Here is a 57671-nt window from a genome sequence, read left to right on the forward strand (position 1 = left end):
CGTATTACCCTTTACCAACGCCAACCGTGCCCTAGAATACCTCTCCTCCAACCTTACTCTCCCTAACATCCCTCCCACAATTATTTTGCTGGATATCCAGATGCCTGAAATGGATGGATTTGAATTTCTTCAATCCTTTGCCACCTATCCACCCCGCATCAAATCGCAGTGTTATGTGATCATGGTGTCTTCTTCGCTGGACTATTCAGACATTAACCGTAGCAATGCTAATCCCATGGTGATGAAATTATTGCGCAAACCTTTAATGATTAAGGATCTAATGGATACCATACAGGAAATTTTCCGGGAGCAGTAATCTCTAAGAAAAGGGCCGCCTGCTATTATTTGCAGGCAGCCCATTTATTGATTAATAGCTTGGCAAATATTTATCCCGGTAATATGCCTGTGCGCACAATAGCCGCGATCTGCTCCAGGGCGGGCATCAGTGCGGCATTGGCCCATTCGGCGCCCAGGGCTATACGGGTATGATGATCGGCACCGGTAACCGAAAAGTCGGTACCCGGCGGCAGCGCAATACCCTGGGTGGCCAGGTATGCAGACAACTGACTGCCAGTGATGGTTTCTCCCAGGTATAGCCAGATATGGAAACTGCCGGGGAACAGGGTATACTCCAGGTTGTACAGCGCTTCAGCAACCCGCTGGTGCCAGCGGAGACCTTCCCGTTGTTTTTCGCGGATAATGGTTTTTAATTCATCCCCTTGCATAAGGTGCAGGCCAAAATTATGAAACAGCGCACAGGGGCTGCTGGTGGAGATCTGCACTACTTTTTCTATCCCTGCAAGCGTATCTTTCGGGTATACAATATAGGCCGATTTCAGGAAGGGATTAAATGGCTTGGACAGGCCGTAAACATGAATGGTACGTGCGGGCAACAACTGAAGGAAAGTGGGTGGTGGGTCTGGGTGTAAAAAGCGGTAGGCATCATCTTCCAGCAGGTACACGCCCGGGAAAGACGCCACTATCTCCGCGATCTGCTGCCGCCTTTCCAACGACATTACTGCTCCCGTGGGATTTTGCACGGTGGGTTGCAGGTATACCATTTTGCAGACGCCCTTTTGTAAACAAGCCTGGAGCGCTTCAGGTATCATGCCTTCCTGATCGCAGGCAATAGGCGCCAGCGGGTAGCCATAGTGGGACGCGATCATGCGGAAGCCCGGAAAGGTAACCTCCTCCACTGCAATCCCAGGAGCGTAAGACTGGAAACAGGATAGAATGCAAAACAGGCTGCTATTGGCGCTGGGCAGCGCAATCATGTTGCTCATCGTATGCCAGGTAAGGGCAGGCAGTTGCAGCCAGTGAGCCACTATGGCTGCTTCGGCTGGCGATGGGCATGGATAAGGTGGTTGTAGCAACGCATATTTCTGCGGATCGGGCAGCGTGGCCACATACCGCTGGAACACATCCATTTCCAGCCGCACGGAAGGATAGTTGAGTCTAAGGTTCAGCATAAAAATTTAAAATTGCACCACCACGAGGCGGTTGCCGTATAAGTCCAGGCAGTGAAAAAAAGGGGTTTCCCGGCCCGCCAGGTTCCCGATAAGCTGTACATCATTGGCTTTTACATGGGCGTACATACCGGCAGCATCATCGGTGTAGATAACCAGGGTAGGCTGACCCGCAGTTTGTTTGCCCACGCTTGCCTGCTGCTCCTCGGTGCTGGCCTCCATGAACCAGATGCCCACCGCGTCGTCTTCACTGAAGCCCACATGCAGGAAGCGCTTCCCTTCCGGTGTAGTAGATTCGAAGAGCTTATGGCAGAAGAAATTCTTTTCGTAAAACGCGAAGGCTGCGTCGTAATCCGTAACAAGTATTACGGCCCTTCCGAGCGTTGTTTCCATGCGGCTAAGATAATAAGGAATTAATTAGAAAATGTTCGGCAAATATCCCATCTTCATGGACCCGATAACCATAAAAAACCACAACGTACACCACATTTCTTCACCTAATTTATTTTCTTATGTTTGATCAGATCCTGTCATTAGTAAAAGAGCAACTGGAAAATCATCCGCAGGTAGCCCAGGCCCTGCCAGCCGGCCAGGCCGGTGAAGTACACCAGGAAGTAGCCGGCAATATCGTCAGCAGCTTGCAATCCAGCCTCTCCGGCGGCGGTCTTGGCAGCCTCAGCGACCTGTTTTCTGGTCATAGCTCCTTTTCGGAAATTGCCTCTTCTGTATCTGGCAATCTGATTCAGTCACTCACCACCAAATTTAACCTGGACCCCGCCATCGCCGGCAATATCGCTGCAGCGATACCTGGTATCCTCGCAAAATTTGGCCAGCAAAGCAACCCCGCTGCTGGCGGAGAGGAAGGCTCCAATGGAGGCGGCATTCTCGGTAGCCTTGGCAGTCTTCTCGGACATTGATTTTTTCAACACGTAAATTTGAAAAGGGTGTAGCGCTAAACGTTACCCCTTTTTTTATGTAGTGATGACTTGTCTTATTTCTAACACGGGAAAACCATTGCTAATATGCAGTGTTACCTAAACCAGAGCAGGTGAAAAAGAGATTGGTGAAATGGCCTGCCTAACTCCACCAAAGGCCGCCCCAAAAAATGGAACTGCAGGCAAAATTGTGTATATTATAGGATGAAAAACACATGGCTGCTATGCATTGCAATATTACTGATACCCTGCTTCGGCAGGGCGCAAGCCAATACCCCACTATGGCAAACCTTGCCCCTTGAACCACCCATGCCCAAGGCCGATCAAAGCGGGCTGGCGCCGGTGAATGATATTCAATTATATTATGCCATTTTCAATAAAAACGGGAAAGACCCTGTCCTACTTTTACATGGTGGATTAAGCAGTTCAGATATTTGGGGATTTGAAGTACCCAAGCTCCTAAAAACACATTGTGTCATTATTGTGGATAGTCGCGGTCACGGGCGCAGCACCATGTCTGACCAACCAATGAGTTATAGTTTGATGAGTGCCGATATATTGGGTCTTATGGACTTTCTCCACCTTAAAACTGCCAGTATCGTAGGCTGGAGCGATGGGGGGATTATTGGCCTAGACCTGGCTATTCATCACCCAGATCGGATTTATAAACTTTTTACATTCGGAGCCAATTACGATACCACCGGATATAAGCCAGTGCCTTCAGACACCTCCACGGCAACCCTTTTCAGATCGCGGGTAGCAGCCAATTATCGCCGTTTGTCACCCACGCCAGATAGTTTGGTAAAACTGAAAAAGGCTTTGGGCAGCTTGTACAGCCGGGAACCCATGTTTACAGCCGCCGAACTTAAAACCATTAAAGCGCCTACGGTAATTGCCTATGGAGCGTATGAACAATTCATTACTCCGGAGCATTTTAAAGCATTGGCGGCATTAATTCCCAACGCCCGCTTGGTCATGCTGCCCAATGTAAGTCATGCAGGCCCGCTGCAAGACCCTGATCGTTTTCATGAAGCAGTAGTAAGTTTGTTGAATGCGCAGAAGTAGTATATGCGACAGAGGCCACGCCCTATTTATTAACTATAGGTAATTGCCGGGCAGCACGGATTGCCACAAAAAAAAATCGTTAATACTGTTTGTTATACCGTGCACCTTCTGAATGGCCGATGTTAGCCCATTTATGCCAACTTGTTTTATAAATCTATGAACCTTATCTCCAACCAATACTTCACCTGCTGTCTTTCATCAAAAATTAGTGCTTCATTATCGCCTCATATTCGCCGATGCTTAGTGCATAGTGATCGCCCCTGCAAGCAAAAGGTTGCCTTTTTAACGATATGTTAAAATACCCAGATTTTCATCAAAAACTTAAAAGTTCACGTTTAAATGAATTTTTATTCACTTAAATTTGTGAAGACAATCTCCAGTTATGAAGCCTTTAGATCCAAGCAAGCGCGTTAGAATTATCAATGCAGTGTATCGCATTGTTGGAAAGAATGGGCTTGCGGGCGTCAATATTAAAAGCATCAGTACCGAATCCGGGTTGGCTACCGGAAGTATCTACACCTACTTTTCCAATAAAGAAGATATCATTCAGGCCTCCTACCTCCATTCCGAACACAGTATGAGCGCTCAGATTTATCAGGGGCTGGACATACGGGATCCCGTAAAACGATCCCTGTATGCCATCTACTTTAACACATTGAAGTACAGGCTCAAGCATTACAACGAGATTGTTTTTGCGGATCAATATTTGCAATCAAATTATGTACAGCTTAATCTGGAAAAGGCGTTTAAGGATTACGAAGAGCAGCATGCTCCTTTATACGAAGTGTTTCGCAAAGGGCAGCAGGAAGGCCTGTTCGTAAACCAATCTTTATTCCTGATGAGTAATTTTTTCATGGGTGCCGTTCGATCTGCCTCCATCGGCATGTTGCAAAATGTGCTGAAAGTTTCCCGGGAAAATGTGGAAAGCAGCTTCACCATGGCCTGGAAAGGAATTTGCCTTTGAGCCAGCTTAAGCGAATATTTATTCACCCATTAGTAAATTTTGGAATAACTTATTTATAATACTTTAAAATTTAATGTTATGAACACGTTAGAGAAAGTAGCGGTGGAAGATGTATTTCACCAACAGCAGCAACATGTTGCTAAACAGAAACTTACTACCGCCCGCGAGCGTATAGCCCTGTTAACTAAACTTAAGAATGCATTGCCTGCTGTAAAAGATAAATTAGTAGAAGCCTTAGCGAAGGACGTTGGCAAACCTGCTTTTGAAGTGGGGTATATGGAAATTGCCGGACTGGCAGCTGCCATCGATCAAACCTGCGCCAGCCTTGAAACATGGATGCAATCAGAAACCAGGCCTTCCGCCATTGATCCAAAAGCCAACATAGAAATTCGCCCGGAAGCACGTGGCGTAGTACTGGTTATTGGTCCCTGGAATGTACCTTTCCTGCTGGCCCTGGAACCTACCGTAGCAGCACTGGCCGCTGGCAACTGCGTGATGATAAAACCTTCTGAACTTACCCCTCACACGAGTAAGGTAATCAAAGAATTTATTCCCACCGTATTTGCCCCGGAAGTAGTGTCTGTCGTAGAAGGTGGTGTAGAAGAAACCACTACTTTACTGCAACTGCCTTTTGACCACATCTTCTTCACAGGTAGTCCGAATGTGGGTAAAGTAGTGATGGCCGCTGCTTCCAAAAACCTGACCACTGTAACGCTGGAACTGGGTGGTAAGTCTCCCGTTTTCATTGATAAATCGGCAGACCTGAAACGTGCTGCTACAGCGATCATGCATAAGAAAATAATTAATGGCGGACAGATATGTATTGCCCCCGATTATATCCTGATCCCGGAAGATATAGAGTATGCCTTTGTAGCCGAATTGCAAAAGGCTGCGCAAAGATTGCTTTACAACAACGGTAAGTTTACCGGTGGAGATATGTCGCATGTAATTAACCAACGCAACTATGACCGGCTGAAAGGCTTATTTAATGACGCGGTAAGCAAAGGCGCAAAAGTAGCGTTTGGCGGAACTTTCCACGACGATGTGAACCAGATAGAACCTACCGTTCTTATCAACGTTCCGCTGGATAGCAAGATCATGCAGGAGGAAATTTTTGGACCACTTTTGCCTATCATTCATTACAAAGATTTGCAGGAAGCCATCGATTATGTAAACAAAGGCAGCAAGCCATTAGCCTTGTATATTTTCAGTAAAGAAAATAAAGCTATTGAGCAAATTGTTGCCCAGACTACATCTGGTGGAGTAACGGTAAATGAAGCCATGCTACATGTATTTGATCCTACCGTTCCTTTTGGCGGCGTAAATGGAAGTGGCATGGGGGCATACCATGGTATTTATGGTTTTAGAGAACTCAGTCATCTCAAAACAATATACTATGCCAGCGATGCTCCACTTGATGAAACGTTGTATCCTCCATTTGACAAAAAGCAAAAAAACTAAAGATGAAAGCGTCAATTGTTAAAGAGATAGGCGGTAAGTTTCAGACCGCAGACATAGAAATAGATAAGCCCAAGGGATCTGAAGTATTGATCTCAGTGAAGGCTTCCGGCTTATGTCATTCAGATCTTCATATCCGCGATCACAGCTATGGCTATGCGTTCCCCGCAGTGTTGGGACATGAGCCGGCAGGGGTAGTAGAAGCCATTGGTGAAGACGTAACCGAATTCCAGGTGGGCGACCACGTTGTGGGGTGTTTAATTCAATTTTGTGGAAAATGTGAAGAATGTCTTTCCGGCCGCACTTACCTCTGTCAACATCCAGAATATACCCTCCGTAAAGAGGGCGAATCACCCCGCCTACAAGGCGCGGATAAGTCGGTGCTGAACCAGGGTTTTGGACTAGGCGGCTTTGCGGAGAAAATATTGGTACACGAGCATCAATTGGCAAAAGTACCCAAGGAAATGCCGTTCGATAAAGCTTGCTTGCTGGGTTGTGGTACCGTTACCGGTGCCGGTGCCATCATTAACTCTGCTAAGATAAGGCCTGGCGATAGCGTGGCAGTAATTGGTACGGGTGGTGTGGGACTGAATGCGATCTCAGGTGCCAAAATTGCCGGCGCTACCACGATCATCGCCATCGATATTGATGATGAAAAATTGGCATTCTCTAAAAAGTTTGGTGCCACCCATACCATCAATTCAAGTAAAGAAAATCCGGTAGCAAAAGTGAAGGAGATTACCGAAGGCGGCGTTACAGCTGCATTTGAAGTAATTGGGCTAAAAGCCACCTCCGAACAAGCCCTTGAAATGATCAAACGAGGCGGCAGCGCCTATCTGATCGGCATGGCAAAACCGGGTACCGTTCTCTCTGTAAAAACGTTTGAAGAAATGCTTGCAAACGCCAAAAATCTGGTGGGAGTAATGATGGGATCTTCCAACCTGAAAAGAGACATTCCTATGTACGCCAAATTGTATCTCGAAGGACGCATGAATCTCGATGACCTGGTGTATAAACAAATAAATATTAATCAGGTAGAGGAAGCTTATCAGGAGCTTGCTTCCGGTAAGATCATCGGACGATCTGTTATTACTTCTTTTAATTAAGTAGCATTATTATTTGATGAGAGCGGCCCACTTCGGTGGGCCGCTTTTATTTTTGTAGCTGTGTGCGCAGGAATAAATGTCAACATAAAGAGGAAAAGATGCCCCTTTAAGCTGCACTCATTTTAATAGGGACCAGGCGCATCTTCTATCATCGTCCACTTATCTTACCAATGATATAATAATAGGAAGCTATTTTTGATTCATAGGTTGCATAAGCGTTAATTAAGTCGGATGAAGCCTGCTGGTAAGCAGCCTGGGCATCCAGTACATCACTGATCGCCGCGAGACCCGCCTTATAATTATCTTCGTTAACCTTTAAATTTTCGGTAGCCTGTTCTACATTTATCCTAGCATAAGCAATTTCCGCGAGTCCATCCTTCACGTCGTACCAATTCTTCATGATGCCCACCTTCAATTGATTACTGCCATCAATTAAATTATTTTGCGCAATATTTTCGCTAATGGCCCTTTGTTTTAACTTTTGCCGGCCCCTACCCCACAAACCATCAGAAACCGGTATTTTAACAATAGCTACGGCTGCGGGTATAAATGAACTGCCCAGGTCTCTTTTAATTACCCCCACCTCTGTGGCACTAACACCGGCAGATACAGAGGGCAAATAATCGCCTTTGGTAAGTCTGGTTTGCAGCTTTTCTCCTTCCACATTTTTAATCAGCAATTGGTAATTATTATTATTGGTAAGAGAAGTATCCGGATCAAAGTCTGTTAATGCCGGCGATTGGCTATTATCAAGCGTATCCTTCATCACCAGCAGCGAATCGTAGGGCATACCCGTGTAGAGGCAAAAATCCAGTACCGCAAGCCGGTGCCCGTTCTCCAGCTTACTTTCATTTAACAATAAATGGCTGAGTTGCACTTTAACTTTCAGCAGATCGTTGCGTGCTATCAGGCCGGAGGCCAGCATATCTTCTTGCTGCTTCAGCAGGCTTTTCAAAAAAATTGCATTAGACACCAGTGTTTTCTTTTGTTCCTGTAGTCCTACAATGTTCCAGTATTTTTGTTCAGTAGTTAATAATACAGAATCAACAGATTGCCTGGACAAAACTTTATTTACCTCAAATTGTAATGCCGCCAGTTCGTTGCCCGTACGGATTTTTCCACCAGCGTAAATGGCCTCTGTAGCAGTGGCACTTGCCATGTAAAAATTATTGACCCCTTTTTCTAACAAAGGCGGATAAGCACCCACGAAGTCTTTAAAACCGTATAGTCCCACTCCACTAACAGACAAGGAAGGCAGATAATCAGATTTAGCTGCAGCCACATCGGCCTTAGAGGAGTTTATTTTCAAGTTGCTGTTCTTAATACTGAAACTGTAGTCTACTGCCGCTTTTTTACTTTGTTCCAGCGAAACCACATGCTCCTGGGAAAAACCAGTTAAATAAAGGGTGCTGAATATAGTGGTGATTATGAATCGCATATTTAATGTTTTTAGGTATTTGCCTTAGCAATTTCCGTTGCGCCAGCTGGATGTTTATCCATATTGCGAAAAAACAGCCAGTAAAGCGTAGGTAAGACAAAAAGGGTTAATAGCATGGACACCATTAGTCCAAACGCTATTACTGTACCTAATGGTCCCCAAAGGGAAGAACGGCTCAAGATCATTGGGATCACGCCGACCGCCGCAGCAGAAGAAGTAAGGAAAATAGGCCGCATCCTGCGTTCTGCAGATAATATGGCTGCTTCCCTAACTGTTTTACCTTCATGAAAACGCAATTCTTCGGCGTGATCGATCAGGATAATACCATTCCTTACCACGATTCCGCAGAGTGCTAATAAACCAAGGAAAGATGTAAAACCAAAGGGATATCCCGTTACCAGCAAACCGAAAGACGCTCCCAGTATACTCAATGGCATCGTAGTAATACTAAGCACCGCATGTTTAATATGTTTAAAATGCCATATCAGGATCAGGAAGATCAAGACTATACTCATCATTAAAGACAAACCCATCGGACCCAGGTTCTCATTCTGCAATTCTAACTCACCGCCGTAACTGATGTCCATATCATCCGGTAATTTTATTTTATTGATCTCCGGCTGGATATCTGCCAATATCTGGTTCGCAATGGCATCTGGCTTAATATCCATGCGCACCGTTAAAGTGCGGATACTATTTCGCCGGACGACTTCTCCATTATTCCATTCCGGTTCAATAGTGGCTACCTGCCTTAAAGGCACAATTGCTTTTGTTTGTGGAGAAGGTATATTCAGCTCCAACAAGCTGGTGGTACTACTTCTTGCGGCTTTAGGCGTTTTTATTTTCACATCCAGCGGATAAGTACCTTCCCATATTTGGGTGGCATTAAGGCCATCCATATTCATCGCTACTGTATTGGCAATATCTTTTTTCGTGAGCCCTAACCGAGATGCTTCCTGATCCTTTACATTCAGCCGAACACCTTCCTGCATTTCAAAATAATCAGTTCTTACCCATATCACTTCGGGATGTTTTCTACCAATAGCTGATACCTTATTGCCTATATCTTTTAAAGTGGCAATATCATTTCCAGCTATTCTCACTTCAATCTGAGCCGGTGCATTCACCATATTCAGTTGTTTCATCCGCACATACGCGGTGGGGAAAATATTACTATACTTCTGCTGATACTCGCTGATAACCTCTTCCGTTGTCTTTTCCGTAGTGGTGTTCACCAGCACCTGTGCATAATTTTTGGCCGGCAAGTTAGGGGCATATAAAGTATGGAAGCGAGGAGAGCTGGTACCGATAAAACTGGTGTAGTTCATAATACGGTCATCCTTAGCAAGTATGCGCTCCATACCCTTTACAACACTGTCTGTTTGCGTAAGGTTATAACCGCTAGGTAGATTTATTTCTATAGCAAACTGGTTACGTTCTACTTTTGGGAACAACTGTTGGGGAATATTAGCCATTATAACCACGCCAATTACTATGGCCAGCACCCCAAAGCATACCGTGAGTACATAATGGTCCATGGCCTGGCCCACATGTTTATCAAAAAATGCTTGCAAGTAATCCAACAGTGATTTTTTGTCTTTTTTCTTTTCTGCATTTTCCTGCAATCCTTTTTTGATGAACACCGTATTGAAAAAAGGTACTAGCACCATCGAGATTGCCAGGGAAAGGCTGAGTGCTATTATAATTGTTACTGGAAATACACTGATAAAATCCTTCGCTACCCCGGACATAAAGAACATCAACGGGAAAAATGTAGCGGAGATCGCCAATGTAGCAGTAAATACAGAAGGAAACAATTCTATTGCGCTGCTCTTTGCCGCATCCCATACAGACATACCGTGATCCAACTTTTCCACATGGTTATCTATCACAACAATGGGGTCATCCACTACGATGCCTAATACCACGATGAGTGCTGCAAGGGTAACGGTATCTAACTCTATACCCGCTAGATACATGATGGCCAGGGTGGCTGCAATAGTAATGGGTATAGTAGCAGCAGCCACTGCGGCAATTCGAAATGGCAGCAGCAGCAAGGCAACTATAATTACACCGACCAGCGCAAAGCCAAACTCTTTCATAAAGTGGCTGATGGATTCATCTACCACCTCCGGTTGATTGGCCAATTTTACCAGTTTAATATCTGGCGGCAGGTGTTTAATTACCTTGTCCAATCTTTTTTCCAGTTCTTTCCCGAACTTAACAATGTTTTTTCCGTTGGCCATTTCCAGCGAAATGATAATGCTTTTGGTTCCGTTGGAAGTGATATATGCATCCGGCTCTTCATATTCCCGTTTAATAACGGCAATATCCCTTAGTTTCACAAGGTTACCATTTTCATCTCTACGGATGATCTGGTCTGCCAGGTCTGCCTCTGTTTTATAGAAACTGGCCAGGTGAATGGGCCGGTCTATTACGGCTCCTTTTTCAGTACCCGCGGCGCTCACGGCTCCTTCATTTTGCAATACCTGCATGACGGTATTGGCGGTAATGCCGTATTGCAGTAGCTTATTATTATCTACATATATACTGATCTGTTCATTCAGATCCCCTGTATGGGATATTTTAGCGACATCCTTTACCCGGCGCAGCTCTGATTCTATATCTTCTACATTCTTTTTTAGCTCCTTATAATTACGGGTAGGTGACTCCACTGCTAGCAGTAATGCAGAAGTACTTCCAAAATCACTATTTACATAAAAGCCCTTTACCTCTTTGGGCAACTGCCCCTGGAGCAGTAGCATACCATTTTTAATCTTGTTCCAGAAGGCTTTGGTATCAGGTCCATTCACCCGATCTGCCACTTCCACAAAAATGTACATCATGCCATCCCTGGAATAAGAATAGGTCTTGGTCTTATCAACTTCGTTATTACTAAAGAGATATTCCTCTACTTTCTTTGTTAATTGTTCTTCTACCTGCTCAGCAGATGCGCCGGGATACATACCAATAATAACACCCTGGCGGATAGTAAAATCGGGAAATTCATTTCTCGGCATATTGAACAAGCCCAGGATACCCAAAATAAACAACACCGTGGCAATCGCAAGCGGAATAACGTGATGGCGCATCGCCCACTCAATTATTTGACCTTTTTTTTCCATGAATCCTGGAATTATTTGTTGAGTATAATGGGAGTGCTGTCATTTAATTTCTGATACCCCGACGTAATGAGTCGCTCACTACCGACTAGGCCACTCTTTATGGCAATACCACTGCTATATAATGCACCGGTTTGCACCTGCCTACGGAAAGCCTTTTTACCTGCTTCATCGGCTACAAAAACAAAATTGTTGCCTTTTTCATCCACCTGCACAGCCTGTGCCGGAACGATAATCTCCTGATGGCTGGCGCTATCTGTGGAAGCAATATGGTTATCAGGAGTAAAAGTGATCTTACAAAGCATACCGGGTTTGAGTGCTTTTACCGGGTTAATCAAATGAACCTTTACATTATAACTCGCACTATTTTGCTGGGCAAGCACGCCAATTTCTGAGACCTTTCCTAACAGGGGTTCTCCGCCCAGGGCATCCACGGTAACTGCGGCTGTATTACCTACTTTGTAACGGTTAATTTCACTTTCCGGAATCGCTACCAAAACCTGCACAGACCGGATATCTAACAATTGGACAACCGGCGTGCCCGGGCTGGCGGTAGCGCCTGCCTCTATTTTCTTATCACCGATATACCCATTTACGGGTGCAAATAATTTAGTGTGTACAATGTTCTGGTAACTAGCCTTGGCAGCGGAAGTAGCCTGATCAAAGTCGGCACGCGCTTGCAGCATCTTAATTTCCGCGATACTTCCTTTTTTAAATACTTCAAGGGTGCGGTTATAATTCTCTTCGGCTAGTTTGGCCTGTGCCTGTTGTGCATTATACTGATTGCGGTATACCGTCTCGTCGATCTCCGCCACCTTTTGTCCTTTTAGCACATAATCGCCGGTTTGTACAGGAATAGATGTTATAGTTCCAGAAACCTGGAAACTCAGGTTAATAGTTTTGTCGGCCTGGATTGTACCGTCGTACTGTAGCCGGTCAGTAGTAGCAGGTATTACACCTCCTAGTTGTATACTGCTTACGCTAATGGTATCGGGTGTTGATTTGGGTTGGACTTTATGTCCGCAACCGCAATTCAATAGGACGGCCATCCAACCGCCTGTTATGAGATAAAGTTTGTTTTTCATATTGTACTAGCCGGTCTTCCAGACAAATATGTGCTTTGTCTGAAGTGTTTAAAAAAATATTTTAACCCTCTACAAAATTTGCGTCAATTATTTAAAATAGCTTATAAAAAATTATGCATTCTGCTACACAATCACATGCCAGCTCAAAGGCCTAAACACCGTAGCCAGCTTTGTTGAAGGGATACTGTGACGGAAACATGGGCTATCACCTACTGATCCATGGATAACTGGATGATTATAGCATCATGAAAAAATAAAATTTATTTTAATAACTAACAAAGAGCTTTATTCATTTTATAAAATCCTATGAAAATACTACGCTTTCAAAAATTTAAATACCCTACTCTTAAAAACTGAAAACTATGTAAAGAACACGAAATTACTTGTAAATTAAGAAAATTCTATCTGTTCCGGGCTATGCTTTTATCCAACATTCCATGACTATTTCTCCCTTACATTAATAATTCCCAATAAACGCTATTCTTATTCCTGGTATACCATTGTATTTAATTTAATACCAGTCAAGTTTAGGGCGTCACTAATATTGTACCAACCTTCCAGCGGTGCTTCATGGTTGAGTATGTATTTTCCCTGGCTTCCATCCTGTAGTGCAACGAAGCCATGGTTTGGAATTGATGACACCTGAGCCAAAATGAATGAATATTAATACACCCATCTTACTATCTTTAGCAGCCCCTGAATATGCAGGCAGACACATTCCCCATTTTTTCAGCGAAATCATCAGTCCAAGTGTATTAGCGTAGAAAACCTTTAAACTCTAGGGGTTCAGTTGGTGCTACTGCGTATCGCTGCTTTACTGGTTTTTCAAATATAACATATCATTTTTTGCCTTTTAACAAATGGTAAATTAAATGACCGTGCCGTCCCTATTACTGGCTGTCATGAGCAATGCTATATCACTGTAGTTAAAAAAGTTATTGCAGACATGATGAGATTGGAATCGGGATTATTTCACAACAATACTATCCTGTATGTAAAACGGCTTTGCTTTTCCTTAGCAAGGCATATTATCTGGAAACGGTACTTTTGGCAATAAAGGAGAAGGACCACCAGCATCGATTCAGCAACATAATTGGGGAATATCATTGAACTATTATCCAACCACTTTTCTGTCACCGGCGGTCGAGATGGGATTTAAAAATTTCTCCATCACGGTTATGGCGTGGTTCGGGCTTTTATGGAATATCTTTTTCTCGCCCCTGAAAAACAGTTACTGTTGGAGTTCTAATTATTCTTTATTCACCAGACAAACATGGATTTCATACATATTACATATATAGGATCTCCAAAACACCAAGTAAAGCTTACCAAATAGCTTCCATAGTCCTAAAAAAATGAAGTATTAACATTTACTGATAAGGGAATTGACATATTCTTACCTCAAAACTTAAGAGGATCAAACATAGCCCATAAAGACTAAATAAAATGTCCAATAAACATCAATATGATTATTTATGGATTTTTTTGAGTCAATGATTAAATAGCAAATTAAGAGAACGAAAAGGATAAAAATTACATTCAGATATTAACATTAAAAAAGGACAAGCAAGAAGCTGTTTAAGAGCTCCCGCGTAAATCTTGGCCGCTGATTAGCTAAATCATAAGGATTCCAAACTAACTACTCTTTGTTAGTTAACCATCCGCTTATGCCGGAGAAATCAGTTGATGTACTTCCTTAACCAGTTCTATACAGGTTTCCTGTATCATTTTAGGAATATTGGAAATATCTGCATCCAGGGTAAGATCGATGTTTTGTCCGACCACGGCTCCTTTTATATGGAGCCTGAATAACTTTAAATTCTTAACATCTTTCAGCTGGGCATGTAATTCCAATAATTGAAGATCAAATAATTGTCCGGCAAATTTAACGGCGTAAGCGGCTACATCCAACACGATGGTGGTTTGCAGTTCAACCATCTTCAGGGCGGCTTTTGCCGTTTCAAAGGCTATAGCACTGGTCCCATGCTTCGTTGCCGTAACAACGGCTTCCGCAGTGGCAAAAGCGGCATATGCTGCAGATTTCTGGACATTTTCCAGGGCGATGTTGGCAATTTTAATGGCTTCTTCACCGGCTGCTTTAGTTCCGATCAGACTAGCTTCTGCGGCCATCCACACAGTGTATTCGGCACCTTTTTCTACGCCTTCCACGGTCAACTGAGCCAATGCGACACTTTTTTCACCCGCGGCCTTCACTACTCCCAGGGCAAGTTTACTACTTTCAAAGGCAGTATACTCCCCACCGGTCTTCACCCCTTCCAGCACTTTTTTTGCTGCTTCAAAGGCAACAAACTGGGTACATTTACTGGTAGCATATACCACCCCTTCTGCCACTTTCAAAGCAGCAATGGCGGCTGTATGAGATACAGTCAGGGCGGCTATTTTAGTTCCATAATAGGCTTCTTTATGAACTTCCCACCAATGGGCCTTTTTGAGTTCAAGGTGAGCACTGTCTATTTCGGAGTTGAGCCGGTCTACATAGGCTTTTGCGGATCTAAGGCCTTGTTGGGCATTTTTCATATACCCGTCATAGGCCACCCGGGCTTGTTCAACGGCCCGCTCTGCAGTGCCTAGCGCTTGGGAATAGGCTTTTTGTGCCTGATCTACCTCTTCTTGGGCTTTGGTGAATTGCTGAAGGTAGGATCTTTTTGCATCATCCAATGTTTTCTGGGCACTTTCTAAGGCATTGTTGTAGGCTGCTTTTGCCTGCTGCACCGCAGCCTTTGCCTCTTCCAGCGCTTTAGCATAATCGGCCTTTGTTTGATCTAAGGCTTGGGTAAGTTGGTTAACATAGGATAGATAAGCAGCTTTCGTTTCCTCTAATTTTTTATTGGCTTCATCAAAAACTTTTTGATAGGCAGCCTCCGTTTCATTGACCTTGCGCTGGGCCTCGCCCAAGCCTTGAACAGCCGAATCACGCAGTGCATGAAAGATCTGTTCCAGTTGTTCGGTGACATGTTTCACCAATGCCTGCTCAAATTTGCCATCCAGTATAAAATCCATACTTGCTGGCGATGACAAGCTGCCGGTACTTTGCCCATGGATTTCCAGGCTTAATTCTTTGGTAAAATGCAATTCAAAATCAAATCTGACCAGTTCTTTGGACAAATGCACTAATACTCCGAAACTTAATCCCATCAAGCTGATGGCCCCATCGAAATGGAAGAGTTGTTCCTGGGAAGTGATGGCTAGTTCCAGGGAGATATTTTGTTTTTCATACCCATGAATTTCCAGCGGACCAATTGATAGGGCGGATAAGCTTCCTTTAGCCTTCAGGCCATTGCTTCCAATACTGGCAAAAAGCGAGAACTCTTTGTCAAAAATTTTAATATTGGCAGCAAAGCTAAACCCTGCCTCGTAGGTAATGGTTCCAATGCTGCCACCGTTCGGGGCTATATAGAGTTTTAATTGCTCGAGTTGGAAGAAGTCTGGAACATTTTTCTCAGGGATGCCTGCATTAAAACATTTATTGATGGCTGTTATCAATTTCTGGGGTGTCAGCTTATCCAATTCGCCGAACAGGATGAACTTGCTGGGATCTGTGGCCACATTCACGGCCATCTGGGCCTGGATATCCCCGAATTCGAGCCCTCCTGCAATACCAAATTGGGAGGGAAAACCCGTACTGGCGAATTGCGCATAGTTGATGCCCAGTTGAACAGCCAGTGCCGGCCCAACACGTAAATTCCTCAATCCAAAAGGTTCGTCCCACCAGGTGGTTTCGGACAAGGATGCAGTTGCTTCCAGCATACCGATATCAAGTGCCACGACAAAGTGAAGCGTTTGATTATCTAATATAACCGCTATGGGAAAATGCAACAGAAAAGCCACCTTTGGCCGTAGTTCTATGCCGATCTGGAAAGGTTCGCAAAGAATGTGCCTTCCCAGCTGCAAGGTGGCTTCGGGCATGCTGATAGCCATGGATATCTCCTCTCCCAACTGTGCCGTAAATTGAAGACCGCTTTGTTTGGTGCCTGTTAGTTTGCTAAGCGGCACAATTTCGTCCACAATGGCTACGGCCTGCAGTCCTTTCTTAACCGGATATGGAAAATCCGTGATCGTTTCTGCTGCATTTTCCTTGGCCAGCATCAATCCGAATTTGTTAAATTTCAAGGCATCTACAAAGGAATCCTTCACTGCGGGTATCAGTGTGCTAAGCATAAAGACCGGTGCTTCCACTTCACCATACGCCACCATGTTCCAGGTATCCTTCATTTTATAGTAAGCCGCTTTGCAGGTAACGGTAACCTCGCCTTTTTTGATCTTGCCCTTTATATATACTTCGGAAGTGTGCTCACTGCCCGCCCCGTATAGGTCCAGGCAAAGCTCGGCATCTTCCACCATGACGCCCCCGATGGTAAGGTTTTGTATTTCTCCTCTAAACAACAAATGGGTGCTGTCAAGGATAGCGTCCACTTCAGCGATCACTTCCCCAATACTTACTTTGCATAGAAAGTGGATGCCTTTGGGAATTGTGGTACCATTCAGCTGACACTCGTTGGTGGCCAGGCTAAGGATTAGTTTTTCTAAGGTAATGTCCACTGCAGGCGCCTGCAGAACGATGCCGGTTATATCGGCAAACAGATAGGCCAGGTTCTGGAAAGAAAAGGATTCTAAGCTGGCCTGCACGGCAGAGGCATCGCTGCTTAAATGCCCGGCAAAGCTGAGTAAGCCAATGCTGCTTCGCCAATGAAGGGTGGCCATCAATGCTGTTTGTTGCCCAAACACCAGACTTACGTCCAGCAGGTCCAGGCTCACATTTTTCAAGCCAAATAACCCTTCCACGTGCTCGGCTGTTGCATAAAGCCCCACCTGTTGTTGATCTATCGTTAACCTGGCATGCAGGTCAACCGGCTGTGGTGTTCCTAAAAAGCCAAGCTGCAAGGTAGCGTTCACATCCAATCCAGCACCCCAGGAGTTTTTTAAATCCTTAAAATCCAGCGTTGGATAGCCAATAATGGCCAACTTGATATCCGTAAGGCTCAGGCCTTCCACAATCTCTGCCGATAAAGCCGTTTGGATGGAAAATTCAAAGCCACGGGCGCTGAGAGGCTTATCCAGCGTATCTCCCGGCTGCAGATCTACTGTTCCGCTCAATAAAGGCATCCCCTGGATGTGCAGGGCATCCCGAATGCTGGCCAACAAACCTTCATCCATCTTCAGATTTCCTTGAAAAAAGGCTTGTGTACTGCTGTCAGACCCTTCTACCTTTTTAAGCCCGAAGCTCACGTTTTCAAAAACGAAGAACTGCCCGGCATCTATTTGTATATCCGGAAACAATTGTTCCAGGTGAAATGAATCTTCATGCCATTCAATGTGTGCTTCTATATAGCGGTTGGACAAGCGGGCAAATTTCGCTGGCAGATTGCTGCCTCCCAATAGGGAGACCTGTGCTTTAAACAGCTCTCCATCGGTACCCGATATGCCAGTAAGTGTGGAATAGTTGCCCGTATTAGGAGGTTCACCCGTTTTCAGCCTTTCCAGGTTGTTAAAGTGCACACCGTTTCCCAAATCAAATGCGGATACATTTCCTAAGGGTGCTACCGCTTGTAATTGATTTAGGTCTTCTGCCAACAAATGCGCAGCCACCTTTTTCGGCAAAACAATCTTGGCAAACTGTTGCTTTACCAGCAGATATTCTCCCACAGAGGGTTGAAAGGCGTGGAAAGGATTGAAAACTAGTTGAAACTTAGCTACGGTTTGGTTGTTCTTTAAAAAGGTAATGTGATAGGAAATTTCTGACACCAACCATCTCGCATATAAATTATCCTTTATTTTCTGATGTTTTACCAATACACTCACTTCCGCCAGCAACTGAGGGTCAGCTTGAATGATTGATTTGATACTGGCTTCATAGATAAGCATTTGGGAATTAGCGGCGGCTGTACCCAACACCAAATTATCCGCAATTTGCGCTGTTTCCAATTTATCTGCTGTACCAAGCCCAAAAGAAAATGCGATGAGGTGAAGCCACTCGAACGCCCGTACGTCACTCATGCCCTGGCCATATGCAGCATTGGCTATCGCATTGGCACTGTTTTTAGCCATCAATGCATCCTGGCTTGGACGTCTATCCAAACCACCGGCTACCTTTAGTTTGCTTGCATTGATCACAGTGGTAGCTTGCCGTATTTCCGAATGGCTGGTAAAGTCTGACTGATCTACCAACTCTTTGGGTAAGTTTTGCCCATCGACCTTCCTACCATCAAAATGGTAGTTAGTATAGGTTTGATGATCAATCGCTGTCCTAAAATCAGTTCCGATAAACACCTCTTTCAGATCATTGCCTAATTGATCGCGCTGCTGCCAGAAGTGATGAACTACCTTTTTACTGATAATATCCTTAAAAATGTCTTTTATTTTTGTATCCGAAGAAATCAGGTAATACTTAATTTGGGGAGGAATATCTTCCGGGTAATTATAAAACCGTCCAAAGATATTGTTGGAATCTGCCTGAAACTTTGCAGGGGTCCATTCTTCTGCCTGGATCCTGAAACTATCAATCCATTTAATATACCTACTATCCTGCAATCTTAGATGAATGTCAAATAAATCACAGTAAAGGGTCAGGTCGCCCTTATTTTGCGAAGATAGTTCTGCCACGTTTACATACCAGTTCAAATCGTGTGTGATGATTTCATAAAGTTTCCTGAAATCATTAGCGCTTAACAGAAATTTAGCGGCATCTAAGAGGGTTTTATGGGAAACCATAACCTGGCAAAAAACAATGGAGCTTATAGACGGTTCATTGCATACCCAACGTATGCGCTCATTTCCATTTTCTAAGGCTAATTTGGGTGTAAATGTCCGGTTGCCCCGTTCAATAACAGAGCATAGATTTAAAAGAGCATTAATAACCCTGGACTGGAGCACGGTGCTTGACTGAATTCTTATTCCGGCAATATCATGGTCGTTGAGCAGCACATAAAATGTTAAATAGTCCGGCCACGCAGTTATTCCATGGAACTGCCGGAGGTCATTGACTCTCACATACCATTCCGGAACATCCACCAGTTGATTAAGTACATGCCTGGCATTATTTCTTTCATTATCCGTATAAACACCATACTCGATAAATGTACCAATAGCCGCCTTATTCCATTTAAGGCACACATAATTTTCGGGTTGATTGTCCAGCCGGTATCTGGTAACCGCCTCTCCGTTGTGGGTTTCGGTAATCTGATTAAATTGAGGCATTCTATAGGGTATTTTCCATTTATATTGTATCCAATCTGCATAACAATTCCATAATTGGCAGATCTGGTTAAACTATTTATAGCATGTCCTGTCAACATTTTTCCATAGGATATTCTAATTAATTAAGCCCAAAATATAAAAACTGATTAAGTAATCAAATTATTCCTATTTAAACTGGTAAGAATAAATTGTAGGTAACTATTTTATCAAACAAGGTAATAAACATCATAATAATAAATTTTAAAAGCAGCGTTCCTTTACAAATGGACATTTCTATTGTAAGGGTTATGGATATGGTACGTTTGCCCGTTATAAAACACGGGAGCCACCAGCATTTACTTCTTTCCAGATGATTCCTGTCAGACAAGGTTCCAGCGTATCGTGCATTTCATGAAAGGATTAACCGGTGTTAGGTTAGCATCGGGATAGTTATTAGTTTTCGGATTGCAGGCTTGTATGATTAGGCACGGTAGCCATGGTAGCATCCTGTTGGTAAATAAAATCAAGCAGCAGCTCTAACTCACGATCTGCGGCATCCCACCATTTAGTAGACCATATCCTGTAGAAAATAAATCCGTAACGTTCCAGCTGTTCCTGCCGGAAGCCATCCCAGGCATAGGCTTCCGGGCTGTTATGGTATTTAGCGCCGTCACATTCCAACGCAATGAGTGGTATTTGGCTGCCCTTCCGCTTTATGACCATATCGATCCTGAAGCCACCTACGGAATGCTGCTGTACTATACGGTCTGCGCCAATGTGCTGTGCGAGCCGTTCGTAGACTTCGTCTTCAAAAGGAGATTCAGAACCTAGGCTGATTTCTGTGGTATCGTAATGTTTGTCGGAACAGTATTGTCTCAATAACTGAAGGATGCCCTGGCGCAGTTCTTCGTTTCTTTCGCTTACCGCTTTTGCGTAGGTAAGATAGGCATACATAATGCCCCTGCCTTTATTCCCCTTTTGCTGGATAAGCTGCGGGTACAGGCTTACATACTCCTGCGGGAAGGAAGTACACAGATATACCTTAGACCGCGCACGGGTAATGATAACATTAAGCATTCTATGCCCTTTGCCTTGTATGATGGGACCAAAGCTCTGGCTGAACGATCCATTGGCTTTTCTGCCAAATGTAGTAGACAGAATGATGATATCCCGCTCATCGCCCTGAATGTTTTCCAGGTTTTTTACAAAGAAAGAATCTTCAGCCTTAGCCATCAGGCTGTCGAACGTCGGATCCACCTGACGTTCGTAGCTCAATTCTTCCAGGATCAAGTTGCGCTGGTAGATATTGAAGGTGGCTACACCTACACTGGGTATTTCACCCTTGGCATCCTTCATGATTTGCTGCAATAATGCCACTACTCTCCGCGCTTCCTGTTTATTGACCTGCCCTTCATACAGGCCATCCACCTGCAGGTATTCTATGGGTATGTAGTCTTCTTTGGCAGGAACAGGCATGAGCCTGTTGCCGTAGAAAGCGTGATTGGAGAAATCAATCAAGTAAGGATGCTGGGATCGGTAATGCACTTTCAGGTAAGATTCTATAAACCCTTTGTCCACAGCATAAGCCAGTAAGGACTCACTGTCTGCGAGATTAAGATGGGTCGCCTGCAAAGCACTCCGTTCCGCTGACGCTTCTTCGTCAGAATCTTCACTCTCCTCATCAACAGGATCTAACAAAGCGCCGCTTCCTTCAAAATAAGAGGATGGTGCCATCTGGTGTTTGTCGCCGGAAACAATTTTTGCTTTTCCCCTGATCAGTGCCGCATAAGTATCTTCCAGGCGTAGCTGGCTGGCTTCATCAAAGATTACCAGGTCGAAAATGCCTTCCTCTAACGGTAAAATAGAACTGCAAACGGAAGGGTTTAGCAATAATACAGGGAAGAAATCGGTGAATAGCTCAAACGCTCTTTTCACAATTGTGCGTAAGGAATTCCGCCGCATTCCCTTGGTCCCTTTCTTATTAAAAAGGCTGTTCACAGCCTGTCCTTTTGCTTTGAAGTCTCGCACACTGGCAGCCTGCCGCTCCGTCCACCGGGCGATGATGCTATTCAGCTGAGCGGATTTAAATGCTTCTTTTCGCTGCTTGTATTGCTGCAGTTCATAATCATCTTTAGGCAGGTGTGGCGGCTCGTTCAGTGAAAGTATCCAAAATAGATACCAGCATTCAAAAGCTGCTGCCCATTCACCTTCAATGTGTGAGCTTATGATGGTAAGAAGTGCTTGCTGTGACTTATCCAAGCCCAGGAAGAATGACTTCCATTCATGATACACCCTGAAATCATTCAGGTGCTCATGGAATACAGTCGCTGTGCCTTTTATCTTATCACATACACCGAGTGCTGCCTGAAGGCTGGAATACGGTGCAAATAAGCCATTCGTTATTGTACCGGCACGCCTGTTACTTTCTATATCCTTGAAAGTATCTGCCAGCTTTTGATAGGATTTGGATCTGTTGTCCCACTGACCGCGGAAGGTATTGAAATGCTTGCGCTGATCATTTAACTTTTCTACCAGGTAGGGTACGGCTATAATCAGTGCGTTAATGTCAGGGACAGGTGTAACGGGTACTACGCCATAGTCAGTAATTATTGTTTGCTTCAGGCTGTGAAATTGCTGTAGCAAAGGGTTGACCTCTGCTTTCAGTGAATCTAAATCGGCATGAAAGTGATGTTCATTGATGTTGGAAAGAAAATTGCTTATTGTCTCAGGGTATGCTTTAGCCCAGCTTTCTGTTTTAAGGTGCAGTTCTTTAACATTGACGAGGTAGGTATTCAGATCGGTTGTTTCTGTGTGGTCGTTATACTGATGCTCGATATAGCTTCGCTGAAGATGTGCTGCTCTTACCTGTGTGATGCGGCTCCTTAATTCGAGGCGATTTTGTTTGATCTGCTTGTACTTTCCGGAGAATATGCTCAATAAGCTTGTCTTGAACTTTGCGCCTCGGCTGTTATCTAGCAGGCTGTTGCCGTATCGTGCAATAGTGTCGTCGGCGTAGGCAAGGTAGATGGACAGGGCTTTGCTCAAATCGCTGTAGTAGCTGTTGTAGTGATGCTGCAAGGCATCATCATATTGCTGTCTCATCTTTTGTGCTTTGAAAAGCAATGTTTGCAAGGCTGTAACTAATTGCTCTATTTTCTGTTCCTGGATGAATGAGTTGGGCAGTGGATCAGCATTGAGCCGATCGCCGATGCAGAATGCCAGGTGTAAATTTAGTTCCTGCCGTATCACATCCGGCATTCCATTCAGGAACACATCCGCCCATTGCTTACCGGATACCTGAAGCGCTTGAATATTCGTTTCTAGTGCAGGTATTTGTTGCAATGCATAGGCGCTAAAATCTTCGATTTTTACCCGCGCTGTTCCCACGGCCTGATCTGCAAAAAGGTCATCTGTTAGTGACTGGAAAACACTGTGAACATTATTTGATTGGTTGAATAAGTTATTTCCGCGCTTTAGCAGGGTAAGTATTGCGTCAAGTTCCGACTCATCTTCAGCAAAACGAAAATCACGGGTTGCCAAGACATTCTTCAGCGGCAGCTCAGGGTATTTCTTTTTTAGCGCCAGATACCGGCCTACTATCTGCGACCACATCTTGTCGCCATAGATGGTTTTCGCTAATGCCTTGTGCTGGGTGTTGATTGCTGTTGCTGATTCTTTTAACTGGGACTTGAGAGTATCATACTGGTTTTGCGCCTGCCGTAGGGAAATAGAAAAGGGTATCCCATTCTGCCGATCTCTTACAGAGTCAATAATAGCCTCGCGATCGTCATTCACATCGTCAATAACACCTACCAACGCTCCCATCTCTGTATTGGCCCGTTCAATATTAGTTTTAATGACGTCCAGCGCTGTTTTTTTCTCGCAAACGACAAGGCATTTCAATCCATTGGCAAGCGCATTGGTGATGAGTGCTGTCAACGATTGGCTTTTACCGGTTCCTGGTGGGCCCTGAATTATCTGGTTGGCATCCATACCCAGGGTACTAATTATCGCCTGTTGGCTTGGGTCGGTAGGAACGGCGCTAAAAGGCGTGGTAGAAAGATTCTCAACTTTGAGGTCGTCAAACTCAAATTCATCAAAGCGGTCGAGCAATTTAGTTATATCTGTGATAATACTTTCTTTTTGCGTCCTGAACAGTCCAAAAACACCACCAAAATGGATATAGGCTGTATTGTTGGCAATCGCATCTATTTGTGCTGCATCAGGCAAAACGTTTACAGGTATTTCAAAGTTTCTGTTGAGCGTCTTCAGGATATCCTCTTTACTGTTGGCATTAAGTGATTGCAGTACTTCTGCACAAGCATCCACAAGTTCCTTCCTGTCAATGAGCGCATCTTCTAATGCTTCATTGGTGAGATGGGGCAGAGTGATATTGTCCTCGCCTTTAATGAAGGAAAGCAACACTTCATTGATACTTACGGAATGAATATCTGCGTCTGCTATTTTCCCATTGGGCTGAATAAGCTTATTCCTTAAAAAGGACCATTCATTTACTTTATTTTTTGATTTGACCGCTTCTAACGGCCAGATAAACAGCGGCGCCTTAATGATCTTTGCCGGGTCTTTTGAAGATCTTTTGATAAGCACGGGGTAGCCAAATCCCAGTGTCTTTATACCATGCTCTTTGTAGTAATCTTCATTCTCAATGATGATCGTGTTCAGCCGCTTTGCAATAACTCCTAGCTTCTTTTGCGTTTCTGCATTTGTTTTATTCAAGTCTATCTTATCAAATGATACCTTGAACTCAAAGTTTGATTTGCTTAATAAGGTGCCTAAAAAACTATGAGCAAGCCCCTCTTCAATAACATCAAATTGCTTTAAATCGAACCGGGTCGCTAATCTTCCCGGTAAGGCATTCAAGTGAATTGATCTTATATTCCCTCCCTTCAATTTACTTTGCAAACTTTGGAGAAAAACTTTTGAGGGCATAAAAAATATTTTAATAAGATATAATTTATAAATATATAATTATATTGCTTTTATAGATATATAAAGGTCTACAAAGCGGATATCCTCATGGAAAGCCGTTGCGCCAATACATTCCACACCGCCCATGATGGCGCAGTTCTACGGACTGATCTACATCGGCGGTATCAGTGTGCTGTGCTTGCAGGTGGCCCATGCACACGATGGGGTGGTCGGCCTGTTTCTTAGCACTGGCACAATTCTAAGCCTCGGCATAAAAGGCGGCAACGCCTGCTGCATAAGGGTTCTCGGCTTCAGCAATATTGTGGTAGTCACGCATGCGTAAAAAGGGAACAGTTAGGCACAAGGCTTTGGTTGTCCCATCCTTATCTTTCAGCGGGATGATGAGCTTTTCATAATCAATGCTGCCATCATCTTTCTTCTCAACAAGACCAATGACATGTATGTTAGATGCTTCCAGCAGCGGCTTTGGAGATTCCAACCGTGCCGCCGAATCGTGATTACCCGCAGTGATAATTATTTGCAGATCGGGGTTGACCGTCTCCGCCTGTTTCAGAAACCTGTAAAACATTTTGACACATACTACTGAAGGATTGGACAGATTGAATATATCGCCGCTGATGAGTAAAACGGCTATTTTCTCTGCTATAAGGGTTTCATGCAACCAGCTCAAAAATGACTGATGCTCATAGGTTCGGTCATATTCATGGAAAAGCTGGCCAATGTGCCAGTCAGCAGTATGGAGTAACTTCATTTTTGGGATTATAGGTTTCTAAAATTACATTTTCTTTATTAATATCTTATTTTTCTCTTCTATCTTACCAGAGACTGTAAAGAAGAATAGGTGTATGAAGTATATAGCATAAATCTTAGACCCCAATAATAAGCCTGGCATACTTGTCTGGAGACTATTATATTGCTATCATGCTTTAATGATTACCAATGCTGATCTCTCCTTTTTTTGTTTTGGATTTATAGCCCATTTTTTAGCGCCAATAGGGTATTTTAGGGAATTCAAAGTGTAGGAGATGAAGGATATGCAAACAACAAAAAAGCGTCAAACCCTTATTGATAAAGAATTTGACGCTTTTAACTTTCGTGGAGGATAGCGGGTTCGAACCGCTGACCTCTTGCATGCCATGCAAGCGCTCTACCAACTGAGCTAATCCCCCATTATTTAGGCGATGGGAGTGCAAATTTATAGCTTTAATTGAAATAACAAATTTTTTCTTCCCCTTTCCCTAATAAATGCCTCGCAATGATTTGCAAGGCCGTTTAAATACCACAATATGAACCCTTGAGGGTTCTTCTAACAAAAACAGTTATCTCAATAAGATTAAATTTATCTTTATTTGGCGTAAGGAGAAATATGCTATCCCCCGTTTTGCATGGATCATGCCACACAGGTTTTGCATTGTTTATCAGTGTTTTACCTTAAAAATCCTCTTGCCTTCCGTCCATATCCGGACTATTTCTTGTCCGTTTTCAATACAATTCAGTCAAAGGCATGTCCAGAACCTGATATCCCATACCAGCGCGCCCTTTCCATTTTTTTAATTCACAAAAAAGAATACCTTTGCAATCCTTCAAACCAATAGAAGGAAATTATTTATGCGGATGTGGTGAAATTGGTAGACACGCCAGACTTAGGATCTGGTGCCTCACGGTATGTAGGTTCGAGTCCTATCATCCGCACTAGAGGGGATTGTAAGATCCCCTCTTTTTTTTACAGGTATAATTATCCCAGTTAACCTATTATGAAATACCCCTAGATTAATCCATGAAGCAGCGTGTACAGCTATCTTGATCTTGTTTTACTATTATTTCCGCTGTATAAGCACCATCTCGTTAACTGCTGAGGCACTTTCCAGGCAATCCTAAAGCATACATTCCATCCAGGTCTTTTGAAAACTGAAAATTTTATAATGTCCCTATTTATAATGATACGGGCTGTAACGGCAATTAGTTGATAACCCATAGTGCTGCCCTAAATCACTAACAAATATTAGCCAAGCAAAACTTCCCAACGCTCTATTTATCACCTATAAATATGCCACCCACTGGTACGGGCATTTCCCCATGCCGAATTACCTATCAGCCAATCCATTGATTTTGTAGGGGGAAAACTTACCTTCGCGGTTCAGAATAAAACAAATTTTACACATAACTATTTTAATTAATTTTTAAACTGCTAAGAATAAATTTAAAATAACAGCTCTATCTTGATCCCGTCACCACCTTTACCGCCTGCCAGGACTTTGAGCACAAATACAGGTGAAACAACCCTCACCATCCAGCCTCCAGGTCAGGTATTTGCAGGCCATTAAGGCACGGGCTTACCGAGTAACTAGCCATGGCTGTCAATCTTTCGTGCTTTTGTGACCTTCTGGCAGCAAAACAAATTAAGGAATCATTATTGCTTCATCTACAACACTTATATTTTAATTAATTATGGCAACCGTAACCAGAGAGAATATTGGTTTATTGAATGATAAGATCACTGTTAAAGTGAATCAGGAAGATTACCTTCCAAATTTTGACAAGGCCGTAAAACAATTCAGCAAAACCGCCAACATACCCGGCTTTCGCAAAGGCATGGTACCCGCTGGCATGGTAAAGAAGATGCACGGCCAGGCCATCTTCACAGATGAGGTGATCAAAGCTGTAGAAGCCAAATTGGGTAACTACATGCAGGAAGAAAAACTGGATATCTTTGGCCAGCCCATTCCGCTGGAAAGAACTGCCAATGACTTCGATTTTAATACTCCGTCAGAATATTCATTTAACTTCGAAATCGGCCTGAAACCCGCCATCGAAGTAACTCCGCTGGAAAACGGCAAGACCAATCTTACCCGCTATAAAATCAAGGTGAGTGATAAAATGGTGGATGAGGAAGTAGAACGCATGCAACTGAAAGGTGGCAATATCACCGATGGCGACACCATTACCGATGGCGAAAATGTAGTAAATGTAACCTTCGAAGAAACGGATGCTAATGGCAACGTAATTGAAGGTGGTATCAAAAAAGACAATTCACTCCTTGTAAAATATTTCTCCCCCGCCATTGTTGAAAAGTTGAAAGGCAAGAAAACCGGCGACAGTATAGTATTTCAACTCGAAAGCTCTTTTGATGCAGAACGCCTGGCCTATATTCTGAAAGACCTGGGCCTCGACGCAGATGATGCAGCAGCTGCTAAGAAATATTTCAAACTAGACATCACCAAAGTACAGGTGATTGAAAAGAAAGAACTGAACGAAGCATTTTTCAAAGAAGTATATCCAAACGACAATCTCGTAACCGTAGAAGATTTCCGCAACAAACTGAAATCGGAAATTGAAACCTACTGGGCACAGGAGAGCCGTAATACTTTGCACAATGAACTGTTCGAGATACTGGTGCATGAAACGCCCATTGATCTGCCTAAAGCATTCCTGAAACGCTGGTTACAGGTAGGGGGCGAAAAGCCAAAGACCGCCGACGAAGCTGAAAGGGAGTACCCTAACTTCGACCACCAGCTCCGCTGGACCCTGATTAGCGATAAACTGATCCGCGATAATAACATGGAAGTTTCTTTCGAAGAACTGAAAGAAGCCGCCAAAACTAAATTGCTGGGCCATTTCGGTGGTGCAGCCGTAGCCGGCGCCGAGTGGCTGGACAGCTACCTGGACAACCTGCTACGCGACGAAAAATTCGTTGACCAGACTTACCGGGAGATGATCACACAAAAGTTGTTCGACTACGCAGAAACTAAGGTGAATATTAAAGAAGAGGAAATTTCAGCAGAAGAATTTGTTAAATTGCCAAATAAACATCATCACCATCATGAACATTAATAACGAATTTAGAAAATACGCCATACAGCACCGAGGCATGTCAAGCCTGGTGGTAGACAGCTACACCAAGCACCAGATCAACTCATTGACGCCCTACATTATTGAAGAGCGCCCCATGCAGATCGCCCAGCTAGACGTATTCTCCCGACTGATGATGGACCGCATCATCTTTATGGGAGACCCGGTAACAGATTATGTTGCCAACATTATTACTGCCCAGCTCCTGTTTTTGGAATCTGTAGATCGCGCCCGCGATATCCAGATGTATATTAACAGCCCCGGTGGTAGCGTGTATGCAGGCCTTGGTATTTACGACACCATGCAACTGGTAGCGCCAGATGTAGCCACCATTTGTACCGGTATGGCCGCCTCCTTCGGCGCTGTACTCCTGGTGGCAGGTGCCAAAGGAAAACGTACGGCACTGAAACACGCCCGCGTTATGATACACCAGCCCCATGGTGGTGCGGAAGGTCAGACCTCCGATATCGAGATCACGGCGCGTGAATTTATCAAGCTGAAGAAAGAACTGAACGAGATCATCGCCACCCACGCCGGCCAGCCCGTGAAGAAAGTGGAAAAAGACGCAGACCGCGACTACTGGATGACCGCCGATGAAGCCAAGGAATATGGCATACTCGACGATGTACTGGACAAGAACCCCCGTAAAAAGACGGATGCTCCCCAGCAATAAATAATTGAAAAATAGCTGACGGTCCCGCCCTCCCCGGCGGGACCGTTTTCTTTGATGGGTTACGCGGATTTTTCCCGTAAATTTGTGAGCTGGCAGCCTCCTAACCGGACGCTACCATGCTCATAATCCAAATACCCGCTAAAAATCACTGATGAAAGAATCGAAAATACACTGTTCCTTTTGCAGACGTAGTAAAGACGATGTACAGATACTCATCGCCGGCGCTGAAGGACACATTTGCGAAAACTGCGTAACAAACGCACAGGAGATCATTGAGCAGGAACTTTTTCAGAATGCCAATAAGAAAAAAGAAGGGCCGTTCCATTTCGTACCTAAAGTGTCTAAACCCCGGGAAATCAAAACTTTCCTGGATGAATACGTGATCGGACAGGATGATGCCAAGAAGATCCTGGCAGTAGCGGTATACAACCACTACAAACGCCTCAACCAGCAAGTGGAAGAAGACGAGGTGGAAATTGAAAAATCCAATATCATTATGGTGGGCGAAACCGGTACGGGCAAAACCCTGCTGGCCAAATCGATCGCTAAACTGCTCAACGTTCCCTTTGCCATTGTAGACGCCACCGTATTCACCGAAGCCGGTTATGTGGGCGAAGATGTGGAAAGCATCCTTACCCGCCTGCTGCAAGTATGCAACTACGACGTGGAAGCCGCAGAACGTGGTATCGTATACATCGACGAGATTGATAAGATTGCCCGCAAAAGTGACAATCCCTCCATTACCCGCGATGTAAGCGGCGAGGGCGTACAACAGGGCCTCCTGAAACTGCTGGAAGGCACCGAAGTGCTGGTTCCACCGCAAGGTGGTCGAAAACACCCTGAACAGAAACTTATTAAGATCAATACTTCTAATATCCTCTTCATTTGCGGTGGCGCATTCGATGGCCTGGATAGGATCATTAGCCGCCGTGTGCAAACCCACTCCATTGGGTTTAATGTGAACAAGGAGAAAGAAGAAGAAAATAAAAAACAGATACTCCGTTATGTAAATGCGCAGGATCTGAAATCTTTTGGGCTTATCCCCGAATTGCTGGGCCGCCTGCCCGTAGTGACTTACCTGAACTCACTGGATGCAGACGCGCTGAAGGCCATCCTTACCCGCCCCCGCAACGCCCTGGTAAAACAATACCAGAAGCTGTTCAAGGCGGAAGGCATTGCTCTCACCATTGCCGACGACGCGATCGAATATATCGTGGAAAAAGCGATGGAATACAAACTGGGTGCCCGTGGCCTCCGCTCTATCTGCGAAATCGTAATGAGCGATGCCATGTTTGAACTGCCCTCCACCAACGAAACCGTTTTCCACTTAGACAAGGCGTATGCCCAACAAAAATTGGAAAATAGTACGCTGGTTAAACTGAAAGTAGCTTAATTGCTCACCTTATAAAAATAAAGCTATGCAAGAGCTGATCGACAAAATCAAGGCGGAAGCCGGTATTACCGAAGAGCAGGCCCACAAAGCACTCGGCACGGTAAAAGAGTATGTAAAAAGCAAATTGCCCGCTGGCATTGCCGGAACTGTAGAATCCTGGTTCTCCAACTTCGGTCAGAAGGTGGCAGAGAAAAAAGACGATGCCGCTGATTACCTGGAACAAGCTAAAGATAAAGCAGAAGACTGGGCACATGATCTGAAAGACAAGGTGTCTGGCCTGTTTAACAACGGCGAAGAAGAAAAGAAATAACGCGATAAAATTGCAATTAAAAGCGGGTGCGTAAGCATCCGCTTTTTTTTTGCGCCAACCGGCCATTTACAATTGCCTCCATGCAAAAAACCTTCCTATAAATAAAAAGACCGGACCATGAAGTCCAGCCTTTCTGTATTCTCAATAATGTGGGGTCTGTTACAGGTTCAAAACATTCTAAATAAAAAGCATCCATCGTAGTCTGGATGCTTTTTCTTGGAGGGTAGAAATGTTTCGATCTTTTTCTGATTAAGAAGGTTGATAAATTGGTAAGAATGAATTAACCCAAATTTAACGTTCCTTTCTGACATTTATATAACACGAAAGGGTTAAACGAAAATATTTTATTTCTAACCATTGACCCAATTCATTAAATAATATATTAATCGATGAATTTTTCTTGCACAAATCATTGCATTTAGCCTGCTTTATTAAATATTATAATTTGTAAGCTGTTTATTTGGAATTGTTATAAAATATACAGCTTACTTTAATTATCATGTGCTCACAAAGAAAAATGCATATTTCTATTTTAATGATGTGACCTGCGAAACAATGGGCCATTATTATCGCAGGGCTTCTCTGGCAATCACGATCTTTTGAATTTCTGATGTTCCCTCTCCGATAGTACACAACTTGGCATCGCGATAAAATTTTTCAACCGGAAAATCTTTTGTGTAACCATATCCCCCAAACACCTGCACGGCTTCATTAGCCACTTTTACGGCTACTTCAGAGGCATAATATTTGGCCATAGCCGCTTCCTTGGTCATTTTTTCGCCCCGCGATTTCATGTCTGCCGCCTGCATGGTGAGCAGTGTTGCTGCTTCTATCTGAATGGCCATGTCGGCCAGCTTAAAGGCAATACCTTGGAAACGGCTGATCGGCTGATCGAACTGCTGTCTTTCCTTGGAATATTGCAAGGCAGCATCATAGGCGCCTTTGGCAATGCCCAACGAAAGGGCAGCAATTGAAATGCGGCCACCATCCAGCACCTTCATAGACTGGATAAAGCCTTCCCCTTCTTTACCCAATATATTCTCTGCCGGGATACGGCAGTTGTCGAAAATCATTTCGGCGGTTTCGGAAGCCCGCATACCTAGTTTGTTTTCTTTCTTACCCCCGGAAAATCCTGGTGTACCCCGCTCTACAATAAAGGCCGTCATGCCGTGACTGTCGCGCACTTCGCCGGTGCGGGCAATGACAACGGCCACGTCTCCGCTTTTGCCATGTGTGATCCAGCACTTGCCCCCATTAATCACCCATTCATCGCCGTCTTTGCGGGCCACGCACTTCATGTTCATGGCATCGCTACCCGTGTTGGGTTCTGTGAGGCCCCAGGCCCCTATCCACTCACCGCTGGCCAGCTTTGGCAGGTATTTTTGTTTTTGGGCTTCCTGGCCAAATTGCAGGATATGGCCCGTGCACAGCGAGTTGTGAGCTGCCACGCTCAGACCAATGCCACCACAAAAACGGGCTATTTCACTGATCACGGTTACATATTCCGGGTATCCCAGGCCACTGCCCCCGTATTCCGCAGGCACCAGTACCCCCATTAGCCCCAGCTGCCCCAGTTGTTTAAAAAGTGCGGTGGGAAAGATTTGGTTTTCGTCCCATTCCAGGACATAGGGCTGGATGTGCGCTTTGCCGAAGTCGCGGATCATTTGCGTGATCTGTTGCTGCATTTCTGAGCGCTCGAAGTTCATAATCGTGGATTTTATGGTTTTGGTGTAATGGTCAGGTAATTGGCTATTTTCTGGTATACGCTATCATTGATTACCACCAGTTGCCGCAGATCGGCTGTCTGTGCAAAAGGCCCGTGGCTATTACGATACCGGATAATTAATTTAGCTAAACTGAAGCGGATATAAGGATGTGCGGCTAAAGTTTTTTCATCTGCCTGGTTCAGGTCTATCTTTTTTAAAGAAGTTTCATGTAATTGCAGGAATGGTTGGATTTTATTGAACGTACTATCGGGCAATCCGTAGGTTTCCGCCACCTGGTTCACCGTGTAAAAACCGCCCAACCGCTCCCGGAAACGCACAATGCGCCCTGCAAAGGATGGCCCTATGCCGGGTAGCTGCATCCAGGCCAGGCTATCGGCGGCATTAATATCGGTAAGTGCAAAGGCCTTGCGTTTGTAAACAAAGGCGCTATCGTGCGGAAAAGGCTGCGGCGCAAATGCCCGCGCGTCCCGGCGTTCAGCGCGTGATGCAAAACTAACGGTATCGGATATACGTACATAAGGCAGCAAGGCCTCACATTGGGCTGGAGAAAGGCCGTAAATTTTTGCCAGGTCTTCCCGGTGCCGGAAGTGCCCCCCTTTTTCGCGGTAATGCAGGATGGTATGGGCGGTTTTTTCGCGCACGCCCAGCGACAGCCAACCCTCCAGTGGCAGCGTATTAGGATCGAAGTAGAAAAGGGTGGGTAATGGGGGCGGGCTACCCTGGTTGGTAGCAGGAGAGGAAATGGCTGCCGCCGTATTTGTAAAAACAGTTTCCGCCACGATGTCTGGCGCTGCCGGTGCAGGCAGTAAGTGAGGCAGCACGCAGCAGCACACGATGATACCCAATAATAAATAAATACCCTGGCGCTCCCGTTGGGAAAAATCCAGGTAATGCTTTATAAATTGCTTCCACATGGATGATGGGGTTTTAAATCAGGAGCAATTATATTGTAAGTAAAAAAAATGATCCCGTTGTATGCCGGAAGAATTATAATTCAAAAGAAAAACCGTCATACGCCAGTGCCACGCCCGCTGGCAGCTCCGGGGATACTTCGGCGTGCCGGCCCAGCTGGTGGCTGATATGGGTGAGGTATAATTGTGGCACCTCCAGCTCCTTACCTAGTGCAATGGCTTCCTGCAACGTAAAGTGGGAAATATGTTTTTCCCGGCGCAGCGCATTCAGCACCAGCACTTTCGAACCCCTGATTTTATCCTTTTCTGCCGGCTGAATAAAATTGGCGTCGGTGATATAGGTGAAATCGTGAAAACGAAAGCCCAGCACCGGCATTTTGTAATGCATAACCTGAATGGGGATAATGGGTAGGCCATTGATCACAAAAGGAACCTCCCCAATGGTGCGCAGGTGTATTTCCGGGATGCCCGGATATTTTTGCTCGGCAAATGCATAGGCAAATTCGCGCATGATCACTTCCTGCGAAAATGTAGATGCATATACGTCGATGGGCGTTTGCTGGAAATAATTAAAGGCGCGGATATCGTCCATGCCGGCAATGTGGTCTTTGTGAGAATGGGTAATCAGTACGGCATCCAGGTGTTTTACGTTGGCACGTAGCATCTGGTAACGGAAGTCCGGCGTAGTGTCTACCACGATAGCGCCCGCTTCTGATTCCAGCAGGATGCTGCTGCGGAGACGGTTGTCTTTCGCATCGGGCGAAGTACATACATGGCAGTTGCAAGCGATAACGGGCACACCCTGCGAAGTACCCGTTCCAAGAAAGGTTACTTTCACAGCGGGTCAGATGAGGTAGGGTGACTAGAGGAGTTGTTCGTGGATCCAGGCGTTTCATCCGATTCAGCATCGGGTGTTGCCGCATGATCGCTGGCACCGGGTGTGGCTTGCGCTGTGCCGGCATCTTCGTTGGTAACTGCACCAGTTTCCGAAGTGGCATTGACTTCTGGCGCAGCTTCATCGGAGGCGGCTTCCAGTGAAGCAGTATTTGCAGTCCCGTTTTTGTCTTTTTTCCCACTGCCTTTAGTAGACGATGGGGCGGGTATTTCTCCCCTGGCCGCCGCCTCGGCATCCGCCAGTAACTGGGCCTTACTTTCCACTACCTGGTAGTACAGCTTTAGCGATTCGCTGGTAAGCATACTTTCATCCAGGGTAATAGTGGGCAGGATATCGAGCAGGCTGTTAATGCGGCCTTCCAGGTTCAGGAATTTATTGATCACCACCACCCGCTTATGCTCCAGGATGCAGTAGCCGGAGTTGAAAGTGCCTTTTTCAAACCGCAATACGTATTTGGCCTCCTCAAATATTTTTTCCAGTTTAGCCAGGCTGGCGGGTGTTGTTTTGATGTTCATGCCTACAAATTTAACAAAAACCGCTATTTAGACACCATGCGGATTACGGGTACTATCATTTCCTCCATGCTTACCCCTCCATGCTGAAAAGTATTGCGGTAATAGTTTGCGAAATAATTAAAGTTGTTCGGGTAGCACAGGTAATTATCTCCTTTAGCAAAAATATAAGATGAGTTCACATTAGGCCGGGGCAGGCCCGCTTCTCGCGGATCGCGGAAAGCCAGCACCTCTTTAGGCTCGTAGTTCAGGTTGCGTCCATGTTTATAGCGCAGGTTTGTAGTAGTCTGTTTATCTCCAATCACCTTTACCGCGTTTTTAACCCGTACGCTGCCGTGGTCGGTGGCAATGATAAGGTTAATCTTCTTATCCGCCAGTTTTTTCAGGGCCTGGTGCAAAGGCGAATGTTCGAACCAACTGGCGGTGATGGAGCGGTACGATACTTCGTCGCCAGCCAGTTCTTTCAACACTTCCATTTCCGTGCGGGCGTGACTGAGCATGTCTACAAAATTATATACAATCAGGTTCAGCGGATATTCCAGCATATTATGAATATTATTCACCATATGCTGACCGTCGTTATGGTTAGTGATTTTGGTATAAGAAAACCGGATGTCTTTTTTCAAATGCTTCAGCTGCTGGGCAAAAAACAGGTCTTCAAACAGGTTTTTGCCGCCATCCTCATCGTCGTTTCGCCACTGCTCAGGGAAACGGGCTTCGATGTCTACCGGCAACTGGCCGGCAAAGATGGCATTCCGTGCATATTGGGTACTGGTAGGCAGTATGCTATAGAATGTGTCTTCCTCTACAATGCGGAAAGACTCCATAAAAATGGGCTGTATGGCCTTCCATTGATCATAGCGCAGGTTATCGATCAGTATAAAAAAATTGGGTATGTTGGGGTCCAGGTAGGGCAATACCTTTTCCCGGAAAAGGGTATGCGACATAATTGGGGCATCCTTTGTTTTGGGTGTCATCCAATCTGCGTAGTGGCGGCCAATGAACTTTACAAATTCTGAATTGGCTTCCTGTTTCTGGGATTGCAGTATTTCCAGCATCTCCGGGCTGTTAGACTTACCCATTTCCATTTCCCAGTACACCAGTTTTTTATAGATATCCATCCATTGGTTATGGTCGGGATTATCATTGAGGGCCATGAAGAGGGAGCGGAATTCCTGCTGGTAGGCGGTGGTGGTTTTTTCGGCTACCAGGCGTTTATTGTCGATGATCTTTTTGAGGGAAAGGAGTACCTGATTAGGGTTCACCGGTTTAATGAGGTAGTCGCTGATCTGGGAGCCAATGGCTTCGTCCATCACGTTTTCTTCCTCGTTTTTGGTGATCATTACAATGGGAATTTGCTGATCTATTTCCTTGATGCGGGCCACCGTTTCCAAACCGGTAATGCCGGGCATACTTTCATCGAGCAGCACTACGTCTACCGTATTTTCCCGGAGGAAGTCAAGGGCATCGTAGCCATTGGTAAGGGCAGACACCTTATACCCTTTTGCTTCCAGGAACATGATCTGGGATTTCAAAGATTCTATCTCATCATCCACCCAAAGTATATTAATTTGATTCATGTATAGTTTTTAACAGCCGTCCAGGCCGTAGTAATATAGCTATTGTTTATACCCGTTTCTAATTTGAACCTTTGCCGGGAAATACCGTCTTTGCTACAATTTAGCGCGTATTTGGTCAAAAATCATTCCCCTACCCTGGCAAAGCCAACAATTATTTGTTAAAAGCGTTAAAAACTATGGATCTTTAACGTATCATTAAAACTTATCATATACTTTCGCTATGAATATTTTATAAATAAATACAAACTACTGACGCAAAAAATAATAAAGAATTAATAACTACAGTAGTTTTGCACTGGCCTAAAGCGAATTTCAATGACCGACAGCAAGCGCAAAATCGTGAATGATCCGGTGTATGGCTTCATCACTATTGATCATCCGCTCATTTTTGCCGTGATCTCTCATCCCTATTACCAACGATTGCGCCGCATCCAGCAGATGGCGCTGGCCAATCTGGTATATCCAGGGGCCATGCACACCCGATTTCACCATAGCCTGGGCGCTTATCACCTGATGAGTTGTGCGCTCGCGGAATTGAAAAGCAAGGGCATTGAGATCACCCCGGAGGAGGAAATTGGCGCAAAATTGGCCATTCTTTTACATGACATAGGCCATGGGCCTTATTCCCACGCGCTGGAAAGCAGCATTGTGGAAGGCGTATCGCACGAGCAGCTTTCTCAGTGGCTCATGGAATCGCTGAATCAGGAGCTGGATGGCGCCTTGTCGCTGTCTATCGATATTTTTAATAACCGGTATCATAAAAAGTTCTTGCACCAGCTGGTGAGCAGCCAGTTAGATGTAGATAGAATGGACTACCTGAACCGCGACAGTTTTTATACTGGCGTAGCGGAAGGTGTTATCGCCCACGATCGCATCCTGAAAATGCTAACCGTACACCAGGGCGAACTCATGGTAGAAGAAAAAGGAATTTATTCCATAGAGAAATTTATCGTGGCCCGCCGGCTCATGTATTGGCAGGTATACTTGCATAAAACAGTGCTCAGCGCCGAAAACATGCTGGTTAAAATTTTACAGCGGGCTAAGCAACTGGCCCATGCAGGGGAAACAATGTTCTGCTCGCCAGCTCTTCATTTTTTCTTGTATCAACATATAAAAGGCCGGGACTTTGAAGATAATCCGGAATGCCTGTTTCAGTTTTGCCTTTTAGACGATTATGATATTATGGGGGCCGTAAAGGTTTGGGCCCATCATCCGGACCGTATTTTAAGCTTACTCTGCACCTGGCTTACCAACCGTCACCTTTTTAAAGTGGTACTCAGCAGTGAACCTTTTGACCAGCAGGTTACAACCGTACTCAATGAAGAAATACAAGCCCAGTTGAGCATTGCAGCCGAAGACCTGCATTATTTTGTATTCACCGGTACGGCTAGCCTGCGCGCTTACAATGTGAGCAATGAACGCATCAATATTCTTTTTAAGGATGGTACGGTAAAAGACATTTCGTCTATCGATAATGCATTAGTCAGTCATACGCTGGCTATACCAGTAAAAAAATTCTACATTTGTCATCCAAAAATCCAGGTTACCGACATTTACAGGGATTAACATATGCGAACGTGTGATATCTGTGCTTCCGAAGAAAACTGGATCGGTCACTTTTCAAAATTAATTTATGCAGTTTAGCGCATTACAACTGGCCTCCCTGCTGGGTGGCAAAATAGAGGGGAACCCCGATATACATGTTAATAATATAGCCAAAATAGAGGAAGCGGGCGAAGGGAAACTGAGCTTTATAGCCAATCCCAAGTATGAAGAGTTCATTTATACCACCCAGGCTTCTATTTTAATTATCAATGAGAGCCTGGTGCTGGAGAAACCGGTATCGCCCACCCTTATCCGGGTAAAAGACGCGTACAGCAGTTTTGCCCTGCTACTGGAAAAGTTTAAACAATTGACCAGCAATAAAGTGGGCATCCAGCAGCCTTCCTACATTCCGTCCTCCGTAAAAATGGGTGAAAATGTGTTTGTGGGCGCTTTTGCCTACCTTGGCGAGAATGTAGTATTGGGCAATAATGTGAAAATCTACCCGAATGTATACCTGGGTGACAATGTAACCGTGGCCGACGATTCCATCTTATATCCTGGTGTGCGGGTGTATGATAACTGCATGATAGGTGCCCGCGTGATGCTGCACGCCGGTTGCGTGATCGGGGGCGACGGCTTTGGCTTTGCTCCCCAGCCAGATGGCAGTTATAAAAAAGTGCCCCAGATTGGCAATGTGGTGGTACACGACGATGTAGAAATAGGGGCCAATACCACCATAGACCGGGCTACCATGGGCAGCACCGTGATCCGTAAAGGGGTGAAGCTGGATAATCTTATCCAGGTGGCACATAATGTAGACATTGGCAACAATACCGTCATCGCTGGCCAAACCGGTATTTCCGGTAGCACCAAAATCGGGGCTAATTGTGTGATCGGCGGCCAGGTGGGCATTGTAGGACACATCCATCTGGCCGATGGCACTAAAATCAATGCGCAAAGCGGCCTTTCTAAATCCGTGAGCGAAACAAATATGGCCCTAAATGGCTCCCCGGCTTTCGATTATAAAAGTTCACTGAAAAGTCAGGCAATTTTTAGAAATTTGCCCGAACTTGAAAAACGCGTAAAAGAATTAGAAGACATGGTAAAACAAATGCTGTCGGAGAAAGCAGGCATTTGAGCATTAAAAACACGGGCGCCTTCTGTATATGAACCTACTCATTGCCTCGACCTACACTTTAAACTGTAATACCTTTAGTTGATTATGATGGAAAATACACAGCGGCAAAACCAGCATACGCTGAACGAGCCTATTTCTTTTTCGGGTGTTGGATTGCATTCAGGAAAACAGGTAAATATTACATTAAAGCCTGCCATTCCTGGTTTCGGCATCCGTTTCCAACGGGTAGACCTGCCGGACCAACCTACTGTAAAGGCGGATGTGGATTTTGTAGTGGATACATCCCGCAATACTACGCTGGAGCATAACGGTGCCCGCGTAAGCACCATAGAACACCTGATGGCTGCCCTCGTAGGAACAGGTGTAGATAATGCGCTCATTGAAATAGACGGCCCTGAAGTACCTATCATGGACGGCAGCGCCCTGCCATTTGTAAAAGTTATCCAGCAAGTAGGAACGCAGGACCAGGACGCCAAAAAAATTTACTATTCTATAGACCAGAATATTACTTATTACGACGAAGAGAAAAAAGTGGAAATGGTAGCCATGCCTTCTGTAGACTACCGTGTAACCGCCCTCATCGACTTTAACTCACCCGTGCTGGGTACCCAGCACGCCAACCTGAAAGGGTTACAGGAATTTATCCAACAAATTGCGCCTTGCCGCACCTTTGTGTTCCTGCACGAGCTGGAATACCTGCTAAAAAACAACCTGATAAAAGGTGGCGACATTAACAACGCCATTGTGGTGGTAGACCGCAAAATGACGGAAGCCGAACTGGCCCCACTGGCAAAGGCGTTTAACCGTACGGAAATTGCTGTGCAGAGCGAGGGCATTCTTAACAATGTGGAGCTGCGCTTTCCCAATGAACCGGCCCGCCACAAACTGCTGGACGTGATTGGCGACCTGGCACTGATAGGCTTTCCGATCAATGCCCACATTATCGCCAACCGCCCGGGACACGCTTCCAATGTGGAATTTGCCCGCAAGATCAAGGCTTATATCAAGAAAAATAAACACGCACAAAATATCCCGATTTATAATCCTAACCTCCCTCCTATTTTCGACCTTCGCCGGATAGAGCGTACCTTGCCGCATCGGTACCCGATGCTGCTGGTGGATAAGATCATTGAACTGAGCGACAGCCAGGTAATAGGAATTAAAAACGTAACCTTCAACGAGCAATTTTTCCAGGGTCATTTCCCGGGTAATCCTGTAATGCCAGGTGTATTACAGATAGAAGCGCTGGCACAGTGCGGGGGCATCCTGGCGCTGAACACCCTGCCCGATCCGGAAGCCTATAGCACGTATTTCCTGAAGATCGACAATTGCAAGTTCAAACAGCGCGTAGTACCGGGCGATACCATGGTGCTGAAAATGGAACTGCTAAATCCCATTAGAAGAGGCATCGTGGAAATGCGCGGAACAGTATTTATAGGCAACAAAGTAGCTACCGAAGCAGACTTAGTGGCACAAATTGTAAAAGAAGGTAAAACACAGCAATGATTCATCCGCTCACTTACATTCATCCGGACGCCAAGGTAGCGCCTAATGTAAAGATTGATCCTTTCACCGTGATTCATAAAAACGTGGAGATCGGGGACGGCACCTGGGTTGGTTCCAACGTGACGATCATGGAAGGCGCCCGTATCGGGAAAAACTGCCGCATTTTTCCCGGCGCCGTCATTTCCGCTATTCCACAAGATCTCAAGTTTGACGGGGAAGAAAGCACCGTAGAAATTGGCGACAATACTACTATCCGCGAATTTGTGACCGTAAACCGGGGCACCAAAGCATTAGGTAAAACGGTGATCGGCAAAAACTGCCTGATCCAGGCCTATTGCCACATTGCACACGATTGCCAGGTGGGGGATTATTGTATCTTTTCTAATAGCACTACGTTGGCAGGCCACATTACGGTAGGCGATTACGTAGTATTGGCTGGCCTCGTGGCGGTTCACCAATTCGTAAAGATTGGTTCCCATTCTTTCGTATCCGGCGGTTCGCTGGTACGCAAAGATGTGCCGCCTTATGTAAAGGCAGCCCGCGAACCCCTATCATATGTAGGGGTGAATTCTATCGGGCTTAAACGGCGTGGATTTTCTATTGATAAGATTAATCACATCCTGGATATATACCGCGTTGTTTTCGTAAAAGGATACAGCGTTTCCAAGGCAGTGCGCATTATCGAAGCCGAGTTCCCGGCCACCGACGAGCGCGACGAAATTCTTTCCTTTATCCGTGATTCGCCCCGTGGCATCATGAAAGGTTATACTTCCCGCAATAATGACGATATCTCTTAACCAGGCCGGCAAGCGCTATAATTATGACTGGATATTCCGTAGGCTTTCCTACACTTTCCAGTCAGGTGGGCGCTATGCCATCCTGGGGCCTAACGGCTCAGGAAAATCTACTTTATTACAGGTTATCAGCGGACACCAGCAGCAGAATGAAGGCAGCATTTCCTATCACCTGCAAACAGTGCCGGTGTCTGCCGATACTTTTTACAGGTATTGCAGCATCGCCGCTCCCTACCTGGAGCTGATCGAAGAAATGACCCTTTGGGAAGCACTGCACTTCCACCTCCAGTTTAAACCATTTATTCCCGGTATAACCCCCGAGAAAGCCATCGCCGCCATTGGCCTGGAGAAAGCCCGGGACAAGCAAATCCGTCATTTTTCCAGTGGCATGCGCCAGCGTGTAAAACTAGCCCTGGCCATCTTCTCCGATAACCCCGTACTACTACTGGACGAGCCTTGCACTAACCTGGACATAAGCGGAATCCAGCTGTACCAATCCCTGATAGTCACCTACGCCATGCATAAAACACTCATCGTAAGCTCCAACGACGAACAGGAATATTTTATGTGCGACCAGCATATTGCCATCCTTGATTATAAATGAAATGGTATCAGGAAGCAGTACCTGCGAAGCGTTTTAGCCGAAATGGATGTAACTTGTTGCTGATACTTTTATGCATAGTTCATCATACATAGTTCATAATACAACCTTATGCAAATTACTGCGCCTAAAAAAGTGCTGAACGGATGGGCCATGTACGACTGGGCTAATTCCGTGTTTAACCTGGTGATTACCACCACCTTTTTCCCTATTTATTTTACCAAGGCTACGCCTGCAGACATTACCCTCTTTGGTACCCGCTTTCATAACAGTGTATTGTATGATTACACAGCCGCCCTGGCCTTCCTGATCGTGGCGGCCCTTTCACCCATCCTCTCTTCTATTGCGGATACAAGGGGTAATAAGAAAAAATTTTTACGCTTTTTTACACTACTGGGCAGTATTTTCTGTAGCGCTTTATATTTTTTCAAAAGCAGCGTCTTCGGATCGGGGGAAAGTATGGCGGTATATGGATTGGGCTGTTTCCTGCTGTCTACCATCGGTTATTGCGGCGGGCTGGTATTCTATAATTCTTACCTGCCAGAGATTGCTGCGCCGGAAGACCGGGACCGGGTAAGTGCTAAAGGGTTTTCTATGGGCTACATTGGCTCCGTGCTGCTTCAGCTCATTGGCTTTGCCCTGGTAGTGCTGCATGCCCAACTGGGCCTGGATGAAGTACAGCCCCTGCTCATTACTTTTTTGCTGGTGGGTGTATGGTGGTTTGGCTTTGCACAAATTACCTTCTCTGTACTGCCAGCCTCCAAAGCCGCCGCGCACGTACACAAAGGCAATGTGTGGAAAGACGGATTTACCGAATTGAAAAAAGTAGGACAGCAGGTAAAATACCTGCCCGTATTAAAACGCTTCCTCAGCGGATTTTTCTTTTACAGTATGGGCGTACAAACGGTGATGCTGGCCGCCACATTCTTTGGCGATCAGGTATTGCACCTGAGTGCTACAAAACTCATTGTAACGGTTGTAATTATTCAGTTGGTAGCCATTCTCGGCGCCTGGATCATGTCTGTCCTATCCGGAAAAATTGGTAACCTCCGGGTGATTATTATCGTAGTGCTGATTTGGATTGGCATTTGTATTGCAGGTTATTATATGCAAACAGCAACAGATTTTTACATCCTCGCTTCCGTAGTGGGGTTGGTAATGGGAGGAATACAATCACTGAGCCGTTCTACTTATTCCAAACTAATGCCGGAAACCGAAGACACTGCCTCTTTCTTCAGCTTTTATGATGTAACAGAAAAACTCTCTATCGTGATCGGCATGTTTTCCTTTGGCTTCATTCACCAGCTCACACATTCCATGCGCTTTTCCGTGCTGGCCCTGGCGGTATTTTTTATCATTGGCCTGGCCTGTACCATCTTTGCATTGCAGAAACAAAAACAGCTCGCAGCATGAAACTATACAGCATAGAAACCGGCTTTTTTAAACTCGACGGCGGCGCCATGTTTGGTGTGGTACCCAAAAGTATTTGGCACAAACTGAACCCGGCCGATGAAAATAATATGTGTTCCTGGGCCATGCGCTGCCTGCTCATTGAAGATGGCCAGCGCCTTATATTGGTAGATACCGGCATTGGCAACAAACAGGACGCAAAATTCTTTAGTCACTACTTCCTGCATGGCGATGCCACCTTAGATAAATCTCTTGCCCAACATGGCTTTCACCGGGACGATATTACCGATGTATTTCTCACCCACCTGCATTTCGACCATTGCGGAGGTGCCATCATCCGACAGGGCGAAAAACTGGTGCCTGCTTTTAAAAATGCCACCTATTGGAGCAATGTTTCGCACTGGGAATGGGCTACACAACCCAATGAAAGGGAGAAAGCATCTTTCCTGAAAGAAAACATTTTACCCATTCACGAAAGCGGCCAGTTGCAATTCATCGAGGGGTATGATGGCGTAGCTTTCACGGATCATTTTCACATCCGTTTTGTAAACGGGCATACCGATAGTATGATGCTGCCCCAACTGCGGTACAAGGAACACACCATTTTGTACATGGCAGACCTGCTGCCCAGCACTGCGCACTTGCCCATACCTTACGTGATGTCGTATGATATGTTTCCGCTGACAACCCTCACCGAAAAAAAGGCATTCTTACAGGAGGCGCTGAACAAACCTTACATTTTATTTTTTGAACATGATCCGGTAAATGAATGCGCCACATTGCAACTTACCGACAAGGGCATCCGGGTAAAGGATGTGTTTAAGTTGTCGGAGTTATAAAAGCTGGCTTACATTTGCAGTATATTGCTGATTATAAACTATGCATCTAACAACTGATAATAAATTGCGAAAACTGATCGTAGTAGGCGATCGGGTGCTGATACGGCTGTCTAAAGACAATGAACGCACCGATAGTGGATTATACCTGCCACCGGGCGTAGGGGAAAAAGAAAAAGTACAGCAGGGCTATGTGCTAAAAGCCGGTCCTGGTTACGCCTTGCCGGTTCCCCCGCCTGAAGAAGAATCCTGGAAACCGGAGGAGGAGAAAATAAAATACATTCCCCTCCAGGCCAAAGAGGGCGATCTGGCCATTTTCCTGGCCAGTGGCGCCACAGAGGTGGTATACCACGGCGATAAATATTTTATCGTACCACAGCAAGCCATTTTACTGCTCGAAAGAGAGGAAGAATTGTAACAGCTGTATGCAGGCGCCCATTAAGTGCCGTGAATAATAAAATTGGTATTTTACAGCTATCTTTTACACCACAAATTCTTACCGCATGGCCGATACTGCTGCATTTTCCGCCGCCATTAACGCTGGCTACACTTTTAAAGGCGATTCCATCAAACTGGGTGCCGCCATGCTCAATGGCGAAGTGATACCAAACGCCTACGTGAACCTGCCCCTGCAAACACTGAACCGGCACGGACTCATTGCCGGCGCTACAGGCACAGGCAAAACAAAGACCCTGCAAGTAATTGCTGAAGGCCTGAGCGATGCCAGTGTACCAGTATTGCTGATGGACATAAAGGGAGACCTCAGCGGCTTGGCTGCCGCCGGCACGGTGACTGATAATATTACGCACCGCTACCAGCTCATTGGCGGCCAATACCAACCCACTGCTTACCCGGTGGAACTGCTCTCCCTGAGCCAGCAGCCAGGCGTACACCTTCGCGCCACCACCAGCGAATTTGGACCCATCCTGCTGTCCAAAATACTGGAACTGAACGATACCCAGGCCGGCCTGGTAGCCGTGATCTTCAAATATTGCGACGATAACAAGATGCCGCTGCTGGACTTGAAAGATTTTAAAAAGGTATTGCAGTACATCAGTAATGAAGGCAAAGACAGCATCGAAAAAGATTATGGTAAAATCAGCACTGCCACCACCGGCACTGTTCTCCGCAAAGTAATTGCCCTCGAACAGCAGGGCGCGGGGCATTTCTTTGGCGAAAAATCGTTTGAGGTAGACGACCTGCTGCGCATTGGCGATGATGGACGCGGCATACTGTCCATACTGCGTGTAAACGATATACAGGACAAACCCCAACTGTTCAGCACCTTCATGTTAAGCCTGCTGGCAGAACTGTATGCTACCCTGCCCGAAGCCGGTGATCTGGATCGTCCTAAACTGGTGATGTTCATCGATGAGGCCCACCTGATTTTCCAGGAAGCCAGCGATGCGCTGTTGCAGCAAATAGAGACTATCATTAAACTGATCCGCTCCAAGGGCGTAGGTATTTTCTTCTGCACGCAAAATCCGATGGACGTGCCACCTGCCGTACTAGGGCAATTGGGCCTTAAAGTGCAGCACGCACTGCGCGCTTTCACGGCCAACGATCGCAAGTCTATAAAACAAACGGCGGAAAACTACCCGCTGAGTGAGTTTTACAAAACGGAAGACCTGCTTACCCAGATTGGCATTGGCGAAGCGCTGGTAACCTGCCTCAATGAAAAAGGCACGCCCACCCCGCTGGCCGCCACCATGCTGGTATCTCCCCGCTCCCGGATGGACATCCTGAGCGATGCGGAGATTACGGCGCTGGTGAATAAGTCTGCCCTGGTTAAAAAATACAACCAGGATATCGATAGTGAAAGCGCTTACGAGATATTGACCGCCAAGCTGGAAGCCGCTGCCACAGCCCCTCCTTCCACCCCTGCCGGGAAAGCAGAAAAACCGCAGCCCAGCGTGCTGGAACAGGTATTGAACAGTTCTGCCGCCAAACAAGTGGAAAGAACGGCAGCGTCCATGATTACCCGTAGCTTGCTGGGTGCGTTAGGACTTGGCGGAAAGAAAACCAAGAGTTGGTTTTAAAAGTTGCTAATTTAAATAGATAGGACTTCTAACAATATAGTAGCGAATGATCCAACAGGGTCATTCGCTTTTTTCATGCATTATACATGCAGCATTCCATCCTTATCTCGCTGTACCCTTCCTTCGGAAATAAGGAATTGCAGCACCTCAAAAAACACACTTTCCTCCACACCCGGCAATTGGGCTAGCAGACCGGAAACGTCTGTAGGCATACTTTTCAGGGCAGCGCAGATTTTATCCGTGCATGCAGTGAAACGATCGTTGTTCAGGGGAGTGATTTTCTTTTGCAGGCACACATCGCATACGCCACAATCCTCCTGTAAGGTTTCTCCAAAGTAAGTAACCAGTATACGCGTCCGGCACTCCGTGTGGTTGCGGGCGTAGGCGGTCATGGCTGCCAGGCGCTCTTCGTAAGCCTTGCGCCGCTCCATGACCCGTTGCATATTAATGCGCAATTGCTGCACGCCCACCCGTTCCTGGAGGAAACAAAGCTGGGGCTTGTCGCGGCGGGGTTCATATTGCAGGATACCACTATGATCCAGCCAATGCAGGTGGGCCATGATCTCGTCTTCTTCCTGCAATAAAATACGGTCTAACTGCCGTTCGTAAATACGTACCGGCACATCGAAAATACCTTCGTAGGTACGCAGCAATGCCTTGATCAGTGGCGACACCTGGGGGTGCGCCTCTTCAAAAGCATACAATGTTTGCTTATTGGTCACGAACCCCACGCGCGAGGGCAGTAAAATGCTCTCGCTAAGCTGTAACACACCTTCCTGCTCCAATATGCGGATGGCGCTGTACACCACGGTGATATTGAGTTTAAACGTGCGGGCAAAATCGTTGATATCAAAATCGTAGTATTTACCTTCCGAACTGCCAATGGCCACGTGCAGGTAATTCACAATACACTGGTACACCTCCCGAATCTCCGCTTCCTGCGGAAATTGCAGCGCCACGCGCGATTGCAGGTCATCCAGGTCGGACTCGTGGCATAGCAGTACTGCGTAGGCTTTTTGTTCGTCGCGCCCCGCCCGCCCGGCTTCCTGGTAATAGGCTTCCAGACTGTCCGGGATGTCGTAGTGAATGACCAGGCGTACATCCGGCTTGTCGATGCCCATGCCGAAGGCGTTGGTACATACGATCACGCGGGTATCACCTTTCAGCCAGTCGTCCTGGCGCTGGTGGCGCTGGGAAGCGGGCAGGCCGGCATGGTAAAACTGGGCGGTAATGTCCTGTGCCTGTAGCAACGCGGCAATGTCCTGGGTACGCTTGCGGTTGCGGCAATAAATGATGGCGGAGCCAGGCACTTTATGCAGGATTTGTTGCAGCTGTGCCATGCGCCCATCTTCAAAACGTACGCTGTAGGAAAGGTTGGCGCGGGCAAAACTTTTAGTAAACCGCTGCGCATTCCGCATCCGGAGTTTCTCCACGATATCGTCCTGCACCCGTGGCGTGGCCGATGCCGTGAGCGCCAGCACCGGCGCTTTGGGAAAAAAATTGCGTATCTCCGCCAGCAACAAGTACGCTGGCCTAAAATCATAGCCCCATTGCGAAATACAATGCGCCTCGTCTACCGCGATAAGCGATACCGGCAACCCATCACAGTAATCCTGAAAACGCTTACTCAGCAAGCGTTCTGGCGATACGTATAAAAATTTATAAAAACCCCGGCGGGCATTTTCCAGTACCGTTTCCACCTCGGTGATCGTCATGCCGGAGTAGATAGCATGTGCAGGTATCTCTTTTTTACGCAGGTTTTGCACCTGGTCTTTCATAAGGGCAATGAGTGGGGTAATCACCAGGCACACACCTTCTTTCAGCATGGCCGGCACTTGGAAACATACCGATTTACCGCCACCGGTAGGTAGCAGCGCCAACGTGTCTTTCCCTTCCATCACCGCCTCAATAATTTCGGCCTGCAACGGTCGAAAAGCGGTGTGGCCCCAATATTCCTGTAGTATGTCTAATGCGGTGGTCAAGATGCTAAGTTAGCCGATGTTTTTGTAACGCAGCCGAATGGAATTAATGGCCAGTACTACGTCGGAAATGGCCATTACGCCGGCGGCCAGGATAGGGTTCAGGAAGCCCAACGCGGCAATGGGGATGGCGATTACATTGTAGGCAAAGGCCCAAAATAAATTCTGCTTAATGGTGAGATAAGTATGCTTACCCAGTCCCAGTGCCAGCGGCAAACCCGCCAGGTCGTTCTTGAGCAGCACCACATTGGCACTTTGCATCGCTACCTGGGTGGCATCGCTCAGGGAAATACCAATGGTGGCTTTGGCCAGTGCCGGGGCATCGTTAATGCCATCGCCGATCATGGCAGTGGGGCCACGCTGCAGGATTTCATCCATGCGTTGTAATTTTTGCGCTGGCATTTGTGCGGCATAAACTTCCGTAATGCCCAGTTGCTGTGCAATGGCATTACACTTATAAGCCGTGTCGCCACTAAGCAGGATGGTGCGGATGCCTTTGTCTTGCAACGTTTTCACTACCTGTGCAGCATTGGGGCGCAGCTCATCGGCCAGGTTTACCCAGCCGGCCAGCTGCCCATTTTTGAGCAGGTAGATGCTGTGGGTATCGTCGTTGGTTACCAGATTAGCAAGGGCATAGGCGCCCAATTGCCATACATTGCCGGCCTTATCTTTGGCCCGCATGCCCAGGCCCTTTACTTCCCGCACCTGTAGCAACCCCACATCCCCGGCCCCTTTCCAGGCATTCACTACAGAACGGGCAATGGGGTGGGAGGAAAATTTTTCCAGGCTGTACACCGTAGCCCGGAAGGTGTGGTCATCCATGTCTTCGAAATAATACTCGCCTATTTGCAGTTTGCCGGTAGTAAGCGTACCTGTTTTATCGAACACCACCTGGCGGATATCTTTGAAGGCTTCCAGGGTATGGGCGCCCTTGATCAGTATTCCATGGCGCGCTGCGCGGCCCAGGCCTACCATTACCGCTGCCGGCGTAGCCAGGCCCATGGCGCAGGGGCAGGCAATGACCAGCACGGCGATGGCCCGCATCATAGCCGTTTGTAAAGGGGTATGTCCGATAAAGAGCCAAGCCAGGAAAGTAAACAGCGCAATGCCCAACACCAGGGGCACAAAAATGGCGCTGATCCGGTCGGCCAGTTTTTGCATGGGCGGTTTGTTGTGCTGCGCCTGCCTTACCAGTTCAATGATATAACTAAGTACCGTGTTTTTGCCCGTGGCGGTGATGAAAACCTTTACTGTACCAGATTCCAGGATAGTGCCGCCTATTACTTTATCTTTTTCTTTGCGCTGTACCGGCTCACTTTCGCCATTAATCATTGCTTCATTGATGGTGGCCTGGCCCCAGTAAATGGTACCATCCATCGGCACTTTATCGCCGGTGTTGATGAGTACCTGGTTATCTACTTCCTGTATTTCCTCGCGGCCATCTTCCCCGGTGGTCAGGAGGCGGGCGCTGGTTTTTTGCAGTTGCACGAGGGAGGTGATGGCAGTCGTGGTTTGTTTCACCGTTCTTTCTTCCAGCAGGTTGCCCACAAATACCAGCAGGATAATGGAAGCCGCCGTTTCGTAAAAGAGATAATCGTGCCCCAGCTGAAAGATGGTACCATACAGGCTATACCCATAAGCAGCCGTAGCGCCCAGGGCCACCAGTACATCCATATTGGCCACGCCATTGCGCAGCGAGCGCACGCCGCTACGGCCAAAATACCAAAGTCCCATAACATATACCGGGGTACTCAGGGCCAGCTGTACCAGCGGCTGTTGCAGCGCCGGCCAGGGCAGCCACATATGCAGCAGCAGGGGCAGGGTGAAGATGGCACAGAAAATTGCTTTGAAGGAAAGCGTTTGCCAAAAGGGAATGGCACGGGCTTCCTCATCTGGCATTTGTACCGTATAGCCCAGGCCATGTATGCCTTTCAGCACTTCGCCTACATCGGCACCAGTGGGCGGCTGAAAGCTTACCTCATCTGTGGCAAAGCTTACGTTTACATCGGCCATGCCTTTGTTCTCTAAATATTTGGATACCGACAAAGCACAGTTGGTACAGTGCATGCCGATTACTTTGCAGTGAATTGTTTCCATGGTATTGGTCGCGCTTAATGCGTGCTATTGTGTAAGACAAATTTACCGCATCGTGCGGGCGTATGCATAAAAATTATTGCAACGGCACTTCAATTAGGAAGACCGCCGCCTTGGGGAAATGCTGTAATTTTGCGGCATGGAACGCATTTTCACGTATGAAGCGCTGCCGGAAACGGCCCGTTTGTTCTGGGAAAAATTTTCCGCCGCTACCGTGTTTGCCTTTGATGGGCAGATGGGCGCCGGTAAAACTACTTTCATAAAAGCCCTTTGCGCTGCCAAACAGGTAGCAGACGTTACCTCCAGCCCTACCTTTTCCATCATCAACGAATATCATTATGCTAGCCCTGCGGGCCATGATCAATGCATCTATCACCTGGATCTTTACCGCCTGCGCAATGAGCAGGAGGCGCTGGATGCCGGCGTGGAAGATTGTTTGTACAGTGGGGGTATTTGTTTTGTGGAGTGGCCGGGCATTATAGCCAACCTCCTGCCCCCAGATACCGTGCTGGTGCAACTGGAAGCGATGCCCGATCAAAAAAGGCTGCTAAGGGCAGGCCCTGCTTTTCGCAAATAACAGTATCTTTGGAAACACCATCATTTTACCTTCAATTAATTGGCTTATCATATGGAGCAGCGGCAAAAACCGGTTGTGAGTGCGGGCTTTACTTATTCTCCATTGGAAGAGATGTTAGACATCCCTCAGAAAAATACCCGTCTTCATATTGGTATTCCCAAGGAAACTTCATTCCAGGAAAACCGTATTGCGCTTACGCCTGACGCTGTAAGCATCCTGACACACAACGGGCATAATATCGTGGTAGAACACGGTGCCGGCGACGGGTCTCACTTCTTCGACACCGACTACGCAGAAGCCGGCGCAGAAATACATTACGACAAGGCATCGGTGTTTAAAGCAGATATCATCCTCAAATCGGCCCCGCTGAATGACACGGAGATAGACCTGCTGCGGCCTCACCAGATTGTGATCTCCCCTATACACCTGGCGGCCCTGCAGGCCGAGCAAATGCAGCGGATGATGGATAAACGCATTACCCTGCTCTCTTTCGAAAACCTGAAAGACGATGCTGGTACTTACCCCATCGTACGCGCGATGAGCGAGATCGCTGGCGGAGCTGTGATGCTGCTGGCCGGCCAATACCTTAGCAACGCACACCACGGCAAAGGCATTTTGCTAGGTGGTGTTACCGGCATTCCCCCTACCAAAGTGGTGATCATCGGCGCTGGCATAGTGGGCGAATTTGCAGCCCGTACAGCCCTGGCCCTGGGATCTTCCGTGAAAGTTTTTGATAATAATATTTACAAACTGAAACGCCTGCAAAACAATATCGGCGTGCGGGTATTCACCTCCGTGGTGCATCCCAAGGTGCTGGCCGAACAGCTGCGCAATGCGGATGTAGCCGTGGGCGCGCTTTCTTCCAGCAACGGCCGTACGCCGGTAGTGGTGTCAGAAACCATGGTGAGCAACATGAAGGCAGGCGCCGTGATCGTGGACGTGAGCATAGACCGGGGCGGCTGCTTTGAAACTTCCCACATCACCAGCCACGAAAATCCCATCTTCAAAAAATACGACGTAGTGCATTACTGCGTGCCCAATATCGCCTCCGGTTTTGCCCGCACCGCCTCGGAAGCCATCAGCAACGTGCTCATGCCCCTGCTCATAGAAGCCGCAGACGACGGCGGTTTCGAGAACCTGGTATGGATAAAACGCGGCGTGCGCAATGGCATTTACCTCTACAAAGGCGCGCTCACCAATTATCATCTCAGCGAGCGCTTTAAATTGAAGTATACGGACCTGGAGCTGCTGCTGGCGGTGAAAAGGTAGTATGTAGTAAGTATTACTTAACACATGTGATGACTCCATACACCCAAAAGCGAAGGCCGGAAACATAGCGCTTATTACAGTTCCAGCTTACTCATCCACTTTCCTACTCCTGCTGCCAGCAGCGTCAGTGCGCGCAGATTCGCGTTACGCCGAGGTTCTATAACAAAATATAAAAGACACAGTGTCAATTCCGCATTTGTAAATGATAAAAAACGGTTAACTAGTGGATTTGAAATAAATTCTAACCAGGTTAATTTCTTATTTTACAATAGCTTTAAATAATAAAGCACGGCAATTTGTGCAGCTGGTCAAACCAAATTTTTATGAAAAAGCATGCCCATGTGAATCCGGTTTTTTATGGCCTCCAATCTTCGCGTAAAGAATCATTTACCGGAACCATAAATGCGCTCAAAAAAAAGATGAACCTTGACGATATGGACCTGGCAGATGAAACAATCTGTAAAGCGCTCAATATTGATATGGAACAGTTCGCTACTTATTGGGAAGCGGATGAGGCACCTAAAGCGATATTTGATGCCCTTAAAACTGCCTATCCAACCTTTTTGAAAGGTGTTGAAGTTACCAAGATTTCATTTGAAGAATTCCAGGAAGACCCTTTGGAGGTAGAAAGAAAACAAGCTGCTCAGGATCAAAATGAATAGCGCTATTTGCGGCCTGCGGCTGAAATACTGACTTTTCCTTGGATAGAATAAGCAATGTGCCTGGGGCATCGAAACGCCAGACTTCTTGCAGCTATAGCAACATAGCCAGCTCGTTCCCCTGCAGGAAGCCGGAACCAGCTGACCACCTGGAATACGCAATACCGACTACTTATATCACTACACCTGCAGGTTAAATCCAAAATAAATAGCCGCCAGGATCGCCGCACCTACGATGATGCGATAGTAGCCCCACATTTTAAACCCATATTTTTTCAGGGCGCCGATAAAGAATTTAATGGCCAGCATGGCCACTACAAAAGCGATCACGTTACCAATGAGCAATAGTTTCAGGTTGTCATGATTGGCCATGATCAGCTCCCGGCCTTTCAGCAATTTATAACCGGTAGCCGCCGCCATGGTAGGTACGGCCAGAAAGAACGAAAATTCCGCCGCCTCGCTCCGGGTGAGCTTTTGCTGCATACCGCCCACGATGGTAGCGGCGCTGCGGCTTACCCCGGGAATCAATGCCAGGCATTGAAAGAAACCTATGCGCAGGGCCTGGAAGGGCGTGACTTTTTCCACGCTGTCGATCTTAGGATTCGTGAACATTTTATCTACGAACAATAAGAAAATACCTCCCAACAGCAGGGTAATACCCACGGTGAGCGGGCTTTCCATGAGGGCGTCGATCTTATCGGCGAAAAGATAACCGAAGATCAGCGCTGGCAGCACCGCGATGAAGAGTTTAAAATAAAAAGCAAAACGATTTTTGTCGAACACGAAGAACTTCTTCCAGTACAGCACTACCACGGCCAGGATGGCGCCCAGCTGGATGGCTACTTCATACAATTTTACAAATTCGTCTTTGTTGATGCCCAGCACCGAGCTGGCAATGATCATGTGACCGGTGGAGGAAATGGGCAGGTACTCCGTGAGCCCTTCCACGATAGCGAGTATAATGGCCTGTATCAGGTTCATAATAAAGATTTGGCAAAAAATAAGGACATACAAAAAGCGATGGATCCCATCGCTTTTTGTGAAAATTGCAATATCATCAACACCGGCTTAGGCGGTTTTTTCTTCCACCGGTTTAAAATCTTTGGGTTTGCGCATGATGGCATATGCCTCGATGCCCAGGCCGATCAGGATCACGATCGGGGCCAAGGTAATACGGCGCCAGCTGTACACCTCTTCCGGTTTAAAGCTGTTGGGATCATTGCTGCCACCACCGGTCATCAGCAGGAAGCCCACTACGATTACCACCAGGCCAACTAACATGATCTTGTAGCTTTCTTTGGAAAACAGGAAACGGTTATCTACTACCACTGCTGCTTTGTCGGCTTGCTTTTCTGCCGGCTTAGCCGACTGTCTAACTCCTTTAGCCATAATAATTTTTAAAATTGGAAAGCAATATACGATTAATGTTGAACTCCCAACACCAAAACCGCCCAAGCACGGCCCTGACACGCCGAATGCCCAGAAAATAGGGTCCAGTACCGCAGCATCAATACAGGTCGTCCAGCTTCAGGCGCAGGTACTTCATCACAGAACGGTGGGTACTGGTGAGGCAAATGCCCACACCCAATACCAGCATGCCCAGGAATAATATGCCGATCATGAAATAATCGCTTAGCCCACCGAATTCCGGCAATAGCTGGTTGGTGCCATACAGCACGCCCACCAGGCCTATAATGGCCAGCAGGGCGCTAATGCCCCCATTGATGATACCGCGCAGGTCAAAGGGCTTGGCGATGAACCAACGGGTAGCGCCCACCATCTGCATGGTTTTGATGAGGAAGCGGTTGCTAAACATGGCCAGGCGAATGGTATTGTCTATAAGTACTATGACCACCAGGGCCAGCAGCACACACAAGGCCAGGATCACCAGGCCTATCCGGCGTACATTTTCGTTCAATTTGTCTACCAGGGCGCGTTGGTAGGATACTTCCCTCACGGCAGCATTCCGGGTAAAGGTGTTTTCTATTAACTTCAGGCTATCAGCATTCACATAATTAGACTTGGCCTTGATGTTGATGCTGGCGTAGAGTGGGTTATATCCTAGCAGGCTGGTAAAATCCTCTCCAAAATCTTTCTTAAAGCGCTGGGCCGCCATATCTTTGGACACATACTCAATGGAACGCACATAAGGCTTGGCCGCTATAGAATCTTTGAGCGCCTGGGCCTGGGCATCTTTCACATTATCCCGCAGGATCACCTGGATCTCTACGCTTTCCTTGAAATATACGCTCAGCTTATTGGCATGAATAACAATAAGCCCCAGCGTGCCAAGCAGGAAAAGCACCAGGGCTACCCCGATGATGGAGGATATGTAGGAAGGGCTGGATTTTTTCGATGAAGATTTCCCTGTTTGCGCCATTAGTCCACGGTTTATGGGCGAAAATAACAAATATGTTTAATTTTGCCGTCCCAACAGATTTAAATAGTTAACAAATTCAATGCCGTTGGCAAACAATGCCTTATTATTGTTTGCTTACCGCATCTGAAAAGACAGGATACAAGATTTTTATGGAATACAATTTCAGGTCAATCGAACAAAAATGGCAGCAGCAGTGGGAGGCTACCCATGCCTACCGCGTTAGCAACGACTCGGACAAGCCCAAATGTTACGTACTCGACATGTTCCCCTACCCCTCCGGTGCCGGCCTGCATGTGGGGCATCCGCTGGGATACATCTCCAGCGACATTTACGCCCGCTATAAACGCCTCAAAGGCTTTAATGTGCTGCATCCCATGGGTTACGATGCCTTTGGCTTGCCTGCCGAACAATATGCCCTGGAAACCGGTCAGCACCCGGCCGTAACCACGGAAAATAATATTCATACTTTCCGTAAACAACTGGACAATATCGGTTTTTGCTACGACTGGGAGCGCCAGGTGAAAACCAGCGAACCTGCTTACTATAAATGGACGCAATGGATTTTCCTGCAAATATTTAATAGCTGGTTTAATCGCCATACCCAGAAAGCGGAACCCATACACACCCTCATACAAGTATTCGAAAAAGAAGGCAACGTGCGCCATGAATGCCCCGGCGACCGTCATTTGCACTTCTCTTCGGCCCAATGGACCGCCTACGACGAAGCCACGCAACTGAATGTACTCATGCAGTACCGCCTGGCCTTCCTGGCCTACGCAGAAGTAAACTGGTGCGAGGCACTGGGCACCGTGCTGGCCAATGATGAAGTGGTAAACGGCGTAAGTGAGCGCGGCGGATTTCCCGTGGTGAAAAAGAAAATGCGCCAATGGTTTATGCGCATCACCGAATATGCTAACCGCCTGCTGGAAGGCCTGGAAACAGTAGCATTCAGCGATTCCATGAAAGAAATGCAACGCAACTGGATTGGAAAGAGCCAGGGTGCAGAAATAAAATTTGCCATCAAAGGCGCGCCTGCGGAGGAGTTCATTACTGTGTACACCACCCGCCCCGACACTATTTATGGGGTAGATTTTATGGTACTGGCCCCCGAACACGACCTGGTAAAATTAATTACCACCCCGGAACAACAAGCCACCATCAACAGCTACCTCGATTACGTGCAAAGTCGCTCCGAGCGCGAACGCATGGCCGAAGTAAAACAAATTACCGGCGCTTTCACGGGTGCATACGCCATTAACCCGATCAGCGGTCAGGAAGTGCCGGTATGGATCTCCGAATATGTACTGGCCGGCTACGGCACCGGCGCCATCATGGCCGTGCCCTGCGGCGACCAGCGCGATTTTGGCTTTGCCAAACATTTCAATATCCCGATCACCAATATCCTGGGCGGCGATTTCAATGGCCAGGAGGCCAATCCTACCAAAGACGCCATCCTGCACAACAGCGGGCCGCTTAACGGTACGCCCATGCGAGAGGCCAGCGAAGTGGTGATCCGCGAGCTAGAACATAAAAGCATTGGCCGCCGCCAAATCAATTACAAAATGCGCGATGCAGGTTTTAGCCGCCAGCGCTATTGGGGGGAGCCATTTCCCATTGTTTTCAAAAACGGCGTTGCCTATCCGGTTGACGAAAAAGAACTGCCACTGGAACTGCCCCACATCGAAAATTATAAACCCGGCCCCGAAGGCGAAGGCCCATTGGCCAACGTGACGGAGTGGGTGAACATAGCCCCCGGCGTACGCCGCGAAACCAACACCATGCCCGGTTATGCCGGCAGTAGCTGGTATTTTCTGCGTTATGCCGATCCGCATAATACAGCAACATTCGCCAGCCGCCACGCCACCGATTACTGGAACCAGGTGGATGTATACGTGGGCGGCACCGAACACGCCGTAGGCCACCTGCTTTATTCCCGCATGTGGACGAAAGTACTCTGCGACCTGGATTTCATTGGCTTCGACGAGCCTTTTAAAAAGCTGATCAACCAGGGCATGATACAGGGTTCCAGCCGTTTCGTGTATCGCGTGAAGGGTACTAACCAATACGTATCCCTGGGCCTGAAAGATCAATACGAAACCGACCGCCTGCATGTAGATGTAAACATTGTTGACGGCATATTGCTAAATACGGAAGCCTTCCGCCAGTGGAAAGCGGAATTTGCAGATGCCACTTTCCTCCTGGAAAATGGCC

The 57671-nt window shown here is 46.5% G+C and carries 41 protein-coding genes and 2 tRNA genes (2 of these 43 cut by a window edge); 24 read left to right on the forward strand and 19 right to left on the reverse strand.

The features are described 5' to 3' along the window. Positions 1-316 carry the 3' portion of a response regulator gene (locus GA0116948_RS14910; protein ID WP_089713646.1) on the forward strand. It extends 101 nt beyond the left edge of the window, so 316 of the gene's 417 nt are visible here — the last part of the coding sequence; its start codon lies off the left edge, out of view; it ends in the stop codon at positions 314-316. Between the two features lie 70 nt (positions 317-386). On the opposite strand, the gene GA0116948_RS14915 is transcribed toward GA0116948_RS14910, so the two are convergent. Together GA0116948_RS14915 and GA0116948_RS14920 are read right to left on the reverse strand one after the other, a co-directional pair. After that, a complete protein-coding gene (locus tag GA0116948_RS14915) occupies positions 387-1469 on the reverse strand; it encodes an aminotransferase class I/II-fold pyridoxal phosphate-dependent enzyme (RefSeq protein WP_089713648.1) in 1083 nt (360 codons plus the stop codon). A gap of 6 nt (positions 1470-1475) precedes the next feature. After that, on the reverse strand, positions 1476-1859 hold the full coding sequence (locus GA0116948_RS14920) for a VOC family protein (protein WP_089713650.1): 384 nt from the start codon (positions 1857-1859) through the stop codon (positions 1476-1478). Positions 1860-1978: 119 nt separating this feature from the next. On the opposite strand from GA0116948_RS14920, the gene GA0116948_RS14925 reads away from it, so the two are divergent. From GA0116948_RS14925 to GA0116948_RS14945, 5 genes are all read left to right on the forward strand, one after another. Then, complete coding sequence (locus GA0116948_RS14925; protein ID WP_089713653.1) at positions 1979-2383, forward strand: hypothetical protein; 405 nt, start codon at positions 1979-1981, stop codon at positions 2381-2383. Positions 2384-2605: 222 nt separating this feature from the next. Next, the gene (locus GA0116948_RS14930) at positions 2606-3466 is read left to right on the forward strand and encodes an alpha/beta fold hydrolase (RefSeq protein ID WP_089713655.1); all 861 of its coding nucleotides are present in this window, start codon (positions 2606-2608) and stop codon (positions 3464-3466) included. A gap of 382 nt (positions 3467-3848) precedes the next feature. Further along, on the forward strand, positions 3849-4430 hold the full coding sequence (locus tag GA0116948_RS14935) for a TetR/AcrR family transcriptional regulator (protein ID WP_089713656.1): 582 nt from the start codon (positions 3849-3851) through the stop codon (positions 4428-4430). 78 nt (positions 4431-4508) lie between these two features. Further along, a complete protein-coding gene (locus GA0116948_RS14940; protein ID WP_089713658.1) occupies positions 4509-5891 on the forward strand; it encodes an aldehyde dehydrogenase family protein in 1383 nt (460 codons plus the stop codon). A 2-nt stretch (positions 5892-5893) separates the two neighbouring features. Beyond that, positions 5894-6994 (forward strand): zinc-binding dehydrogenase, encoded by a 1101-nt coding sequence (locus GA0116948_RS14945; RefSeq protein WP_089713660.1) that lies wholly within the window; start codon positions 5894-5896, stop codon positions 6992-6994. Positions 6995-7142: 148 nt separating this feature from the next. Here GA0116948_RS14945 and GA0116948_RS14950 read toward each other — a convergent pair whose 3' ends face one another. From GA0116948_RS14950 to GA0116948_RS14980, 7 genes are all read right to left on the reverse strand, one after another. Next, a complete protein-coding gene (locus tag GA0116948_RS14950) occupies positions 7143-8432 on the reverse strand; it encodes a TolC family protein (RefSeq protein WP_089713662.1) in 1290 nt (429 codons plus the stop codon). Between the two features lie 11 nt (positions 8433-8443). Next, positions 8444-11557 carry an efflux RND transporter permease subunit gene (locus GA0116948_RS14955; protein ID WP_089713664.1) on the reverse strand — a complete coding sequence of 1038 codons (3114 nt, stop codon included), beginning with the start codon at positions 11555-11557 and terminating at the stop codon, positions 8444-8446. 11 nt (positions 11558-11568) lie between these two features. Continuing rightward, positions 11569-12639 (reverse strand): efflux RND transporter periplasmic adaptor subunit, encoded by a 1071-nt coding sequence (locus tag GA0116948_RS14960; RefSeq protein WP_089713665.1) that lies wholly within the window; start codon positions 12637-12639, stop codon positions 11569-11571. A 1665-nt stretch (positions 12640-14304) separates the two neighbouring features. Further along, a complete protein-coding gene (locus GA0116948_RS14965) occupies positions 14305-19854 on the reverse strand; it encodes a TolC family protein (protein ID WP_089713667.1) in 5550 nt (1849 codons plus the stop codon). Between the two features lie 432 nt (positions 19855-20286). Continuing rightward, on the reverse strand, positions 20287-24783 hold the full coding sequence (locus GA0116948_RS14970) for an AAA domain-containing protein (RefSeq protein ID WP_089713668.1): 4497 nt from the start codon (positions 24781-24783) through the stop codon (positions 20287-20289). A 238-nt stretch (positions 24784-25021) separates the two neighbouring features. Continuing rightward, positions 25022-25534: a metallophosphoesterase family protein gene (locus GA0116948_RS14975; protein ID WP_205686149.1), complete on the reverse strand. Its 513-nt coding sequence runs from the start codon at positions 25532-25534 to the stop codon at positions 25022-25024. Positions 25535-25879: 345 nt separating this feature from the next. Beyond that, positions 25880-25952: transfer RNA gene (locus GA0116948_RS14980), tRNA-Ala, on the reverse strand. A gap of 441 nt (positions 25953-26393) precedes the next feature. On the opposite strand from GA0116948_RS14980, the gene GA0116948_RS14985 reads away from it, so the two are divergent. The 5 genes from GA0116948_RS14985 (at position 26394) to GA0116948_RS15005 (ending at position 31008) form a co-directional block, all read left to right on the forward strand. Continuing rightward, positions 26394-26475: transfer RNA gene (locus tag GA0116948_RS14985), tRNA-Leu, on the forward strand. A gap of 756 nt (positions 26476-27231) precedes the next feature. Further along, positions 27232-28614, forward strand: coding sequence for a trigger factor (gene tig, locus GA0116948_RS14990; protein ID WP_089713670.1), 1383 nt, complete (start codon positions 27232-27234; stop codon positions 28612-28614). Further along, on the forward strand, positions 28604-29305 hold the full coding sequence (gene clpP, locus GA0116948_RS14995; RefSeq protein WP_089713673.1) for an ATP-dependent Clp endopeptidase proteolytic subunit ClpP: 702 nt from the start codon (positions 28604-28606) through the stop codon (positions 29303-29305). Before tig ends, clpP begins: the two co-directional genes overlap by 11 nt. A 151-nt stretch (positions 29306-29456) precedes the next feature. Then, a complete protein-coding gene (gene clpX / locus GA0116948_RS15000; protein ID WP_089713675.1) occupies positions 29457-30698 on the forward strand; it encodes an ATP-dependent Clp protease ATP-binding subunit ClpX in 1242 nt (413 codons plus the stop codon). Positions 30699-30723: 25 nt separating this feature from the next. Then, a complete protein-coding gene (locus GA0116948_RS15005) occupies positions 30724-31008 on the forward strand; it encodes a hypothetical protein (RefSeq protein WP_089713676.1) in 285 nt (94 codons plus the stop codon). A 566-nt stretch (positions 31009-31574) separates the two neighbouring features. Here the strand turns inward: GA0116948_RS15005 and GA0116948_RS15010 are convergent. From GA0116948_RS15010 to porX, 5 genes are all read right to left on the reverse strand, one after another. Then, positions 31575-32714 (reverse strand): acyl-CoA dehydrogenase family protein, encoded by a 1140-nt coding sequence (locus GA0116948_RS15010; RefSeq protein ID WP_089713678.1) that lies wholly within the window; start codon positions 32712-32714, stop codon positions 31575-31577. An 11-nt stretch (positions 32715-32725) separates the two neighbouring features. Further along, complete coding sequence (locus GA0116948_RS15015; RefSeq protein WP_089713680.1) at positions 32726-33649, reverse strand: ComEA family DNA-binding protein; 924 nt, start codon at positions 33647-33649, stop codon at positions 32726-32728. A 73-nt stretch (positions 33650-33722) separates the two neighbouring features. Next, positions 33723-34484: an MBL fold metallo-hydrolase gene (locus GA0116948_RS15020; protein WP_089713681.1), complete on the reverse strand. Its 762-nt coding sequence runs from the start codon at positions 34482-34484 to the stop codon at positions 33723-33725. Next, positions 34481-35056 (reverse strand): hypothetical protein, encoded by a 576-nt coding sequence (locus tag GA0116948_RS21500; protein ID WP_205686148.1) that lies wholly within the window; start codon positions 35054-35056, stop codon positions 34481-34483. Before GA0116948_RS21500 ends, GA0116948_RS15020 begins: the two co-directional genes overlap by 4 nt. A 23-nt stretch (positions 35057-35079) precedes the next feature. Continuing rightward, positions 35080-36633, reverse strand: coding sequence for a T9SS response regulator signal transducer PorX (gene porX / locus GA0116948_RS15030; RefSeq protein ID WP_089713683.1), 1554 nt, complete (start codon positions 36631-36633; stop codon positions 35080-35082). 315 nt (positions 36634-36948) lie between these two features. On the opposite strand from porX, the gene GA0116948_RS15035 reads away from it, so the two are divergent. The 9 genes from GA0116948_RS15035 (at position 36949) to GA0116948_RS15075 (ending at position 46502) form a co-directional block, all read left to right on the forward strand. Then, complete coding sequence (locus tag GA0116948_RS15035) at positions 36949-38199, forward strand: HD domain-containing protein (protein WP_089713685.1); 1251 nt, start codon at positions 36949-36951, stop codon at positions 38197-38199. A 67-nt stretch (positions 38200-38266) separates the two neighbouring features. Continuing rightward, positions 38267-39316, forward strand: a complete 1050-nt coding sequence (lpxD, locus tag GA0116948_RS15040) for a UDP-3-O-(3-hydroxymyristoyl)glucosamine N-acyltransferase (protein ID WP_089713686.1) — start codon at positions 38267-38269, stop codon at positions 39314-39316. 84 nt (positions 39317-39400) lie between these two features. Further along, positions 39401-40822, forward strand: a complete 1422-nt coding sequence (locus tag GA0116948_RS15045) for a bifunctional UDP-3-O-[3-hydroxymyristoyl] N-acetylglucosamine deacetylase/3-hydroxyacyl-ACP dehydratase (RefSeq protein WP_240619212.1) — start codon at positions 39401-39403, stop codon at positions 40820-40822. Then, the gene (gene lpxA / locus GA0116948_RS15050; RefSeq protein WP_089713688.1) at positions 40819-41619 is read left to right on the forward strand and encodes an acyl-ACP--UDP-N-acetylglucosamine O-acyltransferase; all 801 of its coding nucleotides are present in this window, start codon (positions 40819-40821) and stop codon (positions 41617-41619) included. Before GA0116948_RS15045 ends, lpxA begins: the two co-directional genes overlap by 4 nt. Next, on the forward strand, positions 41603-42220 hold the full coding sequence (locus GA0116948_RS15055; protein ID WP_089713690.1) for an ABC transporter ATP-binding protein: 618 nt from the start codon (positions 41603-41605) through the stop codon (positions 42218-42220). Before lpxA ends, GA0116948_RS15055 begins: the two co-directional genes overlap by 17 nt. 108 nt (positions 42221-42328) lie before the next feature. Further along, entirely contained in the window at positions 42329-43630 is a 1302-nt protein-coding gene (locus GA0116948_RS15060) for an MFS transporter (RefSeq protein ID WP_089713692.1), read from the forward strand. Continuing rightward, positions 43627-44466 carry an MBL fold metallo-hydrolase gene (locus tag GA0116948_RS15065; protein ID WP_089713694.1) on the forward strand — a complete coding sequence of 280 codons (840 nt, stop codon included), beginning with the start codon at positions 43627-43629 and terminating at the stop codon, positions 44464-44466. The genes GA0116948_RS15060 and GA0116948_RS15065 overlap by 4 nt, the downstream gene beginning before the upstream one ends. Before the next feature lie 40 nt (positions 44467-44506). Continuing rightward, complete coding sequence (locus tag GA0116948_RS15070) at positions 44507-44881, forward strand: co-chaperone GroES (protein WP_089713696.1); 375 nt, start codon at positions 44507-44509, stop codon at positions 44879-44881. Positions 44882-44966: 85 nt separating this feature from the next. After that, the gene (locus GA0116948_RS15075) at positions 44967-46502 is read left to right on the forward strand and encodes a helicase HerA-like domain-containing protein (protein ID WP_089713698.1); all 1536 of its coding nucleotides are present in this window, start codon (positions 44967-44969) and stop codon (positions 46500-46502) included. Between the two features lie 80 nt (positions 46503-46582). Here the strand turns inward: GA0116948_RS15075 and GA0116948_RS15080 are convergent, their stop codons facing one another. Further along, positions 46583-48484, reverse strand: coding sequence for a RecQ family ATP-dependent DNA helicase (locus tag GA0116948_RS15080; RefSeq protein WP_240619211.1), 1902 nt, complete (start codon positions 48482-48484; stop codon positions 46583-46585). Positions 48485-48493: 9 nt separating this feature from the next. After that, the gene (locus GA0116948_RS15085; protein WP_089713703.1) at positions 48494-50578 is read right to left on the reverse strand and encodes a heavy metal translocating P-type ATPase; all 2085 of its coding nucleotides are present in this window, start codon (positions 50576-50578) and stop codon (positions 48494-48496) included. A 136-nt stretch (positions 50579-50714) separates the two neighbouring features. Between GA0116948_RS15085 and tsaE the strand changes: the two genes are divergently transcribed. The 3 genes from tsaE (at position 50715) to GA0116948_RS15100 (ending at position 53083) form a co-directional block, all read left to right on the forward strand. Next, positions 50715-51152 carry a tRNA (adenosine(37)-N6)-threonylcarbamoyltransferase complex ATPase subunit type 1 TsaE gene (gene tsaE, locus GA0116948_RS15090; protein ID WP_089713705.1) on the forward strand — a complete coding sequence of 146 codons (438 nt, stop codon included), beginning with the start codon at positions 50715-50717 and terminating at the stop codon, positions 51150-51152. Positions 51153-51203: 51 nt separating this feature from the next. Continuing rightward, positions 51204-52421: an alanine dehydrogenase gene (locus GA0116948_RS15095; RefSeq protein ID WP_089713707.1), complete on the forward strand. Its 1218-nt coding sequence runs from the start codon at positions 51204-51206 to the stop codon at positions 52419-52421. A gap of 323 nt (positions 52422-52744) precedes the next feature. Continuing rightward, the gene (locus tag GA0116948_RS15100; RefSeq protein WP_089713708.1) at positions 52745-53083 is read left to right on the forward strand and encodes a hypothetical protein; all 339 of its coding nucleotides are present in this window, start codon (positions 52745-52747) and stop codon (positions 53081-53083) included. Between the two features lie 177 nt (positions 53084-53260). Here the strand turns inward: GA0116948_RS15100 and GA0116948_RS15105 are convergent, their stop codons facing one another. The 3 genes from GA0116948_RS15105 to GA0116948_RS15115 form a co-directional block, all read right to left on the reverse strand. Continuing rightward, the gene (locus tag GA0116948_RS15105; protein WP_089713710.1) at positions 53261-54061 is read right to left on the reverse strand and encodes an undecaprenyl-diphosphate phosphatase; all 801 of its coding nucleotides are present in this window, start codon (positions 54059-54061) and stop codon (positions 53261-53263) included. Between the two features lie 87 nt (positions 54062-54148). Then, entirely contained in the window at positions 54149-54469 is a 321-nt protein-coding gene (locus GA0116948_RS15110) for a DUF3098 domain-containing protein (RefSeq protein ID WP_089713712.1), read from the reverse strand. 118 nt (positions 54470-54587) lie between these two features. Then, positions 54588-55460 (reverse strand): cell division protein FtsX, encoded by an 873-nt coding sequence (locus GA0116948_RS15115; RefSeq protein WP_089713714.1) that lies wholly within the window; start codon positions 55458-55460, stop codon positions 54588-54590. A 149-nt stretch (positions 55461-55609) separates the two neighbouring features. Between GA0116948_RS15115 and leuS the strand changes: the two genes are divergently transcribed. Continuing rightward, on the forward strand, positions 55610-57671 hold the 5' portion of the coding sequence (gene leuS, locus GA0116948_RS15120) for a leucine--tRNA ligase (RefSeq protein ID WP_089713716.1). Its footprint extends 710 nt past the window's final position; 2062 of the gene's 2772 nt are visible here — the first part of the coding sequence; it begins with the start codon at positions 55610-55612; its stop codon lies beyond the right edge, outside the window.

Source organism: Chitinophaga costaii (assembly GCF_900094705.1).
GTDB classification, from domain to species: Bacteria; Bacteroidota; Bacteroidia; order Chitinophagales; family Chitinophagaceae; genus Chitinophaga; species Chitinophaga costaii.

Coding starts and splice junctions, on each gene's coding strand:
- GA0116948_RS14915 (WP_089713648.1), bottom strand. CDS start 1,469: ATGCTGAACCTTAGACTCAACTATCCTTCCGTGCGGCTGGAAATGGAT.
- GA0116948_RS14920 (WP_089713650.1), bottom strand. CDS start 1,859: ATGGAAACAACGCTCGGAAGGGCCGTAATACTTGTTACGGATTACGAC.
- GA0116948_RS14925 (WP_089713653.1), top strand. CDS start 1,979: ATGTTTGATCAGATCCTGTCATTAGTAAAAGAGCAACTGGAAAATCAT.
- GA0116948_RS14930 (WP_089713655.1), top strand. CDS start 2,606: ATGAAAAACACATGGCTGCTATGCATTGCAATATTACTGATACCCTGC.
- GA0116948_RS14935 (WP_089713656.1), top strand. CDS start 3,849: ATGAAGCCTTTAGATCCAAGCAAGCGCGTTAGAATTATCAATGCAGTG.
- GA0116948_RS14940 (WP_089713658.1), top strand. CDS start 4,509: ATGAACACGTTAGAGAAAGTAGCGGTGGAAGATGTATTTCACCAACAG.
- GA0116948_RS14945 (WP_089713660.1), top strand. CDS start 5,894: ATGAAAGCGTCAATTGTTAAAGAGATAGGCGGTAAGTTTCAGACCGCA.
- GA0116948_RS14950 (WP_089713662.1), bottom strand. CDS start 8,432: ATGCGATTCATAATCACCACTATATTCAGCACCCTTTATTTAACTGGT.
- GA0116948_RS14955 (WP_089713664.1), bottom strand. CDS start 11,557: ATGGAAAAAAAAGGTCAAATAATTGAGTGGGCGATGCGCCATCACGTT.
- GA0116948_RS14960 (WP_089713665.1), bottom strand. CDS start 12,639: ATGAAAAACAAACTTTATCTCATAACAGGCGGTTGGATGGCCGTCCTA.
- GA0116948_RS14965 (WP_089713667.1), bottom strand. CDS start 19,854: ATGCCTCAATTTAATCAGATTACCGAAACCCACAACGGAGAGGCGGTT.
- GA0116948_RS14970 (WP_089713668.1), bottom strand. CDS start 24,783: ATGCCCTCAAAAGTTTTTCTCCAAAGTTTGCAAAGTAAATTGAAGGGA.
- GA0116948_RS14975 (WP_205686149.1), bottom strand. CDS start 25,534: ATGAAGTTACTCCATACTGCTGACTGGCACATTGGCCAGCTTTTCCAT.
- tig (WP_089713670.1), top strand. CDS start 27,232: ATGGCAACCGTAACCAGAGAGAATATTGGTTTATTGAATGATAAGATC.
- clpP (WP_089713673.1), top strand. CDS start 28,604: ATGAACATTAATAACGAATTTAGAAAATACGCCATACAGCACCGAGGC.
- clpX (WP_089713675.1), top strand. CDS start 29,457: ATGAAAGAATCGAAAATACACTGTTCCTTTTGCAGACGTAGTAAAGAC.
- GA0116948_RS15005 (WP_089713676.1), top strand. CDS start 30,724: ATGCAAGAGCTGATCGACAAAATCAAGGCGGAAGCCGGTATTACCGAA.
- GA0116948_RS15010 (WP_089713678.1), bottom strand. CDS start 32,714: ATGAACTTCGAGCGCTCAGAAATGCAGCAACAGATCACGCAAATGATC.
- GA0116948_RS15015 (WP_089713680.1), bottom strand. CDS start 33,649: ATGTGGAAGCAATTTATAAAGCATTACCTGGATTTTTCCCAACGGGAG.
- GA0116948_RS21500 (WP_205686148.1), bottom strand. CDS start 35,056: ATGAACATCAAAACAACACCCGCCAGCCTGGCTAAACTGGAAAAAATA.
- porX (WP_089713683.1), bottom strand. CDS start 36,633: ATGAATCAAATTAATATACTTTGGGTGGATGATGAGATAGAATCTTTG.
- GA0116948_RS15035 (WP_089713685.1), top strand. CDS start 36,949: ATGACCGACAGCAAGCGCAAAATCGTGAATGATCCGGTGTATGGCTTC.
- lpxD (WP_089713686.1), top strand. CDS start 38,267: ATGCAGTTTAGCGCATTACAACTGGCCTCCCTGCTGGGTGGCAAAATA.
- GA0116948_RS15045 (WP_240619212.1), top strand. CDS start 39,401: ATGATGGAAAATACACAGCGGCAAAACCAGCATACGCTGAACGAGCCT.
- lpxA (WP_089713688.1), top strand. CDS start 40,819: ATGATTCATCCGCTCACTTACATTCATCCGGACGCCAAGGTAGCGCCT.
- GA0116948_RS15055 (WP_089713690.1), top strand. CDS start 41,603: ATGACGATATCTCTTAACCAGGCCGGCAAGCGCTATAATTATGACTGG.
- GA0116948_RS15060 (WP_089713692.1), top strand. CDS start 42,329: ATGCAAATTACTGCGCCTAAAAAAGTGCTGAACGGATGGGCCATGTAC.
- GA0116948_RS15065 (WP_089713694.1), top strand. CDS start 43,627: ATGAAACTATACAGCATAGAAACCGGCTTTTTTAAACTCGACGGCGGC.
- GA0116948_RS15070 (WP_089713696.1), top strand. CDS start 44,507: ATGCATCTAACAACTGATAATAAATTGCGAAAACTGATCGTAGTAGGC.
- GA0116948_RS15075 (WP_089713698.1), top strand. CDS start 44,967: ATGGCCGATACTGCTGCATTTTCCGCCGCCATTAACGCTGGCTACACT.
- GA0116948_RS15085 (WP_089713703.1), bottom strand. CDS start 50,578: ATGGAAACAATTCACTGCAAAGTAATCGGCATGCACTGTACCAACTGT.
- tsaE (WP_089713705.1), top strand. CDS start 50,715: ATGGAACGCATTTTCACGTATGAAGCGCTGCCGGAAACGGCCCGTTTG.
- GA0116948_RS15095 (WP_089713707.1), top strand. CDS start 51,204: ATGGAGCAGCGGCAAAAACCGGTTGTGAGTGCGGGCTTTACTTATTCT.
- GA0116948_RS15100 (WP_089713708.1), top strand. CDS start 52,745: ATGAAAAAGCATGCCCATGTGAATCCGGTTTTTTATGGCCTCCAATCT.
- GA0116948_RS15105 (WP_089713710.1), bottom strand. CDS start 54,061: ATGAACCTGATACAGGCCATTATACTCGCTATCGTGGAAGGGCTCACG.
- GA0116948_RS15110 (WP_089713712.1), bottom strand. CDS start 54,469: ATGGCTAAAGGAGTTAGACAGTCGGCTAAGCCGGCAGAAAAGCAAGCC.
- GA0116948_RS15115 (WP_089713714.1), bottom strand. CDS start 55,460: ATGGCGCAAACAGGGAAATCTTCATCGAAAAAATCCAGCCCTTCCTAC.